The following is a 56,632-nucleotide window of genomic DNA, read 5'->3' as shown; positions in this document are numbered from 1 at the left end:
CGCAGGCACCAGCGCGGCCATCGCGGTGGAGAACGCGCCGACCCGCAGCCTGGCCGGTGCGTGGGCGGTCAGGTCGCGGAGATTGTGGCGGGCCGCCTCGAGTTCGCCGAGTACCGCATCGGCGTGCCGGATGAGCACCCGACCCGCATCGGTGAGTTGTACTCCGCGCGCATGTCTTTCGAATAGCGGCCGACCCGAGGCCTGTTCCATCAGCGCGATCTGTCTGGACACCGCCGACTGGGTGTAGCCGAGGTGCTCGGCGGCGGTGGAGAAGGAGCCGCACGCTGCGGCGGCACGGACCACGCGCAGGCCGGTCACGGTGAACTCGGTCATGCGAAACAATCATGCCAACTATGCGAGATCATCGCTTGTCGCATACCTCGGGGCTACCTACCGTTACCTGTCATGGATACCGCCGAGAACAAGAAGCTGATCCAGGATGTCTTCGAACAGATGGCCCGCGGAAATACCCGCGCCATGGCCGAGGCGATGCACGAAAACTGTTCGTGGCACTTTCCGGGGAACTGGTCGTGGTCCGGTTCCTGGAAGTCGAAAGACGTGGTGCTGGAGCATTTGCTGCGACCGCTGATGGCGCAGTTCAGCACCTACCGCAGCACCGCGGAACTGGTGCTGGCGGAGGGCGATCGCGTCGTCGTGCGGGCGCGCGGATCCGGCACCACCACTCGCGGCGATGCCTATCCCCAAACCTATTGCTACATCTTCCGTATCGGGGACGGAAAGATCACCGAGGTGATCGAATACTGCGATACCGCGCTGGTCGAACGGGTACTGGTCCGGCCCGCCTGAGCGGCGAGCCGGAGTACCGCTCAGGAAACGAAGGCGCGTTCCACGATGGCGCCGGTGTCCACCCCGGTCGGCAAGGTGCCGAAGGCGATGCCCCAGTCGTCGCCGAGGCGGGTGGCGCAGAAGGCGTCCGCCACAGCCGAGTGGCCGTGCCTGACCAGCTGCGCGCCCTGGAGGACCAGCGCCATGAGTTCGACGATGCGGCGGGCGCGGTACTCGATATCGCTGAGGTCGGACAGTTCCTTGCCGACCCGCGCGATCGCATCGTCCAGGCGCGGGTTCTCGCCTTTGGCGAGGGAGACCTCGTTGAAGAACGCCTCCACCGTCTCCGGCTGACGGCCCATGGCGCGCAAGGCATCCAGGGCCGCGACATTGCCGGAGCCCTCCCAGATGGACATGAGCGGCGCCTCCCGGTAGAGCCGCGGCATGCCCGACTCCTCGGCATATCCGTTGCCGCCGAAGCATTCCAGCGCCTCCGCGGCATGCGACGGCGCTCGCTTGCAGACCCAGTACTTGGTGATCGCCAACGCGATTCGGCGCAGCGCCGCCTCCGCGGGATCGCTCGTCGCCCGATCGGTGGCGCCGGCCAACCGCATCATCACGGTGGTCGCGGCGTCGGATTCGATCACCAGGTCGGCCAGCACATTGCGCATGGCGGGCTGATCGATCAGCTTGGCGCCGAACGCCTCCCGATGCCGGGCATGATGCACCGCGAATACCGCACCGACCCGCATCCCGGTCGCCGAGCCGATCACGCAGTCCAGCCGGGTCATATTCACCATCTCGATGATGGTCTTGACGCCGGCGCCCTCGCCACCGACCAGCCAGCCGGTGGCGTTCTCGTATTCGATCTCGGAGGAGGCGTTGGACTTGTTGCCCAGCTTGTCCTTGAGCCGTTGGATCCGGATCGGGTTGCGGGTGTCGTCCGGCAGTACCCGGGGCAGCAGGAAGCAGGACAACCCGCCGGGTGCCTGCGCGAGGGTCAGGAACATATCCGACATGGGCGCGGAGGTGAACCACTTGTGCCCGACGATCCGGTAGCTGCCATCCGGTAGCGGGGTCGCGGTGGTGGTGTTGGCGCGGACGTCGGAGCCGCCCTGCTTCTCCGTCATCGACATACCCGCGATGAGACCGGCCTTGGTGGACGGCTCCCGCAGGCCGAAATCATAGATCCGGCTGCCGAGCAGCGGCTCGTACGCCGCCGCCAGCTGCGCGTTGTGCCGCAGCGCGGGCACCACCGCGTAGGTCATCGAGATCGGGCACATATGGCCCGCTTCGGCCGCACCCCAGGTGTAGAACTTGGCCGCACGGGCCACGTGGGTGCCGGGCCGGTCGTCCAACCACGGTGAGCCGTGCAGGCCGTGTGCGACCGCGACCCGCATCAGATCGTGCCAGTGCGGGTGGAATTCGACCTCGTCGATGCGGTTGCCGTACCGGTCGTGGGTGCGCAGCACCGGTGGGTATTCGTTGGCCAGCCGACCCCACTCCTGCGCCTCGGAACCGCCTGCCAGCGTGCCGAGTTCGCGCACCTCCGCCTCCGCCCACCCGGCGCCCTCGCGGTGCAGACCCTCGATCAGGGCCGGATTGCGCGAGAGATCGAACGGGACGATATTCGGAACCTGGTTGAGGACTTTATGCGTCTGCATCGGGCACTCCTGTTTCCTGCGGTACGGCGCCGTCGCGCGCGCCCAGCGCACGAATGGCGAACGAGACTAGTTCGGGGACAACGGATTCACCGTGTGGCGCGGCGGCGAGCGGACCGACGAGCACCTCGCCGATCGCGCCTACCAATGCCGCGGCGCTTATTCGCGCGTCCTGGGGAGGCAGTTCACCGCGCGCGACACCGTCGGCGACGGCCGATTCGAAAGCCTCGGCGAAGGCGTGCCGGAAGTGCAGGCGCTCGGTGTCGACCGCCGGATCCACCGGTTCGGCGAGCAGCACGTAGGCGAGTTTCGGATTCTTCATCGCCCGGCTCGCGAAGGTCTCCACGGCCGCGGTGACCCGCTCCACCGCGCTGCCCGTGGCGGCGGCGGCCGAGACCGCGGCGACCTCGCGGGCCACCACCTTCCGGAAGACGGCCGTGATCAGTTCGGCCTTGCCGTCGTAGTGCTTATAGACCGTTCCGGTCGCCACCCCGGCTTCATTCGCGACCGCCGCCATCGATAGCCCGGCGAAGCCCGCACCCGACAGCACCCGGGTCGCGGCCTGCACGATCAGTGCGGCCTGCGCATCCAGTCGGGCCTGGACGGCCGGGGTTCTCCGGTAGACCATGCAAGAAGTGAATCACGAATTCACTTCTTCACACAAGGGACAATACGTCGTATGGTCGAGGCGGTGAACGAGCGCGGCCCGCGCGCCGCGGAGCCCGGCGCCGACGGGCCGGAACCGCTGCGACGAGGCTCGGTCATCGGCGAATACACGAAGGTCGGCGTGCCACATACGCTCGCCGCAGCCCAGCATCAACGAGGGAGCAGGCATGAGTGTCCGAGTCGAGAAGTCCGGTCCAGTCACGACGGTGATCCTGCACCGCCCGCAGGCCCGGAACGCGGTCGACGGACCTACCGCCCAGGCCCTGGCCGACGCGTTCCGTGACTTCGACGCCGATCCGACCGCGGCGGTCGCGGTGCTCTGGGGCGACGGCGGCACCTTCTGCGCGGGCGCCGACCTCAAAGCGCTCGGCACCGAGCGCTCGAACCGGGCCGCCGAGGACGGGGACGGCCCGATGGGGCCGACCAGGATGCGGCTGTCCAAGCCGGTGATCGCGGCGGTTTCCGGGTACGCGGTGGCAGGCGGGCTGGAGCTGGCGCTCTGGTGCGATATGCGAGTTGCCGAGCAGGACAGCGCCTTCGGTGTGTTCTGCCGACGTTGGGGGGTGCCGCTCATCGACGGCGGCACGGTCCGGCTGCCCCGCATCATCGGCCACGGCCGCGCCATGGACCTGATACTCACCGGCCGTGCCGTCAGCGCACCGGAGGCACTTCAGATCGGACTGGTGAATCGCGTGGTGGCGACCGGTGATTCGCGCCGCGCCGCCGAGGAACTCGCGGCCCAGCTCGCCGCGCTCCCGCAGACCTGTCTGCGCTCGGACCGCATGTCCATGCTGGAGCAGGACGGCCTGGACGAAGTGGCGGCCATGGACAACGAATTCCGGCACGGCCTGCGCGCGCTCGCCGATGGCGCACTGGAGGGCGCCCAGCGCTTCGCGGCGGGCGCGGGCCGACACGGCGCACCGCACAACTGAACTCGATGAGCGATACCGGCGCCTCACCCCGGCCACGGTGCGACGACCGGCTCGGCGTCGTCGACGAGATCTTCCTGCGCACGCACCGCGGCCTCGGCACTCCGATCGCTCTCCAGGGCCTGTGGCGCACCGCCGACCGCGTCGACCCCGCCCTGCTGGCCGCGGTGCACACCGCATTACGCGGCGGACCGTTGGGGCGCAGGGTGATTCGCCCGCGCGTACCCGGCGCTCGCCGCCGCTGGCAGCCGACGGTACGCGCCTATCCGCTCACTTACCCGAACCGGCCGATCCCCACCGATTCGCTCCTCGAATGGGCCGACGCCCAAGGCCACGACCTCGATCCCGAATTCGGCCCGGGCTGGCGCCTGGCCGCGACCGCACTCGACGACGGCGGTTCGGTCGTCGCCCTGACCTGCTCCCATGCCCTCGCCGACGGACGCGCCCTGGTCATCGCGGTGGACCGAGCACTCGCGACAAAGGTCACGATGGTCGAGCCGGACCGAAGCATCGGATTCGCCGAGGAGAGCTCGAAGTACCGATGGTCGTCGCATTCCGTCGCGCCCGTATCGGATTGGGCAGACGCCCGACGCCAATGGTCAATCGTGCTGCGCGGCACGGTCCGCGCATTACGCAGCGGCATCCCTCGGGTTCGGACGCCGGTCCGAAGGCGGCACGAGCACGATGACACCGATCGCCGGACGCACGGCGATATTCCGGACCGCGGGGCTCCGGACGCGGACCGGGTGCGTACCGGTGCGCCTGGGATCAGCGGCGTCGTCGTGCAATGCCGCGCCGCCGATTGGGATCGGGTTGCCGAGTCGGGGGGCGGGACCGCCAATAGCCTCTTCATCTGGTTGGTCGCGAACATTGTGTGGGCCAGTGGCTTTCCAGGCCCGTCGCTGGATGCAAGCATTCCGGTCGACACTCGCGACGAACCCCGGGTCGATAATGATCTCGCCATGACCGAGATCGCGGTGACCCGTGCCGATACCCCCGCCACGATCCGTGACAAGGCCCGGGCCGCTTACGAATACCGCATGTCGACTCCCGGCGGCATGCCCGAGGAATTGCTCCAGGTCATCCCGGACCGGTGGGCCTACGCGCTCTCCAAGGGCGCGGGTGAACGAGACATATTGTGCTCCAATATCGGTCCGCTGCCCGATTCCCTGCGCACCCTCGGCCCGCACCCGTGCGTCGGTGTCGCCGCCCGCGCCATCCACCCCGGACTCATCCCCGATCGACTCCCCCGCACCCGGCTCTCCGGATACCTGTGCCGCAGTGCCACCGACTACGTTCTGTCGCTGGTCAGTACGGACCCCACCCGCATCCCCACCGCCGCGGTCCTCCGCGACCTCGTCGGCACCGTCACCGCACCGCTGCCGCTCGCCACCACCCCGTGGTGAACCGAACGCCGCCCACGACGGTACCGGTCAGCCGGTGCCGGAGAATTTGCGCCTACGGCGTAGCTGTTCATCGCTGCCCACCGGCGAGGTGCTGTTCACCGCCTATTTCGACAAATTTGCGGTAGACCTGCCCAACGACCTGCTCAGCGTCTTGGAGAAGGGTTTCACCATCATCCCCGGATCCCCGGATGGATGCGCGCATGGCGTGCGGACATGCGGTTGGGCCGAGGCCGTGGCGAACGCGTGGTGTACGAGCTGGGCACGGCCTCGGACGCACGGGTGCCGAGATCGGTTCCCGCAGAATGTCCTCGGCCGAGCCGCCGAACCACTCATCGAGGGCCCCGGTGATGGAGAACCCTTCGTCCGGGCTTCCACCACCGGAACAACCTCCTGATGAATGGGACGAAATGAGCAGCATCAATAAGCTCCCGAGCGCCCCCCGCGGGCTGGCACGGCGTATGCACTACTGGACTGCCGAGGTCGCGGCCCTGGACGCGCTCGTCGACGCGCTGGCCCCGTGGGAAGTGGTCCAGCAGGCCGCCCACACGGCGGTTGTGCCGCTTTCAGCAGTGGTCGCGACATGGACGGGGTGGAAGGTCGTGCGCGCAGCCGCTCCCCGGCTATGGGAGGTGCTTCGGCGGCTGGGCGAATACTGCGGCTTCCACATCGACGTGCGGGTCGGCATCGGCTTCAGGCTCGGTCGGCGATACGACTACGCCGCACCTTCGTCCGACCCGAACTTCGCGGGGCGGCCTGACTTTTCCGGAAGTCCGTCGAGTAGTGCGCGCAGTCCCCATGCGAACTGATCCGCCGAGATCCATTGCGCCATCACGTCCGTACTCGATCGCGTATGGGGCCAACGGTCGCCGTCGATGGTGTCGAGGGCGGTGCGGCGCAGTGTGATTCGTTCGGATTCCGGTGATAGCGGTGGCTTTCCGTCGGTCTCGGCGACCTCGAGGGCGACCGATCCGATGGTCTGGACCATGATCGCGTAGGCGGCCCGCGCGCCATCGGCGGCGGATAGTCCGCCACGGGCCAGGCAGTCGAGTAGGGCTTCGCCGAGGTCGCGCGCCGCGACGCCGTCCATCGGAGCGCTCATCAGCAGGGTTGCCACCGCCGGATGCTCGAGCAGCAGGGTGCGCAGCTCGAGCGCGAATTCGATAATGGCCGTCCGCCATTCCGGATCCGGGTCGGTCAGCCGAGCGAGTTGCGCCGCGCCGAGGACGCGTTCGACGACCGCGCGTTCCAGATCCGCTCGACTGGCCACATAGGTGTAGATCGCATTCGGGTTGACGCCGAGGCGGGTGGCCACCGATCGGATCGAGACCGCGGCTACGCCGCCCTCGTCCAGCAGTGCGAGTGCGGCATCCACGATCTGCGTTTCGGTGAAGGCGCGCCGATTCGGTCGGATACGTCGCTGCTCGTCAGGTGTTGACTTCGTCCCGGACACGCGCTTGACTGTACCCCGTACAGCTGCCTGTACCCCGTACAGCCAGAACGGAGTCATCATGTCCACCAGACCTTGGTCCACGATCGCCCTGCTCGTCGCGGCCCCGATCACCCTCAATCTCGCGTTCGCCGGGCTCGGATCGGCCTTCGACTACCCCGATATCCTGCACAAACCCGGCGCGGAGGTACTCGAACTGTTCCGCGCCGATCAGGACACCATCGCCCTCTGGTTCGGCGTGCTCGCCGTCGCGGCCCTCGCCATGGCGCCGCTATCGATTCTGGTGGGCCGGTTGCACCGGTCGGCGACGATGCGCGTCGCGGTCTACCTCGGCATGGCGGCCGCGGTGGTACAGGCCGTCGGCCTACTGCGCTGGCCCCTATTGGTGCCGACGCTTGCGGCCCGGGCCGCGACCGAGGGGCCCGAATCAGGCGCCGTACACACCTTCGAACTACTGAGCACGATCCTGGGCACCACACTCGGCGAGACATGCGGATATGCGCTGACCGCCGCCTGGACCGCATGCACCGTTACCGCGTTGCGCGCCCGCCTACCTCGGTGGTTTACCGTCCTCGGGTATGCCTCAGCGCTGTTGATCGCCACCGGAGTGCCGGTCCCCCTGGGCATTTCAGCGCTCGCGACCACCAATTTCATCGGGTACGTATTGTGGAGTGGCTGGCTGCTCGCGTTCGCCACCCTGCTCGTGGTCGACCCTCCGGCATCCGAATCACAGGGCCGCGGAACCATATTCGGGCCGGAACAGTCTGCACCAGCCACCGCCACCCCGGCATAGATCTCACCGCGATTCGGCGATCCGCGATCGAGCGCCGCACTCGTCGGCACCCCACCGATCCGCTACCGCGCACGGCGCACACCCGGGACCAACGCTCGCGAGATGAGCGTGGCCCGGGTCGTGGCCGCGTCTACGCCGTATTCAATGTGGTGGCAACCCGATCGAGAACATCGCGCGGCACCTCGACACCCGCCTCGAGATCAGCCGAGGAAATCGGCGCCTCCCACATCTGACGCACGGGCAGCACACCCGCCCACACGCCGCCGGTCTCGATATCGCCGGAATCGTCCCTGGGCCCGCCGGCCCGCACCTTCACCGAGGCCTCGGTGAGATCGAGCGCCAGCACCATGGTGGCTGCCAGTTCTTTCTTGCTCGGCGGACGCACCCGATCCCAGGCGCCCGGCGCGGAGTGCTCGACGATCACCCGCAGCGCGTGCATCCGCTCGTCGGCGTCGGACAGTTCGACGGCACGGCCTCGCACCACGGCCGAGCGGTAGTTCATCGAAAAGTGCATGGCGGACCGGGCATAGACCAGGCCGTCGACCAGGGTGACCGCGACCGAAATATCGCCCGCCAACGCCGCGCGCAGATTTCCAGCGCCGGAGGAACCGTGCAGGAACAGCGTGTCGCCGTCGCGGCCGTACACGGTCGGCACCACGACCGGGGTGCCGTCGAGTACCACGCCCAGATGGCACACCAGTCCGGCGTCGAGGACCGCGTCCAGCTCCGCCCGGTCGGTGCGGGCGCGGCCCTTCTCCCGGGTCGGGGTGCTGCGCGGGGTCGGCGAGAGAGGCATCCGATTGCTCATGTGACCAGCATCGGAGATAAAGTGGCCTGTCAAAATAGCCAATCCGAGCAAATTCTCGCAGTCCAATTTCGAATGAGGGAGGCAGCGGTGCTCGACGAACTTCCGCTGGTCCTGGACCGCTCGGCGAGCGAACCACTGTCGGTGCAGGTGGCCGATGGGCTGCGGGCCGCCGCGACCACCGGACTGCTCCGCGCTGAGGACCGGTTGCCGTCCTCGCGAGCCTTGGCGCAGCGGCTCGGCGTCAGCCGCACCGTGGTCGCCGCCGCCTACGACCAGCTACATGCCGAGGGTTGGATCACCGGCAGACGCGGATCCGGGACCTACCTGACCACCGCACCTGTCGCGACTCCCGCCCGGCCCGCGGTCGTCGCGGGCGCGGGCGCGGGTCCGGATCTGCTCGACCTGTTGCCGGGCGCACCGTGCACCGAGGCCATCGACCGGCCCGCATGGCGCAGGGCCTGGCGCGCCGCCGCGGACCAGTCGCCCGTGGTGCGCAAGGACCGCGCGGGTGAGCCGGAGTTCCGCGCCGTCGTCGCCGAACATCTGCTGCGGCACCGCGGTGTGGGCGCGGGTAGCGATACCGCCGTCCTCTGCACCGCCGGAACCAGTTCCGCGGTAGGCGAACTCGCGGCCGCACTGCTGCGCCCCGGTGACGCCGTCGCCATGGAGGACCCCGGCTACCAGCGCGCCGCCGGCGCCTTCCTGGCCGCGGGCGTTCGAGTGCGTCCGGTGCCGGTCGACGCCGACGGGCTGCGGGTCGATCTGCTCCCGCCCGATGTCAAGGCGGTGTATTGCACACCGGCTCACCAGTTTCCGCTCGGCGCGAGAATGCCCGCGTCCCGCCGCGTGCAGCTCGTCGAATTCGCCAGGCATGCGCGCATTCCCATTATCGAAGACGACTATGACGGCGAATTGCGCTACGACACAGCACCTTTACCGCTGCTGGCGGCCATGGCGCCGGATGTGGTCGTCCATCTCGGCACCACGAGCAAGATCCTGTCCCCCGTACTCGGCGTCGGCTGGATGGTCGCCGCTCCCGACATCGCCGCGGCCGTCATGGCCCACCGCGATCGGACAGGCACCGGCCCGAGCCCGACGGGCCAGCGGGTGCTCGTCGAATTCGCCCGCCACGGCGACCTGTCCCGGCACCTGCGCCGCCTGCGCCGCCTACTCCCGCCGCGCCGGGAACTGCTCGTCACCGAATTGCGCCGCCGGGGCCTCGCCGTGGTCGGTGATGACGCGGGTTCGCACGTCGTGGTGCCGTTGGCCTCGGCCGCGGCCGAGGAGCGCGTGATCGCCGTGGGCCGAGCCCGCGGCGTCGAACTGGACGGATTGTCCAGGCACCATTTGTGGTCCCAGCGCGACCCACTCGGCCGGTGTCCCGCCCCGCACACCTTCGGCATCGCCCTGGGATATACCGCCCTCGGCTGGCCGGATCTGACCACCGCGGTCCCGCTGGCCGCCGAATGCCTCGCCGGGGCGTGATCGAGAACTGACGGGTTGCCGCCCGGCCGTAGCATGGTCCCCATGACCGAACAGGACATCCTGGCGCGCATCAAGCAACTGGTCGACGACGAACACAGGCTGCGTTCCAAGGCCACTGCCGGTGAGGTCGACCCGGTGACCGAGCGGCAGCGGCTGGCCGAACTCGAGGTCATGCTCGATCAGTGCTGGGACCTACTGCGGCAGCGGCGAGCCCGGATCGACGCCGGTTCCTCCCCGGAAGACGCACAGGTCAATTCCGCTCGCCAGGTCGAGGGCTACCTGCAGTGAGTTCCTCGGTTCAGACCGCCGAATTCGATGTGATCGTGATCGGCGGTGGACCCGCCGGTGAGAATGCCGCCGCCTACGCCATCGCGGGCAGCAAGCGCACCGCCGCGATCGTGGAACGCGAACTGGTGGGCGGTGAGTGTTCCTATTGGGCGTGTATGCCCAGTAAGGCCCTGCTGCGCCCCGGTCACCTGCTGTCCGCTGCCCGCAATATGCCCGGGATCAGTGCCGACGGGCTCGACGTCGACGCGGTATTGCGCCGCCGCGACGCGTTCGTGCACAACCACGACGACAGCTCGCAGGTCGCGTGGGCCCGCGACAGCCGCATCGAGGTGATCCGGGGTGCCGGGCGGCTCGCGGGCGAACGGCTCGTCGAGGTGAACGGCCGCACCCTGCGGGCCCGCCACGCGGTAGTGCTCGCCACCGGAACCCACGCGAATATCCCGGACACCCCCGGCCTGCGGGAGGCGCTGCCGTGGACCTCGCGGGACGCCACGAATCTGCACGAAGTGCCCGACCGGGTGGTCGTCGTCGGCGGCGGTGTGGTCGCATGCGAGGCCGCGACCTGGCTGGCCACACTCGGTGCGCGGGTGACCGTGCTGGTGCGCGGGCAGGCGCTGCTCGGCAATGCCGAGCCGTTCGCCCGCGAACGCGTCACCGCCGGGCTGACCGCGGCGGGTGTGCGCATCCTTTTCGGCACCGAGCCCGTCCGGGTCGAGCGGCCCGCGGCGAAGGACACCGGGGAGGGTCGCATCCACGGTGGTCCGGTCACCATCGAAGTGCGCGGCGGACCCGAGGATTCCGTTCTCGAGGCCGATGAGATCGTGGTCGCCGCCGGTCGCCGACCGGCCACGGCGGATCTGGGTCTCGGCGAGGTCGGCCTGCCCGACGGATATGTCGAAGTCGACGACTCGCTCACGGCGCGCGGTGTGGACGGCGACTGGCTGTACGCGGTGGGCGATGTGAATCACCGGGTGGCGCTGACACATATGGGCAAATATCAGGCCAGGGTGTGCGGTGATGTCATCGCCGCCCGAGCCGAGGGACGGCCGCTGACCGACCTCCGGTTCGCCGCGACCGCCGATCATGAGCAGGTCCCGCAGGTGGTGTTCACCTCACCCGAGGTCGCCGCGGTAGGACTCACCGAGGCGGCGGCACGGCGAGCCGGATATTCCGTCGATACCGTGGAACTCGATATCGCGGTCGCCGGTTCGTCACTGGCGCGCGACGACTACGCCGGACGCGCCAAGGTGGTCATCGACACCGACACCGACACATTGCTCGGCGCGACCTTCGTCGGACCCGAGGTCGGTGATCAGTTGCACGCGGCGACCATCGCGGTGGTCGGCAAGATACCGCTGGCCACCCTGTGGCACGCTGTGCCCGCCTATCCGACGATCAGCGAGTTCTGGTTACGTCTATTGGAGGCGCGGCGCGCGTAAGTACCATCGATTGATGGTGGCATCGACCGACATCACGACCGCCGACGGAGTTGTCCGCGGTCACCGGGGCGGCCGCGTAGTGCGCTGGCGTTCGCTTCCCTACGCCGCTCCGCCCGTCGGCGACTTGCGGTTTCGGGCGCCGCGGCCGGTGCGTCCGTGGAGCGGTGTGCGGGAGGCCACGGCCTTCGGATTCGCCTCGGAGCAGCATCGCGCGGGCGCGCGGATCGGGCCGCGGCAATACCAGCCGACCAGCGAAGACTCGCTGACACTGAATGTCACTGCGCCAGTGGAGTTCTCCACCACGCCACGGCCGGTGCTGGTCTTCATCCACGGTGGCGGATACCTGATGGGCACCTCCGCGCTGCGGCTGTACTCCGGGTCGCGGCTGGCGCTGCGCGGCGACGCGATCGTCGTCTCGCTGAACTACCGGCTCGGAGCCTTCGGCTATGTCGATTTCAGCGAGTTCGGCACCCCCGATCGGCCTTTCGAATCGAATCTCGGGCTGCGCGACCAGGTCGCCGCGCTGCAATGGGTGCAGCGCAATATCGCGGCCTTCGGTGGCGATCCCGGCAATGTCACCGTCTTCGGTGAGTCCGCGGGCGCGCACGCGGTGCTGTCCCTACTGGCCACGCCCGCCGCCGCGGGGCTGTTCCATCGCGGGATCGCGCAGAGCGCACCCGCCGACTGGGCCATGACCGCCGAGGACGCCCGCGCCTTCGCCCGCCGCTGCCTCGACGCCTTGGGAGCCGAACCCGGCGACGCCGCACGCGCACTGACCGACAGCTCCGCGAACGATATTCGCAAGGCGGTGGACCGCACCATCGGCGCCGTCCTGCGCGAACGACCCGGACTCTTCCCCGCCTGTCCGGTCGTCGACGGCGACTATCTACCGCAGGCCCCGATCGACGCGATCACCGATGGCACCGCCCACCGCGTCCCGCTGATCATCGGCACCTGCCGGGACGAGGGCACGCTGTTCGCGAAATTCGCCGACAAGCTCCCGACCCGGCCGGAACGCTTGCACGCCGCCCTCGCGGACTTCGGTGCGGACGTCGAATCCCGTGTCGTCGCATCGTATCCCGGCTATCCGAGGCCGAAGGCGGCGATCCGCGCCGGCGGCGACTATGTCTTCTGGCGTCCGTCCGTCACCGCGATGGAGGGCCACAGCAGGTACGCGCCCACCTACGCCTACCGTTACGACTTCGCCCCGCGCGGACTCCGGCTCGCCGGGATCGGCGCCACCCACGCCACCGACCTGATCCCCGTCTTCGGCGCCGCCGACTCACCCTTCGGCCGCACGCTGACCGCCGCGGGCGGACGCCGCGGACTCCTCGCCGTCACCCGCCTGTTCCAGGACAACTGGCTGGAATTCGCCCGCGCCGGAACACCACTGCCCTCCTGGCCCGCCTACACCGAGGAGCGACGCACCACCCTCGTCATCGACGAGCCCGTCCGGGTGGAGAACGACCCCGACCGCGTCAAACGCCTCGCCTGGCAGGGCATCCGCGTCCCCACCCTCACCTGATCGGCCCGACGTATTCCTATTTGAGCAGCCGGGACATCCGGCGGTCGGCGAGTATCTTGCCGCCGGTCTGGCAGGTGGCGCAGTACTGGAACGAGCGTTCGGCGTAGGAGACCTCGCGCACGGTGTCGCCGCAGACCGGACAGGGCAGGCCGGTGCGGGCGTGCACCCGCATGCCGGAACGTTTTTCGCCCTTGAGGCGGGCGGCGGCCTGGCCGACGGAGCGCTGGACCGCGTCGGTGAGCACCGCACGCATGGCGCCGTAGAGCTCCGTGACCTTGTCGGCGGGCATGGTTCTGGTGTTGGCGAAGGGCGAGATCCGTGCCGCGTGCAGGATTTCGTCGGAGTAGGCGTTGCCTATGCCCGCGATCAGGGTCTGATCGACGATGGCGGTTTTGATCCGCTGCGATGCGCCGCGCAGGATCTCGGTGAACTGCTCCTCGGTGACCTCGAGCGCGTCCGGCCCGAGCCGGGCGATGCCCGGCACCAGCTTCGGATCCTCGACAATGTAGACCGAGAGCCGTTTCTTGGTTCCGGCCTCGGTCAGGTCTATGGCGGGCGTCGCGCCTTCGGGGGTGAAGAAGTGCACCCGCAGTGCCAGCGGACTCTTCCCGCCGGGCTTCGGCGGCGTCGGGCTGGGCTCATCGATCCAACGCAACCACCCGCCCCGCGACAGGTGGGTGATCAACCACAGCCCACCGCATTCCATTCCGAGGAATTTCCCCCAGCGCCCCGCCCCGGTGACATCCCGCCCGGACAGCGCGGTCACCGGCGGGTCGAACGTCTTGACCGCGCTCAACGCCCCGACGTCGACGCGCCCCACCACCGCGCCGACCGCATGTTCCCGCAGGAACTGCGCCAGCGCCTCCACCTCGGGTAGCTCGGGCACCTGTTCAGGCTACCCGGGACCACCGACACGGATCAGATTGTCGCGGCCCGCCGGAGCAGGTAGGTGTCCATGATCCAGCCCTTTTCGGCGCGCAGCCGGGCGCGCACCTCGAGGATCTGCTGTTCCACCGCGCGCAGCGGACCCTCGATGAGGGTTTCGTCGGGCATCCCGAGGTAGGCGCCCCACCAGATGTGGATGTCGTCACCCGGTATCGCGGTGAACGAGCAGTCGCCGTCCAGCATGACGAGGGCCGAATCGGCCAGCCCTTCCTCGCGCAAACGCCGCCCGGTGGTGATGTGCACCGGTTCGCCGATGCGATGCAGCACCATACGGTGCCGGGCGGCCAGCGCCTGCACACTGGTGATGCCGGGGATCACCTCGTAGTCGAAGGTCTGCGCCCCGCGCGCGAGAACCCGTTCGATCATTCGCAGCGTGCTGTCGTACAGCGAGGGATCGCCCCAGACGAGAATCCCGCCGATGCCGTCCACCTCGGCGAAGGCCGATTCCAGCAGCGCCGAGCGACGGTCGTGCCAGTCCTCGACCGCGCCTCGGTAATCGGCCGGGGTGCGATCGCGGGGCGGATCGGTGACCTCGACGATCCGGTAGGGCCGGTCCACGTGCTCGGTCAGGATGGCGGTGCGCACGTCGACGAGCTCCTGCTTCTCGGCGCCCTTACCGATGACGAAGAACGCCTCGACCTGCCGCATCGCCTTGACGGCCTGCATCGTCACCTGGTCGGGATCGCCCGCCCCGATGCCGATCACGTAGAGCTTCCGCATGTGCGAAGAGCTTGCCAGGCCGGGCGAACAGTAAGCTCATCAGGCGTGGCGACCACCGATACGCAGTACGAGGACCTGCTCCGGCTGGTGCTGGAGTCCGGCACGGCGAAGGCGGACCGCACCGGGACCGGCACCCGCAGCGTGTTCGGACACCAGTTGCGCTACGACCTTTCCCAGGGCTTCCCGCTGATCACCACCAAAAAGGTGCATCTGAAGTCGATCGTCTACGAGCTGCTGTGGTTCCTGCGCGGTGATTCGAATATCGGCTGGCTGCGCGAGCACGGCGTCTCCATCTGGGACGAATGGGCCGACGCGCACGGCGAGCTGGGCCCGGTCTACGGCGTGCAGTGGCGGTCCTGGCCCGCACCGGACGGCACCCATATCGACCAGATCAGCCAGGTGCTACAGATTCTGCGCACCAACCCGGATTCGCGCCGCATCCTGGTCTCGTCCTGGAATGTCGCGGAGCTGGACAAGATGGCGCTGGCCCCCTGCCACGCCTTCTTCCAGTTCTACGTCGCCGACGGCAAACTCTCCTGCCAGCTCTATCAGCGCAGCGCGGATCTGTTCCTCGGGGTGCCGTTCAATATCGCCAGTTACGCCCTGCTCACCCACATGGTGGCCCAGCAGACCGAGCTGGAACCCGGCGATTTCATCTGGACCGGCGGCGATTGCCACATCTATGACAACCACCTCACCCAGGTCACCGAACAGCTGACCCGGGAGCCGTATCCGTTCCCGACCCTGCGGCTGCGCCCGGCGCCGACGCTGTTCGATTACGTCTACGAGGATGTGGAAGTGGTCGGCTACCAGCATCATCCGGCCATCAAAGCCCCGGTGGCCGTGTGAAGACCATCGGTCTCATCTGGGCACAGACCCCGGACGGCGTGATCGGCCTCGAGAACACCATCCCGTGGCGGGTGCCCGAGGATATGGCCAATTTCAAGGCCGCGACCTGGGGACATCCCGTGATCATGGGCAGGCGCACCTGGGATTCGCTGCCACCCAAGTTCCGCCCACTCGACGGCCGCCGCAATATCGTGGTGACCCGGCAGCCGGATTGGTCCGCCGAGGGCGCCGAGCGCGCGGGTTCGCTGACCGAAGCGCTGGAGCTCACCGGCCAGGACCCGGTGTGGATCGCGGGCGGCGGCGAAATCTACCGCGCCGCCATGGAACTAGCGACCGACCTGCTGGTGACCGAGGTCGACACCGAGGTCGACGGCGATGCCTACGCCCCCGCCATCGGCCCCGAATGGCGGGCCGAGGATCCGGAACCCTGGCGCACCTCGCGCACCGGCCTGCGCTTCCGCATCCGCCGCTACACCCGCTGATCGCCAACACGCCGTGCACGGGGCGAGCCGCCCAAACCCGTCCCGCGGCAAACCCGGGTCGGGCATACTCCTGAATATCAGCCGGTGACACCAGCCCTGCACTGGCGGATGTGATGCGAAAGGCGATCCATGGACAAAAAATCGCTGACTGCGGTCGCTCGCCAACAGCTCAAGTTGGCCGCCACCGCCACGAGCGGGCGCAGTTCGCAAACAATCTACGGTGGTCACGCGCACGCGCTGCGCCAGACCGTGGTCGGCCTATCCGCCGGGCAGAGCCTGGCCGAACACGACAACGCGGGCGACGCGACCCTGTTGGTGATCAGCGGCACACTCACACTGATCAGCGGCACCAACGAATGGAAGGGATCCGCGGGTGATCTGCTCGTGGTACCCAAGGCGCGGCACAGCGTCAAGGCCGTCGATGACGTGGCGTTTCTGCTGACCGTGGCCAAATAAGGCCCGGCTGCTCGCGGCCCGCCCCGGCAGTCGGTCGCGGGCCGGGAACAAGTCGCGCGAATGCCGGGCAACCCGGAGCGACACGTAGGCTGTCGATCATGGGTGAGCCTCAGCCGATCCTCGAACCCCTCACACCAGCCGCAATCTTCCTCGTCGCCACCATTGATATGGGCGGAGAGCAGGCGGTGCGCGATCTGCTCGCCGCTTTGCCAGGTTTGCGGCGTTCCGTCGGATTCCGAGTGCCCGGTGCCGGGCTGGTCTGCAACACCTCGATCGGTAGCGACGCATGGGATCGGCTCTTCGCCGGACCGCGCCCCGCCGAACTGCATGTACTTCCCGAGTACGTGGGTGAGCGCCACCGTGCTCCGTCCACCCCCGGCGATCTGCTGTTCCACATCAAGGCCGAAACCCACGATGCCTGTTTCGAATTGGCGATGACCATCGCCGACCGACTCACCGACGCGATCACCGTCGTCGATCAAACGGTCGGTTTCCGATACTTCGAGCAACGAGACCTGCTCGGTTTCGTGGACGGCACCGAGAACCCGGAGGGTTCCGCGGCGATGTCGGCGGCGCTGATCGGCGAGGAGGATCCCGAATTCGCCGGGGGCAGTTACGTCATCGTGCAGAAGTACCTGCACACCATGCCGGAATGGCGGGCGCTGCCGGTCGAGGAGCAGGAGCGGGTGATCGGCCGCACCAAGCTGGACGATTTCGAGCTCTCCGACGCGGACAAGCCCGCGAATTCGCATGTGGCAGTGAACTCCATCATCGAAGCCGACGGCACCGAACGCCAGATCGTGCGCGCCAATATGCCCTTCGGCAGCATCGCCGACGACGAATTCGGCACGTACTACATCGCTTACGCGGCCACACCGAGCGTCACCGAGACCATGCTCAGCCGCATGTTCGTCGGTACGAACGAGGCGGCCTACGACCGCATCCTGGATTTCTCCATCGCAATCACCGGCACCCTCTTCTTCACCCCGCCCGCCGACTTCTTCGAAGATCTGCCCGAGGCGCCCGCGACAGCCGGGGAATCTTTGGCGCCCACCGATGTTCAAGGCAATGGCAGCAGTTCACTCGGCATCGGCACGTTGAAAAGGAGTAGGTAATGAACAACCTCCATCGCGAACTGGCGCCGATCACCGCCGAAGCCTGGTCGGCGATCGAGGAAGAGGCGACCCGAACATTCAAGCGGCACATCGCGGGACGCCGGGTGGTCGATCTGTCCGGACCGCACGGCACCGACTACTCGGCCGTCGGCCTCGGCCGCACCACCGCGATCAGCGCTCCCAGCGAGGGTGTGCAGGCCCGCCAGCGCGTGGTCGCCCCGCTGGTCGAGCTGCGGGTGCCGTTCGCCCTGTCGCGCGAGGAACTCGACAATGTCGAGCGCGGCGCGAAGGACGCCGACCTGGACGCGGTCAAGGATGCCGCGCGCAAGATGGCCTTCGCCGAGGATCGCGCCATTTTCGAGGGCTATGCCGCCGCGGGTATCACCGGTGTCCGGGCCAGCGCGTCCAATACGCCGATCAAGCTCCCCAGCGACGCCCGCCTGGTCCCCGAGGCCGTCGCCCAGGCGCTGTCGGCTCTGCGCCTCGCGGGCGTCGACGGCCCGTACTCGGTCCTGCTCAGCGCCGACCTCTACACCGCGGTCAGCGAAACCTCCGACCACGGCCACCCGATCCGCACCCATATCGAACGGCTCATCCCGGACGGTGAAATCATCTGGGCCCCGGCGATCGACGACGCCTTCGTCCTCACCACCCGCGGCGGCGATTTCGACCTTCGCCTCGGCCAGGACCTCTCCATCGGCTACCTCGCCCACAATGCCGAGACCGTGGACCTCTATTTCCAGCAGAGCCTGCAATTCCTCGTCTACACCGCCGAGGCCGCGGTGGCGCTGGAGTCCTGAACAATCCGCATCCGATGCGCCCGCGGCTCGCACGACCGGTCCTCGGGACAGGCGGTACGGTGAAGCCGCAGGACGCGAGGAGGCGGTAGGCATGGTGCGCGCGGGTGTGGTTCCGACTCGACGGGCGGCGATATACGGCACGCTCGGTATCGCGGTGACCGTCGCCGTCTGCGCGGCCATCGTGCTCGGCTTCGGGCTCAACCGGGTCTTCACCGGTCTGCTGGCGGGCGCCGTCGCCGGGATCGCGGTACTGGTCGCCCTGTTCGGTCGCGACGCCATCGTGCTCACCGAGGGCGCGATCTACCGCCGCACGCCGTGGTCGGAGTCGAGTATCGATTGGGGCCGGGTGGTGGCCGGGCGGTTCGCGCTGGACGAGCGGGCCCGCTGGTCGCTGGCGTTGGATCTGGCCGGCGGTGACGAACAGCACGGCGAGCTGGTACTGCTGTCCATTCCCCCGGTGATACGGCCCGTATCGGGCGCGTATGACATGCGTAAACGCGAGCAGGTGCACGAGATCCGGGAGATGCTGCGCCGCAAGCGGGTTCCGGTCATCGTACTGCCGGAGATCGCGGGTGCGCTCAGCACGCACTGGCAGATCGCACCGCCGACGCGCTGACCGTCGCGGTTGCCGCCGGGGCGAGCGATGGCCGTGCGGAACGCACGCCGACGCGCTGACGATCGCGCGGGACTGATGACGGGTGACGCGGTGTTCATATACGTTGGCATCTGTGTCGATGATGAAGGGCGCCAACGTTCCGGTGCCGATGTCCGCGGTCCGCATCGAACTGGGGTGGCAATCGAGTCCCGGGGTTCCGGATGCGGATGCGTCCGCGCTGCTACTTGTCGGCGGTAAAGTCCGCTCCGACAACGACTTCGTTTTCTACAACCAGCCGCTGCATCCGTCGGGCTCGGTGCGCCACGAGGGTAAACAGCAGGGGCCGACGGTGCTCGACACCCTGTCGGTGAACCTGGCCCAGGTGGAACCGCAGGTCGAGACCGTGGTGATCGCCGCGTCCGCGGACGGCGGCACCTTCGGCCAGTTCCAGGGGCTGTACGTGCGGGTGCTGGATGCGAGCAACGGCGCCGAGGTGGCGCGGTTCGACAGCGTGGGCGCGAGCACCGAGACGGCTTTCGTACTCGGTGAGCTGTACCGCCGCCAGGGTGCGTGGAAGTTCCGCGCGGTGGGTCAGGGCTATGCCTCCGGTCTGGCCGGATTGGCCACGGACTTCGGCATCTCGGTCGACGACGAGCCCGCGCCCGCGCCGCAGCAGCAGTACGCGCCACCGCCGCCGCCACAGCAGTTCGCGCCGCCACCGCCGCAGCAGTTCCAGCAGCCGCCACAGCAGCAGTACGCGCCGCCACCGAACCAGCAGTACGCGCCGCCACCGCCCCAGTACGCGCCCCCGCAGCAGCAGTTCCAGCAGCCGCCGATGCCGCCGCAGGCACCGCCCACCGGTGGCGCGCCGGTCAATCTGAGCAAGATCTCGCTCACCAAGGAAGCGCCCTCGGTCTCGCTGACCAAACAGGGCGCCACCGGCGGCACCATGCGGGTGAACCTGAACTGGACCAGCCCGCAGTCGAACCGAGGCGGCGGCCTGTTCGGCAGGCGTCGCGGCGGCGGTGGTCTGGACCTCGATCTCAGCTGCTTCTTCGAGCTGGCCGACGGTCGCATCGGCTCGGTTCGCGCGTTGGACCGCTCCTTCGGCGACCTGACCCGTCCGCCCTATATCCGGCTGGATCAGGACGATCGGACCGGTGCCAGCGCATCCGGTGAAAATCTCGACATCAACCTGGATTTCACCAGCCAGTTCCGCCGGATCCTGGTCTTCACCTCGATCTACGACGGCGCCAACGACTTCCGCGGCGTCCACGCCACCGTCACGCTGTATCCGCTGAACTCCGCGCCGATCGAGATGACACTCGACGGATGTATGGACGATTCCCGCGACGCCGTACTCGCCCATATCGAGAACATCAACGGCGAGTTGGTGGTTCGACGGGAGGGCACCTTCATCCGTCCGCCCGCGGGTCGGCCCGGTGCGGGTGTCATGGAGATCGCGCAGCGCTACAACTGGGACTTCGGCTTCAAGGCCGGTCGCGGTAAGGGCTGATCCGTCTCGGCACGGCCGGGCCCGGTGGTCTTCGGATCGCCGGGCCCGCCGCGTATTCGGATCCGCGATCAGCCCAGCGGCAGCGGTGACGCCAGCCGCTCGAGCAGTTCGCTCGCCGCGCCGCGGATCTCGTCCAGATCGCCCTGCCAGCCGAGCATCCGCAGGGTGGCGTCCGGGATGGTGCGTTCGGCATACGCCGGGGCGCTGCCCTCGTCGGAGCGCATGCTGATCACCGTCTCGACCAGCCGGAACGGCAGCACCTCGGCACCGGGTATGCCGGCTTCGGCGGCGTCGGCGATCACCGCGCCCGCGAAAGTTTCGTAATGCCCGCGCAATTCGTCGCGGCGCAGCCGGAAGGCGGCGAAGCGGTCGGTGCGCAGTTCCGGAAGCAGATACAGCGCACCGAGATTCCAGTGCGCGGCGCAGAGCTGACGCACGTCGAACCAGGCCAGGGCGTAGAGCCGGATATGCGCGGGCTCCGGCCGATCGCGCAGTTGCCCGGCCAGTTCCAATGGTGTGGCGATGGTTTCGGAGAGCAGCGCGTCGAGGATGTCGTCCTTGGCGGCGAAGTGGTGGTACAGCGAGGCCTGCCGGATGCCGACGGCATCGGCTACCGCCCGGGTGGAGGTGTTGGCGTAGCCGTTGGTGGTGAACAGTTCACCGGCCGCGTCGAGGATCTCCGCGCGCGGTGTCCGACCGCGGCGGGTTCGTTGTTCCAGACGGGGACGGCCGGGACCCGGATTTGCCACCCACCCATTCTGGCATCGTGTTCGAACAGGTCCGACGGCGCCGCCGTCCGCCGACACCGACTCGAGAGATTTCTGTCACTTGATAGAAATCAAGGCAACGCAGAAGTTACCGGGGTTGCCGCAAGCGATACACGCAGGTCATCGAAAGCGCGATCGAGAACGCAAAACTGTCATCTGATAGGTATTGGCCGCTCGCCGAAGGACCGCCCATGGCCACGACAGTTTCCCCGCCCACGCCGCCCGACTCCAATCGGGACAGCGCCGACCTCCAAAGCTTCGGCTACCAGCCGGTGCTACACCGCAAACTCGGCCGCTACGCCTCGTTCGCGGCAGGCTTCTCCTTTGTCTCCATCCTCACCACGATCTTCCAGTTCTTCGGACTCGGCTACTCCTTCGGCGGCGCCGCGTTCTTCTGGACCTGGCCGATCGTGTTCGCCGGGCAGCTGCTGGTCGCCCTCAATTTCGCCGAACTCGCGGCCCGCTACCCCCTCTCCGGCTGCATCTATCAGTGGTCGCGCCGACTGGGCGGTGAGATGGTCGGCTGGTTCGCCGGCTGGATGATGGTCATCGCGCAGATCGTCACGGCCGCCGCGGCCGCCATCGCGCTCCAGGTGGTGCTGCCCTCGATCTGGAGCGGATTCCAGATCATCGGCGAGGACAGCGCGCTGACCTCGCCCTCCGGCGCCACCAACGCCGTATTGCTCGGCAGCGTCCTGCTGGTGATCACCACCGCCATCAATGTGATCGGCATCGATCTGATGGCCCGGATCAACTCCATCGGCGTCACCGTCGAGATCGTCGGCGTCGCCGCGATCGTCGCGCTGTTCTTCGTCGACACCGAACGCGGCCCGGGTGTGGTGCTGCGGACCGATCAGGCCGCATCGGGACCGTACTGGGCCGCCTTCCTCGTCTCCGGCCTGATGGCCGCCTACGTGATGGTCGGATTCGATTCCGCCGGTGAACTTTCCGAGGAGACCAAGGATCCGCGCCGGGTCGCACCGCGCACCATTCTGACCGCCCTTTCGGTCTCCGCGCTCGGCGGCGGACTGCTGCTGCTCGGTGCGCTCATGGCGGCTCCGAGCCTGGATGACGGCTCGCTGGCCACCGAGGGCCTGGCCTACGTGCTGACCGCGAAGCTCGACAGCGTGCCGGGCAAGATCCTGCTCGGCTGTGTCGCCGTCGCGATCACGGTCTGCACCTTGGCGATTCAGACCGCGGGCTCGCGGCTGATGTTCTCCATGGCGCGCGACGGCAAGCTGCCGTTCGCCGAGCGGCTGGCGGCGGTGCACCCCCGCTACGGCACCCCGGCGCTGCCCGCCATCGTGATCGGCGTACTCGGTATCGGCCTGCTGGTGCTCAACGTCGGCAATGCCGCGATCTTCGCGACGCTGGCCAGTGTGTGCATCGTGACGCTGTACCTCGCCTACCTGCTCGTGACGGTGCCGCTGCTGGTACGCCGGATCAAGGGCTGGGGCGCGCGAGACGACATCGACCCGGCGCTGTTCTCGCTGGGTCGCTTCGGTATTCCGATCAATGTGCTCGCCGTGGTCTGGGGCATTGCGATGGCCGTCAACCTGGCCTGGCCCCGGGCCGAGGTCTACACGCCGAACGGCGGCGGCTGGTGGATGCAGTGGGCCGCACCGCTGTTCGTGCTGGTGGTGGCCGCCATCGGCGTGGTCGTGCACCGACTCGTCGTCGCGACGCCGGGCGGCGCCGAAAACCCGGAAGTCGCCGTTCAGCCCGCATAATCCGGCCGAGGGGGTGGTGGGCACGCAGGGGACGTGCCTACCACCCGCCATCGGCGCATCACCGAAATCGCCCATCCGTTCGCACCGACCAGCGGACATCTCGAAGGGAGCACCCCATGACGGAGCAGAGCACCGCGTCCACCGAGGGCGCCCGCTCACACGCCAGAGCGCAGGCGGCCGCGGCGATCATGGCGCAGCCCGCGCTGCCCGAGCACGTCGAATCCGCGAAAATAACCTGGGCCCAGCGCATTCCGTCTGGCGGCTACACCAATACCGTGTTCGGCCGGGGCACCCGGATCCGGCTGAGCGACCCCGACGGCGCCGCCTGCGCGCACCTGCTGCTGCTGCGGGCCGAGGCGCCGTGGGAGCGCCTCAATGTCGCAGACACCGTGAAAGTGCCGTGGCAGGCCTACCTTTCGAACGGCCATCCGCTGCTCTCCGACCAGGGCCGGGTGCTGGCCACCGTGGTCGGCGACACCTCCGGCCACCACGACACCCTGTGTGGACCATCCACCGAGGCGCGCGAGCTGCTCCGCTTGGCGGGGGTGAAGCAGGGCCTGGAGCCGCGCGATATCGCGCCCACGGTCTCGTTCTTCCGTGGTATCCGCGTCGAATCCAACGGCGGGCTCACCCCCACGGGCAGCAGCGGACCCGGCGCGGCGGTCGAGCTACTGGTGCACCTGCCGGTCGTGCTGTTACTCGTCAACGCCTCGCACCCGCTGGACCGGCGCACCACCACCGACCTCGACATCGTCGCCTGGTCAGCGCCCGGCGACCTGGCCACGCTCGCGAACACCGACCCGGAATACCAACGGGCCGTAGAGAACACCGAAGCGGCCTGGACGGCCGCACAGACCATGGAGGCAACGGTATGACCTCGGCACCGGCCCGCACCATCGTGCTCGACGAGACCGTTCCCGCCCGCGCCCCGTGGTCGACGGTGGTTCGCGCGGGTGAGCACCTGGAGATCATCGACCTGCACGGCAACCAGGCGGTGGACTGTCTGCTGTACTCCGCGGCCGATCACACCGACCGCTACAGCGCGCAGGCCACGATCACCGCCCAGCGCAATATCTTCCTGACCACCGGCAGCGTGCTGCGAACCGATGCGGGCACCGCGCTGATGACCGTGGTCGCCGACGAGGTGGGCAATCACGACACCATCGCGGGCGCCTGCTCACAGGAGTCCAACACCCTTCGCTACGGACATCACACCCGCCACCAGCACGCCTGCGTGGAGAACTTCCTCGCCGAGGCCATGAAATGGGGCCTGGGCAAACGGGATCTGGTGTCGAATATCAACTGGTTCATGAATGTGCCGGTGGAGGCGGACGGCACCCTGGGCATCGTCGACGGATTATCGGCCCCCGGCAAGAAGGTCACGCTGCGCGCGGAGATCGACACCCTGGTGCTGGTCTCCAACTGCCCGCAGATCAACAACCCCTGCAATGGCTTCGACCCCACACCGGTCCGGATGGTGGTGTCGCGATGACGGTCGCCGAACTGGCCGGTGGTGAACTGACCGAATCCGCCGAGGGCACCGCAGCCGCGCGGGCCGCCGACCCACTTCCCGAAACCGACACCGGCGCAAGATCATCCGCCGAGAAGGCAACCGTGCTCGCACCTGCCGAGGATCGTCGGGCGGTCGAGGTGACCCGCCCCGGCACGCTGACCACCGTGCAGGACTGGCCGGGACGAATCGGCTACTGGCACATCGGAGTACCGCCGTCGGGACCGATGGACGACCTGTCCTTCCGGCTCGGCAACCGGGTACTCGGCAATGCCGAAGGCGCGGGCGGATTGGAGTGCACCCTCGCCGGTCCCGCACTGCGGTTCGCGGAGCCGACCCGAATCTGCGTCACCGGCGCTCCCGCCCAGGTCACCGTCGACGGTGTCCCGGTCCAGATGTGGCGTACGGTGCAGGTCCGCGCGGGCGGCGTGCTCGATGTCGGCGCCATCCGCGGCCCCGGCATGCGTACCTACGTGCTGATCGAGGGCGGCATCCAGCTGCCCGAATACCTGGGCAGCGTTGCCACCTTCACCCTCGGCAAGTTCGGTGGCAGCGCGGGCACCGCATTGCGGGCGGGCGAACTGCTTCCGCTCGGCGTGCCGAGCGGCCGGATCGCCTCGGCCGTGCCGATGGACGCTCAGCCGGTGCTGTCCCACCGCTGGGAGCTGGCCGTCACCGAGGGTCCGCACGGCGCACCGGAATTCTTCACCCGCGCCGATTTCGACACCATCATCGGCACCGACTACGAGGTGCATTTCAACTCCGATCGCACCGGCGTCCGGCTCATCGGACCGAAACCCGAATGGGCCAGGACCGATGGTGGCGAGGCGGGCCTGCATCCGTCGAATATCCACGACACCCCGTATTCGGTGGGCGCACTGGACTTCACCGGCGATACCCCGATCCTGCTCGGACCGGATGGCCCCAGCCTCGGCGGTTTCGTCTGCCCGGTGACGGTGGTGGCGGCCGATCGCTGGAAGCTCGGGCAACTCGCCCCCGGCGATACCGTGCGTTTCGTACCCATTCGCCGTGAGCACGCCGCCTCGCTGCGCGAGTTGGGCCCGGCACGGCGCGCCACCTGGCCGTCGGTGCTCTCGGCGGGCGGCGACGGCGACGACGGGGTGCTCCGGCGTACCGACGTCGACGACGAGATCGCGGTGACCTACCGCCGGGCGGGCGACGATGGGGTACTCGTCGAATACGGAGCCATGACACTGGATCTCGGCCTGCGCGCCCGGGTGCACGCGCTGCACCAGCACCTACTGGCCGCCGGGGTGCGCGGCGTGACGGAGCTGACGCCGGGCGTCCGCTCACTACAGATCCGGGTGGACCCGCAGGTACTACCCGTTCCGATACTGCTGGAACTGCTGGCCGAGGCCGAGCGGTACCTGCCCGCCGCCGATGAGCTGGTGGTCCCGAGCCGCACCGTGCACCTGCCGCTCTCCTGGGACGATCCGTCGACCCGCGAGGCGATCACCCGCTACATGCACGGTGTGCGGGCCGACGCGCCCTGGTGCCCGTGGAATATCGAGTTCATCCGCCGGATGAACGGCCTCGGCACCGTCGAGGAGGTGTACGACACCGTATTCGGGGCGCAGTACCTGGTACTCGGCCTCGGTGACGTGTATCTGGGCGCGCCGGTGGCCACTCCGATCGATCCGCGGCACCGCCTGGTGACCACGAAGTACAACCCGGCCCGCACCTGGACCCCGGAGAACGCGGTCGGCATCGGCGGCGCCTACCTGTGCATCTACGGCATGGAGGGCCCCGGCGGCTACCAGTTCGTCGGGCGCACCACCCAGGTGTGGAACCACGGGGCCACCGAATCACCCTGGCTACTGCGCTATTTCGATCGGATCAGCTGGTACCCGGTGGAGGCGGACGAACTCCTCGACCTGCGCGCGGATTTCGCGGCGGGCACTGTGGAGGTCAAGGCCGAGGACGGTGAGTTCCGGCTGGCCGACTACCGGAGGTTCCTCGACGAGAACGCCGCGTCCATCGACGATTTCCGCGCCCTGCAGGCGGAGGCCTTTGCCACGGAGCGCAATTCGTGGCGGCTGGCCGGCGAGCTGGCCGCGACCAAGGACTGACCCGGCTCACCAGCCGAACAGCTCCGCCATCTCGATCGATTCGTCGTCCCATTGTCGCTCGATCGCCCGGCGCTGCTCCTCGGGCAGCTCCGGCGCCCAACCACAGCGCCGCCAGAAGGCTTCGCGATGTTCTTCGGACATTCGCCTTGGCTCGCTCATGGCGCCGACTCCTTGCCACGGTCCTGCCCACCGATTGTCGGCCTGCTCCGGCAGCGACATGCCGGAACAGGCCCACTGACTTCGGTTTTCGATAATCAGCGCAGCGCACGGAAGAATTCGCGGATATCCGTGGTGAGCAGCTCCGGTTCCTCCAGCGCGGCGAAGTGACCGCCGCGGTCGACATCGTTCCAGCGGACGATGGTGTTCTCCTGCTCGTCGAAGCGCCGGATCGCGACGTCGTGGGCGAAGACCAGCACGCCCGTGGGTACCCCCGAATTCTGCTGCACCGCTCCCCACTCCACCGGCTGCGCGTAGCCGACGTAGGCGGCTGAACCCGCGGTTCCGTTGAGCCAGTAGAGCATCGCATTGGTCAGCAGCCGATCACGATCGATGATCTTGTCCGGGTCCACGTTTCGCGGATGCGTCCACTCCCGGAACTTATCCATGATCCACGCCAGCTGCCCGACCGGTGAATCGACCAATCCGTAGGCCAGGGTCTGCGGGCGGGTGGATTGGATGGCGATGTAGCCGAACTCCTCGTTCATGAACGCCTCGATCCGACGGATCCGGTCGCGCTCCAGCTCGGTCAGGGTCGCCATTTCCTCCTCCGGCAGCGGCAGCTGCGGAAATGATCCGGCTCCGCCGTTCACGTGCACACCGATCACCCGCTCCGGCGCGACCCGGCCTACCTCGGGACTGACCGCCGCACCGATATCGCCGCCCTGTACGCCGAACTTCTCGTATCCGAGTCGCGTCATCAGTTCGACCCAGGTCGCCGCGATTCTGCCGGTGCTCCAACCACTTTCGGTGACCGGCCCGGAGAATCCGAAGCCCGGCAGCGACGGGATCACGACGTGGAAGGCGTCGGCAGCGTCACCACCGTGCGCACGCGGGTCCGTCAGCGGACCGATCAGGTCGAGGAATTCGACCACCGATCCGGGCCAACCGTGCGTCAGCAGCAGCGGCACCGCGTCCGGCTCGGCCGACCGGACATGCAGGAAATGGATGTGCTGACCGTTTATCTCGGTCGAGAACTGGGGAAAGGTATTCAGCTGCGCTTCCGCCGCCCGCCAGTCGTAGCCGGTCCGCCAGTAGTCGACCAGCTCGCGCAGCCAGGTGGTCGGCACGCCGGTGTCCCAGCCGTCGCCGGGCAGCGGTGCGGGCCACCGCGCATTGTCGAGCCGATTGCGCAGGTCATCGAGCTGCTGCTGCGGGATGTCGATGCGAAATTGCCTGATCTCGTTGCTCATGACACCAACGATATGAGCCAGCTAGGACAACTTCTGCCCTAGCTTTGCGGCAGACTTTCTTCCATGTTGGAAACCTCCGCGCGCCTGCTGCGCCTGCTGTCGCTGCTACAGACGCCTCGCGACTGGACCGGCGCCGAACTGGCCGAACGACTCGAGGTCGACGTGCGCACCGTCCGCCGCGATATCGATAAGTTGCGCAATCTGGGCTACCCGGTTGACGCCACCCCCGGCGTCCCGGGCTACCGGCTCGGGGCGGGCGCCGCGCTGCCACCGCTGCTGCTGGACGACGACGAGGCGGTGGCGGTCGCCATCGGCCTGCGCACGGCGGCGGGCGGCACCATCGCGGGCATCGAGGACAGCTCGCTGCGGGCCCTGACCAAACTCGAGCAGGTGCTGCCGTCGCGACTGCGGCACCGTGTCAGCCTGCTGCACTCGGTGACCGTCTCGGTACCCGGTGCAGGCGCGACCGTCGATCCGGACACCCTCACCGCCATCGCGGGCGCCATCCGCGACCGGCACCGGCTCCGCTTCGACTACCGAACCCATGACGGCACAACGTCATTGCGCAGCACCGAACCCTATCGATTGGCGCACACCGGCCGTCGCTGGTATCTCATCGGCTGGGATGTCGACCGCGGTGACTGGCGCACCTACCGGGTGGACCGCCTGCACCCGCGCATTCCCACCGGCCCCCGATTCACCCCGCGCGAGGCCCCCGAGATGGACCTGGCCGGTTATATCTCGCGGGGCGTCACCACCGCCCCGTACCGCTTCTCGGCGCGCATCACCCTGCACACCTCCGCCGAAGTGGCCGCCGACCGCATCGCCCCGACCGTGGGCGTCATCGAGGCCGTCGACCAGCACTCCTGCATACTCCGGACCGGATCGAACTCACTCGACGAATTAGCACTCTACGTCGGTCTTTTCGGCTTTCCGTTCACCGTGCACGAACCGCCGGAACTCATCGATCGCATCCGCGAGTTGGCCGCCCGGTTCGGCGCCGCAACTCCCTGATCGCACCCGCCGCTTGCTCCTCCCTTCCCAGCGTTGTTGCCGATGGGGTCCACTCGGCGCGGCGGAACGCTTCATACCGTTGCGTGTAGGTGTTCTGCGGTGTGACGGTGTTCAGCTCGTACAGTCGCACCAGCTCGGCAGGGACCTGGTCGCCGAAGTGCGCGAGGCTCGGCACAATCACCGCGTCCACATCGACCGTGCGAGCGACGTTCATCAACCGCATCAGCGGACGGTCGGTATGCGGCCCGAACACCACGATCTTGGCGAGGTCGTAACCGAGTCGTTGTGCACGACTGCGAATCTGGATCTCGTCCCACTCCTGCGAGATACCCGAAACGTCTTTGCGTAGGTATCCGATCGCGGTTGGTTTGGTTCTCATCGGCTCGGCCCGTTCGTCACACCGTTCGATGTCAGTTATTCGCGGTAGGGCGCCTGCTGGAGCAGTGAGCGCCCGCGCGGGGTGATTCGCCACTCGGTCGGCAGTCGACTCGAGCCGAGAGCAAGCCCTGACGCGGCGAGCGCCTGTACCGCAGCGCGTGTGGCGGCATCCTGGCGCCCCGCATGCCCGGACAACTGCCGAATCGTCAACGTCTCAGTGGGTTTCAGCTGGACCAGCGCGGCCAGCACCCCGACCTGTGGCTCAGTGAGCGACATCTCTCACCCTCCGTCGTCGAGATGGTGAGGCAGCCCGCGGCCGGGACGACTGGCACCGGCCGCAGGCGCCCACCACTGAGGCTAGGAATCGCGACCGCGCACAAGCTAGAAAATTGCTTGAAATTGCTTCAATCTCACTGGCTGTTGCTCTATATTTCCCTTCATAGCAGGGAAATTCGGGCGACAATGAGAGTCCAAGTCATCTCACGCAGGGAGCGACAACATGCATCTACGTTTCCTCGGCAAGAACACCAACGGCGAGCATTCGCCAACCCTGTATGCAAGCGACCGCGACACCTACGTCGTGCAAGGTTGGCGAGTGCCCGAACGGCCGGATCTGATCGAGATTCCGCATCCGCTACTCGCGTATCTGGAGCCGGGAACCTGCCTCGGCACGCTGTTGACCGACACCGGGCATGGCACATTTACTCTCACCGGCAAACCTGTCACGGACCGGGAAGTGTTGCAACGGATGGATATTCCCGGCCACGAGTCGTGCATCGAAGTAGCCAGAGGGAAGGAGATCCGCCGCGATGCTCCATCTGACCGGTAGCGACTTCACCGATCTGTTCCAAACCTGCCAGCGATCGGCGTTTCACCTGGAGGTCCACGACACCTACCAGACCCTGGAAGAGTCGGAGCCCTTCCGCCGATTCCTCGCGGACGAGCCCGACGACTACGAATGGCTACATGGCTGGCTCAATGTCGTGCGTGACGCCACGAGCCGAGGTGCGGTCGTCCAGCGGGTCCGGGTCGTCACGGAACCGCACGTCGACTACACGCGGTGGGGCCTCGTCGTCGCACGCGCGAATATCGAAGCAGGGGAAGATATTCGCTACCTACCACGTAAACTCGTCAGCGTCGATGAGCTACCTGCGGACGATTATTGGCTGTTCGATGACAACACCGTTGCCTACACGCTGTTCACTCCGGCCGGAGCAGCTTCCGGAGCCGCTGTCACCACCGACCCCGTGATCGTGCAACGTTGCGCCGCGATACGTGACATGGTTTGGCGCCGGGCCATTTCACACGCCGACTACACCCGGACTACCGTCACGTCGTGACCAGAGTCCAAGAAGCGCGTCAAGCCTTCGGACAGCAGTTGCGAGACCTCCGTAAGGATGCCGGTCTCACCGGAAGCCAGCTCGCCGCCCTCGCGGGCTGGCATCCGTCCAAAGTCTCGAAGATCGAATACGGGAAACAGACACCAACCGAAGACGACGTACGCACCTGGTGCGCCCACACCGGCGCCCGAGAACATGTGCCCGATCTGCTTGCCAGCCTCCGCAATGTCGACGCCGCATACCTCGAATGGCGTCGGATCCTCGGCACCGGCGTCCGACGTCGACAACAGCACGCCTCGACCATCGAGGCAGAAACCAGGTTGATCCGTGGCTACGACCCGGCTCTCATCCCCGGCCTGCTCCACACCCCCGCATACGCCGAAGCGATTATCCGGCAGGTGATCGACTTCAACCAGGTTCCCAACGATGTAGAGGCTGCTGTCGCCACCCGCATGGACCGGCAGCAAAAGTTCCTATACCGGGGCGACCACAAAGTCCATTACCTGATCGGCGAACAAGCCCTCTACACCACCGTAGGAGACGACGGTGTAATGCTGGGACAGCTCGACCGCTTACTCACCGCGATGTCGCTGCCGCGAGTCGTGCTCGGCATTGTTCCCATGACAGCCGGGTACCGCATCCCGGTTACCAACTTCGTGATTTTCGACCAACGCCAAGCACTGGTCGAGGGGATCACCGCCGCGCTGACAATTACTCAGCCGCGTGAGATCGCGGTCTACGAAAGAGCATTCGACATTCTGGCCAAACAAGCAGTCGTAGGCCAGAATGCCCGCGAGCTGATCCGGTCCGCTGCGGATCGCCGTTGTGATTGACTCGTCGGCTGCTCGGCGAGCCTGCTCGAGCAGTATCTGCGTCACCCAGAACAGCGCGGTTGGTCGGACTCGAGGGGCCGTATCCGGGTAGGCGGTCCACGGGCACGACCGGCGGGCCTCGGCCAGGGCGTGTTCGAACTAGTCTCCATTGAGCGCGTACCATTCCACGCTGGTCATGTAGATCAGATGCGGCGACTTTCCAGGGCGGCAGTGATCAGCGCTCGGGCTTGCTCGCCGTATGAGGCCTGGCGATGCAGCGCAGACCAGGCTTTCTCGTAGTACACGAGTTCACGTGGTTGGGTGACCGTCAGTCCTGCCGAGATCGTCTCGACCTCTGCGATCCGCTCATCGAGCATCAGGAAGCAGGTCGTCGTGTAGATGAATCGCGCTGACCTGGGGACGATTCCGAGAGATAAGCGCCGCAGCGACATCGCGTCGAGCAGGTGCTCGAGCTGTCCGGTCATCACCCGATCATCGCCGACGGTCGTGTATAGCGCCTGCTCGGCGAGCAGGATCGTGATGCGAGTCGGGCCGTGGTGGAGAATTCGCTGCCGTTCCATTCGGGCGCTCACTGCGCGATCGATGTCGTCGAGGCCTTTGACGAATTCGATGCATGCCGACAGGACTGCGCGTGCGTAGGGCTCGGTTTGCAGCAGGCCGGGCACGACGGCATGCTCGAAGTTGCGGATCCGCTTTGCGCGGGCCTCCAACTCGACGCGGCGCCGCTGCTGCTGTGCGTGCCCGGCAGCAGCGATTCGCCGCCACTCCTGCCATAGTGCCTCGATATTCGCCAGGGCGGCCCGGAGGTCTGGCAGCAGGAGGTCCGCGTCGCACAGCTGGCACCAGGCGACGAGATCGGCATCGCTGGGTATCTGCTTGCCGTGCTCGATGCGCGATACCTTCGCCGAGTGCCATCCAGCGTCGGCGGAGAGCTGTAATCCGGTCAGATGCGCAGACTTTCGGAGCCCTCGCAAGCGAGCCCCGAAAGCCTGCCGTGCCTGCTCGACACCAGTCACCAGTTACTCACTCGGCATCCCCGCAGAGTAGTCCCGATGCGGTATAGCCCTATCCCACAGTGCATCTCGCACCGCAACACAACGCGCTACGATCACCGGATCGATGGTTACGGCCGCCCCGACGAAATCTCCGTCGGTTCCGAAGATTGTGAACGCCACCTTCTCGCCGTCGATCAGCCACCACTCGTCGGTGGTGTAGTCGCTCGGTCCGGCAAGGTGTCTCGGCAACCACCGGATATCTTCACCATACTTTTGGTTCCTGTCGGTGAGTCCATGCAGGAATCTCACGTAGTCGGTCAGCGGCTCGGATACCACGCGCACGCGGCGCATGTTGGTGCCGCGGCCGGTTACTTCGCTGACGAGATCCTCCCAAGCCCGCCATGTCGACGGATAGCTGTCGTCTTCGAACGGCGGCAAGCCAGCGAGGACACGCCGCATAGGTTCGGCTTCGTCGGACACCTGGGAATGGTCGTCGGAAACCTCGAGGTGAAATGCGTCGCCGCGCGCCTCGCGTATGAGGTCGTTGGTCTCGTCGATGGTCAGATACAGCACCGGCTCACCACTCCCAGCGACTCTTGGCGACCGGGACCTCGACGGCCGTCTCATGATCGGGAATCCGCATGTGCTCCAGTATTTCCGAGTCGGTGATCGGTCGACCGGTGACGGTGAAAGATCCGCAGCCGGAGTCGTGCAACATGCCACCGATGTACGTTCCCGGCTGTAGCCACCGCAGCAGCATGTGAGGTATTTCCACCTGATTCGCGTGGTCGGGCACTCGATAGCCCTGCACGAGGTAGAGGTCGCGTTCTTCATCCATCCAGAGTCGCGGCGATCCGGTGTTGTTTGTGGGTCCGCCGAGGAGTCGCAATTGCATGGGTGGCCTCATTCAAGGGATGGGCTTTGCTGCTGACCTTTGAAATAGTTGCTGGTCAATGCAGTGTCAGTCAACAGAGGACGCAAAGACTCGCAAAACCGTAGCAGTACCGCCACCGGCGATCCTAACGTCCGAGGCAGGCGCTCGGGACCGGTGCCAGTCGTCTCGGTCCCCGAGTTGCCTCACCATCAACGACGGAGGGTGTGAGGTCGAATGACGAACGACGAGGCCCGGGTAATGGCCGCATTGAAACCCGCGGGCAGCTCACGGCGGAGCAATTGGCAGACCACACCGGTCTCCGCACCGGCGCCGTCCACAGCGCCGTCCTTACCCTCGCAGACCGCGCGCTGATCGCGGCAGTGCCCGGGACGCGGCCCACCACATGGGAACTCAGCGCCAATGGACTCGAATTCGCCCGCACCGCACGGGGCCGCGGCGTCCTGGACATCCCGCCCCGCAGGAGGGCGGCACGGTGATGGGGTCGACACCGACGGCCGTCGGCTACCTGCGCAAGGATGTCTCGGACGTCCATCAGCCATGGGATGAGACCCAGATACGCACTCTGGCAAAACGATTCGGCTACGAACTGATCAAGACCGTAGTGTTCGGGCCCGCCACCGACGACCCCGAGTGGCGGTTGGTGAACGTCGTACGAGCTCTCCGAGTCGACGCGGTAATCACGCCGAGCCTGGCACATTTCGGCGGCGAAGTACCCGCAACACTGGTTGGGACCTGCGAGCTGAATACCGTCACCCCGCAGGCGACCTACACCCGCCGCTACGACGAGATACGCCGCGCCACGGGTGCATAACCCCCGATCGAAGGGCCAGCGAGGATGAAGCGGAGGTGACCAGCGAACAAAGTCCGTTCGAGGAGACCGCGGCCAGGGTGTGGTGGGATCAGACCACGAGCACCGTCTTACCTTCCGCGTGCCCGTTCTCGATGTGCCGGATCGCGGCGGCCGCTTCCACCAGCGGGTAGCTCCGCTCGATGGACGGGCGTACCGCACCGTTCTCCAGGAGTTCGGTGAGGAATTCCAGGTCGGCGCGGCGGGGGCGCATCAGCAGGGGGCGCAGGGTCTGGCGCACGAAAAGGTTCGCTAGGACGACCTTTCCGAGCCACAACACCGGGCCGAACCAGTTGCCGCCAGGGGCACCTGAGGAGGAGACAAAAATTCCTGTAGGGGTGAGGATTCGGCGGCAGGCGGCGAGTGGACGGTTGCCGACCAGGTCGAGCAGCACGTCGAAGCGGCGGTCGATTTCGGTGAAATCTGCCGCCGTGTAATCGATGACGTGGTCGGCCCCGAGCCCGCGCACCATATCGAGGTGCCGGGTGCTACAGACCGCCGTCACCTCGGCGCCGAGCGCCTTGGCGATCTGCACGGCGAAGCTGCCGACACCACCCGACGCGCCGTTGATCAGCACCCGCTGCCCGGCCCGCAACTGCCCGACCTCGCGCAGGCCCTGAAGCGCGGTCATACCCGAATCCGGCACGGCCGCAACCTGTTCGAAAGACAAGCCAGCGGGTACCGGAGCCACCGTATCGACCGGCACGCGGACGTATTCGGCGAAGGCACCCGCGGTCACCGACCCGAATACCGCATCACCGGGCCGGAAGTCGGTGACATCGGCGCCGACGGCGACCACCTCACCGGCCAGATCGTGCCCGATTACCCGATGTTTGGGTCGGCGCACGCCGAAACCCATGAGCCGGATCAGGTACGGCGTGCCGGTCAGCAGGTGGACATCCCCCTTGCACACCGCCGCCGCGCGTACCCGGACCAGCACTTCGCGCTTCCCCGGGGCGGGCCGTGGCGCCGACTCGACCCGAAGCACCTCACTCCCGCCGTATTGCGGCGCGACTACGGCGGTCATCATCGCGCGACCGCCGGATCCGGCCGGCGGCGCAGATCCGGCGGTCACCGGTGAACTTTCCGCTTCGGACATGTCTTTTCCTCACTGGGAGAACGGCGCACTTACGCCGTAAGTGCATCGCCCCGAACGGTACGCTTACGCCGTAAGTACGTCAAGGAGGATGTCCATGCCGAAGCCCACCGGCGCGACGCGCACCCCGCTCACCCGGGACCGCGTGCTGCGCACCGCCATGCGCCTGGCCGACGAATACGGCCTCGACGCGCTCTCCATGCGCAAGCTGGCACAGCAGGTGGGCGTCGAGGCGATGTCGCTCTACAACCACGTCGCGAATAAGGACGATCTGCTCGACGGCATCGTCGATCTGGTGGTGGCCGAGATCGACGTCCCGGATATCGGCGGCGACTGGAAGGCCGCGATGCGCGGGCGCGCGATCTCCGCGCATGAAACGCTGCGCCGCCACCCGTGGGCCACCGGACTGATCGGATCCCGGATCAATGTCGGCCCGGCGATGCTGCGCTACATCGACGCCACCCTCGGCTGCCTGGTAGCAGCGGGTTTCTCCTATCAGCAGGCCGACCGCGCCTGGAATGCGCTCGACAGCCACATCTACGGATTCACCCTGCAGGAGTTGAACTTTCCACTGCGACCCGACGAGTATGCCGCGGCCGCGACGGAATTCCTGCCACTCATCCCGGCCGAGCGCTATCCGCATATGAACACACTGACCAACCTGGTGATCACGGGCGCACATCACGGCGTCGCGGACTTCGACTTCGGACTCGAACTACTCCTCGACGGCCTCGAACGACTGCTCGCCGGCTGATCCGGCTCAGTCGGTGCGCGTGGTCGCCTCGGGACTGACCACATCCCGCACCACTCGCAGAGCCGCGACCAGTCCATCGAGTTGCGCGGCGGGCAGCAACCCGGTGAACCAGCGCTCGACGGCCGCGAGATACTCCGGCAGCACCACCTCGAGCCGCCGCGTCCCGGCCTCGGTGAGCACCGCGTAGGCGCTGCGCCGGTCCGCGGGATCGAGTTCGCGGGCCACCAGCCCGGCCTTGGCAAGGCGATCGACGAGACGGGTGACCCCGCTGGTCGACAGCGACGTCTGCGTCGCGAGATCGGTCATCCGCAGCCGGTGATTCGGCGAACGACTCAGGCGTATCAGGGCATTCAGATCCAAGCCGGACAGCCCGTTCGCCTTCCAGGTCGGCTCCAGCTTAGCGACCAGCCCATCGTACGCCTCGTAGAACAGGCCGACGGTGGTGAGGCGTGGATCGTCGAACAGGTCGGTGACAGCCATGGCCCCACGCTACTCCCAATGATTGCTATGCAGATAATTGACACGAGGAATATCCACCTGTAGAACTATGCGTACGCAATATTCCTCGCATCAAATACTTGGAGGTTCCGATGTCGCCGAACACCCGCTGGGTCGCCGGATTCCGCTCCGCCGTAATCGACCCGGCCGAGCAGATCAAGCTGGCCGACTCTCGCGCCTTCGCCGACGAGACCGTGCGCCAGGTGCTGCACCTGGACGGCGGCGGCGACCAGATCCGGGTGCGATTGAGCAACCGGTACGGCCGGACGCCGCTCACCATCGGCGCAGCCCGTGTCGCGCTGCGCAAGTCCGCCGATCAGATCGCGAGCGAGACCGATACCGCGCTGCGCTTCGGCGGCGCCGAGCGGGTGTCCATCCCGGTGGGCGCCGAATTGATCAGCGATCCGGTCGATCTGCCGGTCGCGGCGGGCACCGATCTGACGTTGAGCCTGTACCTGCCGGAATCGACCGGGCTCGCCACCTTCTCGCACGGTCCGCGCGAAATCGCCTATGTCACAAGCGGAAACGCCGCCGCCGAGCTCGCGCTGCCCGGGGCTACCGAGGTCCCACTGCGGTTCTTCGTGACCGGCGTCGACGTCCTGGCACCCGCGGATACCCCGATCGGTGTGGCCTTCGGCGACTCCTGGTTCGAGGGCGTCGGCACCACGATGAGCGCCAACCGCCGCTCGGTCGACGCGCTCAACGCACGGATCGGGCACGGCTGGGTGGTCAATCAGGGCATCGGCGGCAACCGCGCGCTGACCGGCGAGATCGGCGAGCACGCCCTGTCCCGCTTCGATCGCGATGTACTCGGCGTGCCCGGTGTTTCCCGGGTCCTGCTCAACTTCGGCATCAATGACCTGATCCTGGGCGCCATGGCCGACCAGCCGCCCGCTACCGCCGACGAATTGATCGCGGGCCTCACCGAATTGGCCCGGCGCGCACACGCGGCGGGACTGATCGTCCACGCCGCCACCATCGGCCCCTACGCGGGCTGCGTCTACCCGGGCATGCCGATCGAGGAGACGCAGCCGACCCGGCACGCGGTCAACGAATGGTTGCGCGGCACCGATATTTTCGACGCGGTCTTCGACGTGGACCGCGCCGTGGCCGACGCCGAACGCCCCGACTTCATCCGTCCGGAATTCGACAGCGGTGACGGCATGCACCTGAACGACGCGGGCGCGCGGGCCATGGCCGAGACCGTCGATGTCACCGCGCTCTTCGGTGCGCATGCGGCACCGGCGGGCGACGTTACGCCGGTGCCGCATTTCACCACCGCGTGATCCGCGCGGGTTCGGCGGTGGCCACTCAGCGGCGCGGTTCCAGTCCGCGCAGCACGATCTCGACGCCGCCGCCGAATTCGTCGTCGACCGACATGGTCTGCGCCTGCCCCGCGGTCTGCACCAGCAGCGGGAACTCGTCGGCGGACATCGAAGCCAGCGACGCGGTGCCGGGTCCACGAATAGACGCGTAATGCTCGTTCTGCAGGTATCCGAGCAGGAATCCGATCACCGTACGCTGGGCTATCACCCGGTCGGGCCCCTCGAATCCGGCGTCGGTGAGCACCGTGAGCATCGCCTCGATATAGCGCATGGTCACGACCGAGGCCTGCCGGTGCCGCAGCACCAGGGGAACGGCGGCGGGGTGCGCCGAAACCGCGTTCCGGAGCCGGTGCAGCAGTAGCGCCGCCTGTTCGCGCCAATCGGCGCCAGCGGGCAGATCGAGGTCGATCGGGTCCAGCACGCGGTCGACCACCAGAACCTCCAACTGATCCCGGTCGGCGACATATCGGTAGAGCGCCATGGTGGCCATCCGCAACTCCTTGGCCACCGAGCGCATGGTGAGCGCGGCGAGCCCGTCCCGGTCGATGACCGCGAGCGCGGCGGTCGCGAGATCGGCGGTGGTCAGCGAGCGAGGACGTGGCATGGCTTGACAGCGTACAAGGTACGCGCATACTTGTCGTAAGCGTACGAAGTACACCTACGAAAGGACGGACCATGCCACTACCCACCCGCGTCTCGGCCCGCACCCTGACCACCATCTCCGGGACGCCGGTGCCGATTCCCGACCCCGACTGCCTGATCCACCTGCAATTCCGGCGCTTCGCCGGATGCCCGGTCTGCAATCTGCACCTGCGCTCGATCGTCCGGCGGCACGACGAGATCATCGCCGCCGATATCCGCGAGGTCGTCGTATTCCATTCCAGCGCCGAGGAATTGCGGAAATACTCCGCCGACCTCCCCTTCGCCGTGATCGCCGACCCCACCCGAAAGCTCTACCGCGAATTCGGCGTCGAATCCGCGCCCCGCGCCCTGCTCGACCCCCGTGCCTGGCCCGCCATTGTCCGCGCGATCGCCACCGAACTCCGCGCGGGCCGCGACAAGAACCACATCGCTCCCCCCACCAACCCCGAAGGCGGTCGCCTCGGCCTCCCCGCCGACTTCCTCATCGCGCCCGACGGCCGGGTGCTGGCCACCAAACACGGCGAACACGCCGACGACCAGTGGTCGGTCGACGAACTCCTGGCCCTGGCGCCGACCCGGGCCGTGCTCCCCGCAAAGAAGATCGCACCATGATGACCGTGGAACTGTTCGTCTCCGACGACACCATCAGCGCGGCGACCAAGCGCGAACTCGCCGACCGCCTGCTGCACGCGCTCACCACCGAACCGGGGCGCGCCGGAGGCGGTGCTCGCCAAGGCCCGCGAACTGACCCACGTCCTGGTTCGCACCGCGGATGTCTGGGCCACCGGTGGACCCGACCTCCAGGGTGCACCGCGCTACCTGGTGCGGCTCACCGTGCCCGGATCCTGGAGCAACAACAGCGAATTCGGCCCCCACGTAATCCCGCTCATCACCAATGCCATCGCCGCCATCGAACTCGATCCGGACCGCTTGACCCGTATGCCGCACTGCGCCATCCAGATCGTCGGCCTGCGCGACCACGCCATCGGACTCCAGGGCCGCACCATGACCAGCACCGAGCTCACCAAACTGATGACCGAGGACTTCCGCTCCACCGACCTGCACCCCGAAGCCCCCGAGGGATCCGTCATCGACCCTATCTGCGGCATGGCCGTAGAACTCGCCACCGCCCGATTCACCCTCACCCACGAAGGCATCGACTACGCCTTCTGCGCCCCGGTCTGCCGCAAGGTATTCGCGGAAGAACACGCGATCGACGCGTAACTCAGCGCCTGCCGGTCGACCCCGTCAGGGCAGCAGGTCGGCGGGGTCGACGGTGAACTCGAATGGCGAATGCAGGATAGCCACTTCTCCGGCGACGACGCGATGGGTCAGCTCATAGGTTTGGTGGTCGCCGAGCGCATGGGCGAACAGGACCGGCAACGACTCACCCGGTAGCTGGCCCTTGAACGGGTTGATCTCGAACCGCCAATAGTTCGGAATACCTGCCTCGGCGTACAGCACCGGCTTGACCATACGATCTTGGAGGGTAGTCGATTTGGAGACCACTTCGACTGCCAGCTTTACCTGCTCGGCTGGAATTCCACGAGCCTCCCACGGCATCGGGCCGCTCATGACAACGAGATCAGGGATCGGCTCATCATCACCGATCAGCAATCCGACACCTTGGACCACGGCATAGCCGGGTGGCACGACCTCGTCGATGGAACGCTCCAGCTGCTGGATCACCCACTGATGGCGCGGATTCGGGATCGCGTTCACCACGAGCTGTCCATTCAGCACCTCGTATCGGAGTCCGTTCTCAGGCAGGTGATCGAGATCTGCGGCCGTCCAACGGCCGGACCAGGAAGTCGGCATTCTCATCGGAACGACCTCCAACCTCGCCGAGTAGGAGCGGATGCGCCCGAGCCCAGCCGAGCCAAGGGTCTGCCGACCGGTCCGGGAACAGTTCTGTCGCTCTTGTTTTCCGGCGGCGACGCGATGGGTGGGCTTATACGTTTCGTCGGCACCGAGTCGCCGGATAGCGGCAGTGTTCATGCGAGACCGTGGGCAGCGAGTTCGGTGTCGAGTTCGCGCAGGCTCGCCGAGCCGGGCGCGGTGCGGCCGATGGTGTCGCGGGCATCACGGACTTCTCCGGCCAGGCGAGCGGAGCCGTAGGTCACCGCAGTGTCCGCGCTGCGGACGATGATGTGTACGGCTTCGTCGACCTCGCCGACCAGGCACAGCGCGATGCCTTGACCGATATCGGCGAATCCACGTGAGAGCGCGAACGCGGGGTCGATGAGCTGCACGCATCGGGTCGCCGCGGCAACGGCTTGTTCGCCGACGCCGAGTTTGATCAGACACTCAGCGGCGAACCCGGCATGCAACGCGGGGTCATATACGTAGGTGGGCAGCTGGGTGCCCGCGGCCGTGTCGATGATCTCGCGGGCTTCGTCGAGCGCGGTGCGGCATTCGCGAGCCTGGCCGAGTTCAGCGTGTGCTTCGGCGGCCATGTCGCGGGCGTACGCGAGCAGGTATCGGTCGTCTGTGCGTGTTGCCCAGTATCCGGCGGCCATAGCGTGATCGACACCGACCCCAGGTCGGCCGCCCCTGGTTGCCGCGATCGACATGTTGCACAGCACCAGCGCCGTCAGCGACGAGTCAGCGGCCTCGTGGGCGGCGTCGCGGGCAAGCTCATAGTGGTGGCCGGCCAGGCGCAGGTCGCCCGCATCGTAGGACATCCAACCCAAAGATCGTGCCAGCGACGCCCGCACCGACAACAAACGGGGCAGCAGGCCGGCGGGGCAGTCGGGCAGCAGCGCGTCGACCAGGTCGGCTTGGCTCTGGCGCACGGCGAGCACGGCTTTCGGGCCGAATGCCTCGTATTGGCGGCCGACAGCGTCGAGGACAGTCTCGATCTGGTCGATAGCGGCAGCGTCGAGTTTCGACGTCAGTCCGCGGGCCAACTGCCCGCCGCTGCCGCGTTCGAGCCCGGCCAGCAGCGCGGCGGCCGGGAGGGTTCCCGCGACAGCGAGAAATTCGAGCATTTCGCGTCGATTCATGTCCAACCACGCCTTCAGATCGGTGTCGAGCATGGAGTTCAGGTCGACAACAGGTGCGACGGTGCCGATGGCAAACCTACCGACTCTGCTTGTCCTCGGCCCGTGCCCCGCGCCAGTGTAGGCGTCGTAGGCCGCCACCAGCGCGCCCTCGGCGAGCACCGCCTCATCGGCGACCTCCCAGAACCGGCGAGCCGGAAGTTCTCGCCCGGCTTCAGTGTGAGTGATGTAGGTCCGGTGCACAGCGCACCGGCGTGCCACCGCTTCTTGGGTGAGTCCGGCCGCAATCCGCAGCCGCGCCAGCACCGCACCGAGCGCGCGTCTGTCGTCGCTCAGGCCGCTCATCGGCCCCACCCCTTTTGAGCTGCTTTTTCGACTGTATTCGCCACGGTAGCCCACCGCCGCGCCACTAGTGAGGAGTTGTGAGAACTCAGGTGATCACCTCGCTCACATCGTGACTCACCCGATGTCCTCGAAGACAACGACATCCGAGTGAGAGGTGAGCCGCCCATGCAGTCCTGGCAGGCCATGGTCCTGATCGTCACCGGAGCGCTCTTCACCGGTGGCGCCACCGCTGGCGCGGTGATCTACCTGAGTCCCGCCCGCCCGACTGGACGCACTGTCGCCGAGATCGAACAGCGCATTGCCGACGAACCTGCAGAGCCGCCCAAACACGACGTGGCAAACGGGGTTTGGCCAAGCAGCTGGACACACGAAGTACCCGACGAGCCCTTCACCGTCGCGCAAGCCCACATCGCGATGCAGCAGCACCGCCGGTGCGGTGCTGCTGTGTGTCCGCGCAAGAAGGCCGCGTTCCGAGTACTGATCGAGGCCGGTCACGCCGTGCCCGATCCCCGTGCGGAGAAGTACCTCACCGACACCGGCGACGAGGACTGAAACTCCCGGAAACCCCGGGTGGAAAGGAAGATTGACATGAACAAGATCCTGGTCACCGGCGCAGGTGGCTACCTCGGCTCACTCCTGGTGCCCGAACTGCTCGAACTCGGCCACACCGTGACCGCCGCAGATGCGTTCTACTTCGGGGACGTGCTCGCCGATCATGCCGGTCATCCCAGGCTGCGGATCCACCGTGGCGATGTCCGCCACCTGGACTCCGACCTCCTCGACGGTGTCGACGCGGCGATCGCACTTGCGGCGATCAGCAACGACCCGACCGGAAAGCTGAACCCGCGCTGGACGAGTGCGGTCAACGAGACCGCGACCGCACGTCTGGCCGGACTCGCCCGCGACGCCGGTGCGCGGCGGTTCCTGCACGCCTCCACCAGCGGCGTGTACGGTGCCAGCCACCACCTGTTGAACGAGACCAGTGCCATCGCACCGCTGTCGGAATACGCACACTCGAAAGTCGTTGCCGAACAAGCCGTCTTGCGCGCGCAGACACCACAGTTCCGCACCATCTCGCTGCGGTTGGGCACGCTGTTCGGGGTGTCACCCCGGATGCGGCTGGATTTGGCCGTGCACACCATGACCTATCATGCACTCACCAAAGGCCAGATCCGTGTGGACGGCGACGGAGCCCAGTGGCGGCCGTTCCTCCATGTCCGCGACGCGGTCCGAGCGCTTCTCATCTGCTTGGAACTGCCCGATGAGGACATTCGCCATACCGCCTACAACGTGGTCGGGGAGAACCTGCGGGTGCGGGATCTCGCCGAGCTGGTCAGCAAGGAATTCGACGGCATTCCTATCGAGTTGCGCGGCGGCACTCCCGATGCCCGCAGCTACCGCGTCGACGGGAAGCTGTTCGCGAACGAGGCCGGGTTCACCCCGAACCACACGGTGGCCGAGGCGATCGCCGAGGTTCGCCACTACCTGCAAGCGCCGGGGCGGCTCGCCGCCGTCGAGCATCCCCGATTCTCCACCGTGGCGACGTTGGCACGTCTGCTGATCACGCCCGCACTCTCCGGCGGTGACCCGGTGCGCCGCCGGGCACTGCCGTTCGCGCTGCCCCTGCTGGGGGAGGCCGAAGAGGCCGAAGTGCTCGACACCCTGCGGTCGGGGTGGCTGACCACGGGCCCGAAGTCGAAGCGATTCGAGTCGATGTGTGCCGACTACCTCGGCATCGCCCACGCCGTCGCGACGAACTCGTGCACCGGTGCTCTGCATATCGGGCTCGCCGCGGCCGGGATCGGGCCCGGCGACGAGGTGATCACCTCCCCGATCACGTGGCCGGCCACCGCCAACGTGATCGTGCACCTCGGCGCGCGCCCAGTGTTCGCGGATATCGAGCCCGACACCCTCAACATCGATGCGAATGCAGTTCGGGCCGCGATCACCCCGAAGACCAAAGCCATCCTGCCGGTGCACATGGCCGGGCAGCCCTGTGCCATGGACGCGCTGCGCGCTATCGCCGACGAACACGGCCTGGTCGTGCTCGAAGACGCCGCCCACGCGATCGGCGCCGAATACAAGGGCCGCATGATCGGCCAACTGTCGCCGATCACCGCGTTCTCGTTCTACGCCACCAAGAACCTCGCTTGCGGCGAGGGTGGACTGCTGGTCACCGACGACGAACAAATCGCCGACCGTGCCCGGTCGCTGTCCATGCACGGCGTCAGCCGCGATGCCTGGAATCGGCATTCGGTTACCGGCTCACCGCACTGGCAGCTGCACGAACCCGGCTACAAATACAACATGCCCGACATCGCGGCATCCATTGGGCTGCACCAGCTTCCACGCCTGAACGGGTTTATCGAAACCCGAGCCCGCTACGCCGCCAGCTACGACGAGTACTTCGCGGACCTGGATGCGGTCACCACCCTCGTCTGCCCACCCGAGGTGCGACACGCCCACCACCTGTATGTGATCCTGCTGGATCTCGACCGGCTCACCGTTACCCGCGACGAGTTCATCGCCGCGCTGAAGGCCGAGGGCATCGGCACCGGCATCCACTTCATCTCGCTGCACCTTCAGCCGTACTATCGGCACACCTACGGCATCGACCCCGCGGCGTTCCCGGTCGCAAGGGATGTCTCGGACCGCATCGTCTCGTTGCCGCTGTACCCGAAGATGACCGACACCGATGTGCACGACGTCGCCGCCGCGGTCACCAAACTCGCGACGGCATACCACCGCTGAGAAAGGCCGAAACCCTTGAAGCGCGAAGGCACTCAGATCATCCTGCTCAACGACCGCCGGGAAGTACTCATGTACCTGCGCGACGACAAACCGCAGATCGCCTACCCGAACATGTGGAGCCTGTTGGGCGGGATGATCGAGCCCGGTGAAACACCGTTGGAGTGCATCATGCGCGAGATCGACGAAGAGATCGGTGTCGTGCTCGACCCCGGCGAGGTCGAGCACATCCGCACCCGGGATCTGCATTTCGGGATCGAGCACACCTTTTTCGCCCGCGCCGCATTCGAGATCGACGAAGTCGTGCTCACCGAAGGCCAGGAACTCGGATGGTTCGGCGAATACGACGCCGCCAACACCCCGCTCGCCTACGAGGATAATGCGATACTCGCGGAGTTCTTCTCAGGCCTGCGGGACTCGGCGGCGCCGGTGCGATAGCGCGGCCGGCTCCAACGACAAGGGCAAACCAGCTCGAAGGCGTTATCGGCCGGTTCGGGGAGGCTGCTGCTTCCCGAACCGGCCGACACTACTTACCTAGTCGGCGACGATGACCCGCACGTCCGGGTCCGCCGCGTCGGTGTCCTCGCCCGGGGCGGCGAACCAGTGGGTGACCTCGCCGTCGGCCAGGTCGTCGGCGATATCGTCGCCGCTGGGGAGCACCGAGAGGGCGCCGGCGGTGGATGCCGCCAGGAACTCCAGCAGGGCCGGGCGGCCGTCGGCCGCGGTGGTGAACGTAGTCGACTCGTAGTCGATCTCGTTCTCCTCGCGGATCCGGATCGCCAGGTCGAGGGCCTCGGCCTGGGTCAGGGTGACGGCCGAGCCCGCGACGAGCTGCACGAAGGCCACATGCTCCTCACCGAGCGGGCGCACCCGGTCCGCGTAGGAGACGGGATGCCCTGGTGCGGCGGCCAATTCGGCCTGGATCGCCGGATCGCTCGGCACCAGCCACCGGACCTCGCCGGGGACCGCGTCCAGGGTGATCCCGAATCCCGCTCCCGCGGAGATGATGTCGTCCAGTGTCAGATCGTGCGCGAACAGGCAGGCCGCGCCCGCCTTCTGCACGGCCCACGCCGCGACCACCGCATCCACCGAACGGGGCAGCGCGACCGCGACGATGTCACCGGGTCCGGCGCCGTGCGCGATAAGCACCCGGGCCAGCTGCGAGGACCGCCGATCCAGGACGTGGTAGGCGAGTTCGTCACCGTCGGTGAGCAATGCGGGCGCCTCGGGATCCGCCTCGACCACCTCGGCGAACACCTTCGCGACGGTGCGCGCGCCGACCATACCCGGCTCCGGCGCCATCACCGCTGCCGCGATACCGGATTCGGCGAGCAGCCTGGCCCGCTCGGCATCGTCGAGGATGTCGATATCGCGGACCAGCCCGGCCGGATCCCCGAGCAGCGCCTCGAGTACCCGGACCAGTCGCGTCGACAGGGTCTGCACCTCGTCGGCGGTGAAACGACTGATCAGGTATTCGAAGTCGATGCCGAGCGTGGATTCGGCGGCCACCTTCAACGTCAGCGGGTAGTGCGTCGAATTGCTGACATCGACCCCGGTCACCGACATGCCGTCGATCGAGCTCGCGGCTTCGATCGCCTCGCGGTCGATCGGGTACGACTCGAAGACGAACAGCGTGTCGAACTGCGATCCGGAACCGGCGGCCCGCTGGATGTCGGCGAGGCCGACGTAGTGGTGGTCCAGCAGATCCGCCTGATCCCGTTGCAGGCGTTGCAGTTGCGCACCGATGGTCGCGTTGTCGTCGATGTGCACCCGCACCGGCAGGGTGTTGATGAACAGACCAACCATCGACTCGACATCGGGCAGCTCGCCCGGTCGACCCGACACCGTCGCGCCGAACACCACGTCGGAGCGGCCGGTCAGCCTGCCGAGCAGGATGCCCCAGGCCGCCTGCACCAGCGTATTGACCGTGATGCCGAGTTCGGCGCAGTGCTTGGTCAATTGGCGGGTGCGTTCCACGTCGAGTTCGGTGACGAACCTGGCCGTCTCGTACAGCTCCGTCGAACGCGGCTGCGGCGCAAGCTCGGTCGGCTCGGTGACACCGTCGAAGGCGGTGGCCCAGGTGCGCAGCGAATCGGCGAGGTCGCGGCCGGACAGCCACTCCAGGAAGGTCCGGTACGAGGCCACCGGCGGCAGCGCCGACAGATCACCGCGCACCGCGTAGAGCACCAGCAGGTCCTGCATCAGCAGCGGCATGGACCAGCCGTCGAGCAGCACGTGGTGGGTGGTGATGGCCAGATGCCACTGCTCCGCGTCGGTGCGGAACAGGGTGAACCGGACCAGCGGCGGGACGGACATATCGAAGCGATCGGCCTCGTCCTCGGCCAGCCTGCGCCGCAGTTCCGCCGCTCGTTCGGCGGCGGGCAGCTCGGTGAGGTCCACCTCGCGCCACGGCACGTCCAGCTGATCGAGCACGACCTGCACCGCCTGGCCCGCCGAATCGGTGACGAATGCGGTGCGCAGGTTGGGGTACCGGTCGAGCAGCCCTTGCGCCGACGCGTGCAGCCGCGCGGCATCCACCGCACCGTGCAGGTCGACCACGGCCTGCATGGTGTAGACGTCCACGGTGGCCGTGGTCATCAGCGCGTGGAAGAGCAGACCGGACTGGAGCGGCGTCAACGGCCAGACCTCGTTCAGGCCCGGGTAACTCCGCTCCCACAGCTCGATATCGGTCTGACCGACCCGCACCAGCGGCATATCCGACGGCGTGCGACCACCGGCATCCGGTCGCCGGGTATGCGCGGCGAGCGCGCCGAGCGCCGAGGACCAGTGATCGGCCAGTTCGCGCACCCGTTCGTGGGTGAGCAGGCCCGCCGGATAGGCGAACGAGGCGATCAGCTGCGGTCCGGTGGCGCCGTCGAGCACCATCGTCTCGATGTCGACGGTCGCGGCGGCGGGCATATCGGGATCCCACAGGGCGGTGACCTCGGCGGGCACCACGCCCCGGTAATGGAAGCCGATCTGCCCGAGCTCCGCGAGCCCGTTGCCGAGGCCGTGATCCGGCACCGCCAGCAGCTGTTCCTTGACGGACTTCACAATGCCGCCCAGCGCGATCCCGCCCGCGAAGGCGTCGTCCAGGTCGGTGCCGGTCAGGTCGAGCCGGACCGGGTAGGCACTGGTGAACGGGCCGACGGTATGCGAAAGATCCGCGCCCGCGACGGCGTCCACCGCGCGACCATCCCCGTCGAGGCGGATCGGCGCGGATCCGTCCGCTGCCCCGCGCCAGCGCAGCAGCGCCATGGCGAGCGCCGATAGCAGTGCGTCGGTGACCGTCCCGCGGTACAGCGCGGGCACGGCGTGCAGCACCGGCTCGGCGATCTCGGCGGGCACGACGACCCGCACCCGCTGCACCGTGGCCGCGGTATCGATCGCCGGATCGAGGGCCCGGTCGCCGAGCTGCGGATCCGGTGTCGCCGAAACCTCCTGCCAGAAGGACTCTTCCGCGGCACCGGCGGCCTCGGCCACGCTGTGCGCCCAGCGCCGCAGCGAGGTGCCCGTGGCTGGCAGGTCGAGCGGTGCGTCGATGCCGAGCTGTTCGGCGGCCAGCGTCAGGTCCCCGAGCAGGATCTGCCAGGACCGGCCGTCGACCACGAACCCGTGTGCGACGACGAGCAGTTCGTCATCGCGGTTATCCGCAAAGGTGAACAGCACGAACTGCGCCATGATGCCGTTGGCCGGATCGAGGCGATCCGCCGCGGCCGCGCGTTCGGCGGCCACCAGCTGATCCAGGTCGGTGTTCTTCTCCACCCGCGCCTCGCGCACCAGTTCGTCGATCTCGACCGAACCGGGTGCCAGCGCCTCGAATTCCCAGCCGCCGTCCACCGGACGCAGGCGGGTGCGCAGGGCATCGTGGCGATCGAACAGCGCCGCGATGGCCTCGAGCAGGGTGTCCCAGTCCAATGCGGCGGGCAGCGGCAGCAGGGCCGCCTGTGCGAAGCGCCGGTACGGGGCGTCGCCCGCCAGGACCGCGGATACCGCGGGCGGCAACGGAATCTCACCGACTCCGCCACCGGGCAACTCCCGCACCCTGGTCAGCGCGGGATCGGGCGCCATGGTGGCGACCGAGGCCAGCGCCGCGACGCTGCGCTGATCGAAAACATCGCGCACGCTGAACAGCACGCCGAGCGACTTGGCCCGCGAGACCAACTGGATCGACAGGATGCTGTTGCCGCCGAGTGCAAAGAAGTCGTCGTCGGCGCCGATGTGCTCGACGTCGAGCACATCGCTGAATACGCCCGCCACCAACTGCTCCACCGGGGTCACCGGGGCGCGGAAGACCGCCTTCTCGAAGGTGGGCTCCGGCAGCGCGTTCCGGTCCAGCTTGCCGTTCGCGTTGAGCGGCAGCGCATCCAGTGCCACGAACGCGTTCGGCACCATGTACGACGGTAGTTCCGCGGCGAGTTCGGTGTGCAGCTTGCGCCGATCCAGCTCGCCGGTTTCCGGATCGCGACCCGCGACGGTCGGCACCACGTAGGCCACCAGGCGGTCGCCCAGGCTCGGATCGGTGTGCGCCAGCACCGCCGCGGCGGTAATCGTGGGCCTGCGCAGCAGGGCGGCCTCGATCTCGCCGAGTTCGATGCGGAAGCCGCGGATCTTCACCTGGAAGTCGGTCCGGCCCCGGTATTCCAGCTCGCCGTCGGCGTTCCAGGCCACCAGGTCACCGGTGCGGTACATGCGCTCGCCCGCGACGCCGAACGGATCGGCGACGAACCGTTCGGTGGTCAGGTCCGGGCGGGCGAAGTAGCCGCGCGCCAATTGCGCACCCGCCAGGTACAACTCGCCCGAGACGCCGACCGGCACCGGGCGCAGGCGTGAATCCAGCACGTAGACCCGGCTGTTCCACTCCGGCGCACCGATCGACACCGACGTCTGGTCGGCCTCGGTGACGAGGTGGCTGGTGATCGAGACCGCGGCCTCGGTCGGACCGTAGAGGTTGAACAGCTTGGCCGGGGTGCCCCGGCGGAATCGCTGTGCGGTCGCGGCGGGCAGCGCCTCGCCGATGGCGAGCACCCGCCGCAGCGAACCGGGCAGCCGGTCATCGGATTCGGTGAGCAGCGCGTCGAGCATGGACGGAACCACATGCAGGGTGGTCACACCCGTGGCCCGCATCAGCTCGTTCAGGTACGCGGGATCGCGATGCCCGTCGGCGGTCGCGATGACCAGCCTGCCGCCGCTGACGGCCGCCGACCAGAACTCCCAGACCGACAGGTCGAAGGTCGCCGCGGTCTTGAGCAGCACCGCGTCCTCGCTGCCGAGCCCGAATTCGGCCGTCTTCCACGCCAACTGGTTGGCGATGGCGCCGTGCGGCAGGGCCACACCCTTCGGCTGACCCGTCGAACCCGACGTGAAGATCACGTAGGCGGTATTCGCCGCGGTCAGAACGCCACGGCGCTCGGCCGCGGCCACCGGTTCGGCCGAATAGGCCGACAGCTCCAGCGCGTCGATGGTGACCGACTCGGCCACGTCGGTCTCGAACGACTCCCGGCTGGTGGTCAGCACGCAGGCCGGTGCGGCCATGCCGAGGATGTAGTCCACCCGGTCCGCGGGCTGGTCCGGATCGATCGGCACGTACGCCGCACCGGATTTCGCCACCGCGTACATGGCGATCACCAGATCGGCCGAGCGCCGGATGGCCAATGCCACCCGGTCCTCCGCGCCCACCCCGCGCTCGATCAGATAGCGGGCCAGGCGGTTCACCCTGGCATCCAGCTCGGCGTACGTCAGCATCGCGTAGCGATTCGATGAGGGGCGGCGGTCGGGTGACGGGTGGGCCAGGTGCAGACGCTCCCCCGACGGATCGTCGGCGACGAGGGCCACCGTGCCCGGCGCGGCGGCCGCGACGGCGGCGTCGAACAGCGACACCAGCGTGGCGTCGGTGTCCACCGGGTGCGCGGTGTCGTTCCAGGTGGTGAGGATGCGCTCGTGCTCGGTCGGCGCGAGCAGGTCGATCTCGCCGACCGGCACCGTCACATCGGCGACCACCGCGTCGAGCACCCGCATGAACCGGTCCGCGAAGCCCTGCACCGTGGCCTCGTCGAACAGATCGGTGGCGTAGCCGAATTCGGTGATGATCTCGGCCGGGGTGCCGTCGTCGGCGTACCGGTCGTAGATGGTGACCTGCAGGTCGGTCTTGGCCAACTGCGAATTGAAGTTGACCGCGCTCACCGTGAGACCGGGCAGCGTCAGCGCCGTCTCGGCCAGGTTCTGGAACGACAGGCCGATCTGGAACAGCGGATTGCGCGCGGTGGAGCGCTCCGGGTTGAGCACTTCGACGAGTCGCTCGAACGGCACGTCCGCGTTCGCGAACGCCTCGAGATCGCGCTCGCGCACGTCGGCGAGCAGATCCGCGAACCGGTCGCCCGGCCGCACACTGGTGCGGAACACCAGGGTGTTGACGAACATGCCGATCAGATCGTCGAGTTCACGTTCGCCGCGGCCCGCGATCGGGGTGCCGACCGCGATGTCGTCGGTGCCGGACAGGCGCGCGAGCAGAACCGCGAGGGCGGCGTGCACGACCATGAACAGCGACGCCTGGTTCTCCCTGGCCAGCTCGTGCAGGCTCGCGTGCCGCTGCGGCGAGATCTCGAAGCGAATCGCCTTGCCGTGGAACGACTGCGTCGGCGGACGCGGCCGATCCGACGGCAGCTCCAGCTGATCGGGCAGCCCGGCCAGCGCGGAACGCCAGTAGCCGACCTGCTGAGCGGCGAGCGATTCCGGATCGTCCTCGGAACCGAGCACGGCGCGCTGCCACAGCGCGTAGTCGGCGTACTGCACCGCCAGCGGAACCCATTGCGGCGCTTCGCCGTTCACCCTGGCCACGTAAGCGGCCATCAGATCTCGGGCCAGCGGACCCATCGACGCGCCGTCCGCGGCGACGTGGTGCACCACGAAGGCGACCACATGTTCGGCGGTCTCCGATTCGGATCCGGTGATTCGGAACAACGCCACCTTCAGCGGTACCTCGACGGTGACGTCGAAGGTGGTGAGGGCGAACCGGATCACGGTCTCGACCAGATCCGCCTCGGCCACGTCCACGGCGATCAGTTCCGGCGCGGTCGGCGCCACCGGCAGGATCACCTGCCGCGGACCGTCCACCGCACTCGGATAGGTGGTGCGCAGCACCTCGTGGCGGGCGAATACATCGCCGATCGCCTGGGCCAGCGCGGCCACGTCCAGCGTGCCGGACAACCGGACCGCCAGCGGAATATTGTCCACCGCCGAAGCTGTCGTATCGAACTGGTTGAGGAACCAGTACCGCTGCTGGGCGGGCGAGAGCGGCACCAGCTCGGGCCGTTCCATCGCGGTCAGCTGCGGCCGGGTGCGTCCGGAGCCGGCGATGCGCTCGACCCGGGTAGCCAGCGCGAGCACCGACGAGGCCTCGAACAGGTCGCGCACCGCCAGTTGGGTATCCAGTGCCGCACCGAGTCGCGCGGTCACCTGGGTGGCCATCAGCGAGTTGCCGCCGAGCTCGAAGAAGTCGTCATCCAGGCCGGCCCGGGCGACGCCGAGCACATCGGCGAAGATTCCCGCCACGATCTCCTCGACCGGGGTGGTCGGGGCGCGGAACACCTTGGCCTCGAAGACCGGGGCAGGCAGCGCCTTGCGATCCAGCTTGCCCGAGGCGTTCAACGGGAACTCCTCGAGCACGACGAATGCCGACGGCACCATATACGCGGGCAGTTCACCTCCGAGCTCGGCACGGATACCGTCGACATCGATCGAATGACCAGCAGCCGCAATCACATACGCCACCAGCTGATCACCGAGACGATCATCCGAACGCACCAACACGACCGCCTGCGCGACCGATTCCAGTGCCGTGAGCTCGGCTTCGATCTCGCCGAGCTCGATACGCAGACCACGCAACTTCACCTGGAAATCGGTACGACCCAGGTACTCCAACTCACCATCGGCAGTCCAGGTCACGAGGTCACCGGTGCGATACATGCGCGCACCGGCCGGCCCGAACGGGTCTGCGACAAATCGATCCGAGGTCAGGTCCGGCCGCGCCACATAGCCGCGGGCCAGCTGCACACCGGCCAGGTAGAGCTCACCGGCGACGCCCACCGGAACCGGGTGCAGGCGTGAATCCAGCACGTACACCTGGGTGTTGAACACCGGCGCACCGATCGGAACCGACGCGATATCCGCATCGGTCACCTCGTGGAAGGTGACATCGACCGCGGCCTCGGTCGGGCCGTACAGGTTGTGCAGCGCCGCACCGGTCAACTCACGCAACCGCTGCGCGGTGACCGCGGGCAACGCCTCACCGGAGGCGAACACATTACGCAGACTGGCGCATTCGGCCGCGCGCTCCTCGGCGACGAAGACCGACATCATCGACGGCACGAAATGCGCCGTGGTGACGCGCTGTTCGGTGATCACCCGCACCAGGTAGCCGGGATCACGGTGGCCGTCCGGCTTGGCGACGACCAGGCGGGCGCCGATCTGCAACGGCCAGAAGAACTCCCACACCGACACGTCGAAGGTGGCCGGGGTCTTCTGCAACACCACGTCGGTGCCGTCCAGCTGGTATGCGGATTGCATCCACACCAGGCGGTTCACAATCGCGGCGTGCGAGACCGCGACACCCTTCGGGCGACCGGTCGAGCCGGAGGTGAAGATGACATACGCGGTATTCGACGGCCGCAGCGGCGCGATGCGTTCCGCATCGGTCACCGGGGCATCCGAGTACGCCGCGAGGTCGAGCGCCTCGATTTCGACGGCGCGCACGGCGCCGGATTCGAACCCGTCACGCGCGGTGGTCAGCACGCACACCGGATCGGCCGTCTCCAGCACATAGCGGGTGCGGTCGGCCGGGTGATCCGGATCCAGCGGTACGTAGGCGCCACCGGCCACCGTGACGGCGTACATGCCGACCACGAGTTCGATGGAACGCCGCATACCGAGCGCCACCATGGTGTCCGGGCCGACGCCGAGCGAAATCAGGTGCCGCGCGAGACGATTCACCCGAGCCTCGAACTCGGCATACGTCAGCATCGCGTAGCGATTCGATGAGGGGCGGTGGTCGGGCGACGGGTGGGCCAGACTCGTCCCCTCGAAGGTCAGCGCGGTCGCGCCGGGCGTGCGCGCGGCCTGCGCCTGGAACATCGAGACCAGGGTCGCGGTCGCGTCGGTGTCGAACGCGGTGTCGTTCCATCCCGCGACGACCTGGCGCCGCTCGGCGGCATCGAGCAGTTCGATATCGCCGAGCACCACATCCGGGTTCGTGACCATCGCGGTCAGGGTCCGGATCAGTCGTTGTGCGACGGCCGCGACCGTCTCCGCGTCGAACATATCCGTCGCATAGGCGAATTCGGCGCGCATGCCGTCGACGGCGCCGTCCGCGCCGATCCGATCGGAGATGTTCAGGTGCAGATCGAACTTGGCGGTGACGACATCCAGCGCGACACCCGCGACCTCCAAGCCGGGCAGCTCGAACGAGGCTTCGCCGGTGTTCTGGAACGACAGCATCACCTGGAACAGCGGATGCCGCGCCTGCGAACGGGCCGGGTTGATGATCTCGACCAGCCGCTCGAAGGGCAGATCCGCGTGCCCGAAGGCCGCCAGATCGGTTTCCCTGGTGTGCGCGAGCAACTCGGCGACGGTCTGGGCCGGGTCGACCACACTGCGCAGCACCAGCGTATTGACGAACATGCCGATCGCGTCGTCGAGCACGGCCTCACCACGGCCCGCCACCGCGGTACCGATGGCGATGTCCTCGGAGCCGGAGAGCCGGGCCAGCAGGGCCGCGAGACCCGCGTGCACCACCATGAAGAGGCTGGCGCCGTTGTCGCGGGCCAGTGCGTCGAGTTCCCGCACCAGCCGCGCGTCGAGCGCGAACTCGTGGACGCCGCCGCGGTTGGACGCGATCGCCGGACGGGAGCGGTCCGACGGCAGATCCAACTGGTCGGGCAGCCCGGCCAGGTTCTGCGACCAGAACGCGATCTGCTCGCCGATCAGCGATGCCGGATCATCCTCGGAGCCGAGGGTTTCCCGCTGCCAGAGGGCGAAGTCGGCGTACTGCACCGGCAGCGGCGCCCACCCGGGCGCCTCGCCGCGCGAGCGGGCCGCATAGGCCACCATGACATCCCGGGCCAGCGGCCGCACCGACCAGCCGTCACCGGAGATGTGGTGCACCACGAAGACCAGCACATGCGTCTCGGGCCGGGAGCCGTCCATCGAGGCCGCGATCCGGAACAGCTTGGCGCGCACCGGAACTTCGCTGGTCACGTCGAATCCGGTCAGCACCAGTTCGCTGATGCGATCGGAGATCTCGTCCTCCGACACCGGGATCGGGGACAGGTCGGGCAGGTCGTGGCCCGCGGGCAGCACCACCTGGACACCGGTGCCCTCGGCGGTCTCCGGATACACGGTGCGCAGCACCTCGTGCCGGTCGACCACATCGGCCACGGCCTGACGCAGCGCGTCGACGTCCAGCCCGCCGGTCAGCCGGACCGCCAGTGGGATGTTGTTCACCGCGGTCCGGTTGTCGAACCGGTTCAGGAACCACATGCGCTGCTGGGCCAGCGACAGCGGAATGGTGGCCGGGCGCGGTCCGGCGGCGAGCTCGCGCCGCCGTCCGGTGCCCGCGTGGGCCTCCATCCGCGCGGCCAGCACGGCGACCGTCGGCGCCTCGAAGAGCAACCGCACCGGCACCCGGGTGTCCATGGCCGCGCCGAGGCGGGCCACCACCTGGGTGGCGATCAGCGAGTTGCCGCCGAGGTCGAAGAAGTCGTCGTCCAGGCCGACCGGACGCTCGCCGGTCAGACCGAGCACCTCGGCGAAGGTATTCGCCACGATCTCTTCGATCGGGGTCGAGGGGGCGCGGAATTCCCTTGCCTCGAAAATGGGTTCGGGCAGGGCGCGCCGATCGAGTTTGCCGTTCGCGTTGAGGGGCATCTCGTCGAGCACCACGGTCGCGGCCGGGACCATGTAGGACGGCAACTGCGCGGCCAGGTGGGCACGCAGCGATTCGACCTCCACGGTCACGCCGTTGGCGGCCACGACATAGGCGACGAGCTGATCGCCGGTGCGCGCGTCCGAACGCACCAGCGCCACCGCCTGCGCCACCGAATCATGCGCCGTCAGAGCGGTTTCGATCTCACCCAGCTCGATACGCAGACCGCGCAACTTCACCTGGAAGTCGGTACGACCCAAGTACACGATCGCACCGTTGGCGGCCCGAGTGACCAAGTCACCGGTGCGATACATACGAGCACCGGAAGCGCCGAACGGATTGGCCACGAACCGATCCGAGGTGAGATCGGTGCGGCCGTAATAGCCGCGTGCCAGCTGTGCACCCGCGAGATACAACTCACCCGCGACACCGGCCGGAACCGGATGCAGACGCGAATCCAGTACGTACGCCTGGGCATTCCACACCGGAAGACCGATCGGCACCGCACCCGTCACATCCGCCGCGACCGGGCCGTGCGTGGCGTGCACGGTGAATTCGGTCGGACCGTACAGGTTGTACAGCTCCGCCGAACTGACCCGGCGCAGGGCGGCCACCGCATCGGAGGTGAACGCCTCACCCGCGACCAGCAGCGCCCGCAGCGAGCCGAGCGCGGCACTGTCCGCACCGCCCGCGAAGACCGTCAGCATCGACGGCACGAACGAGGTCATCGTCACCCGCTCGGACGCGATCACCTCCGCCAAATACTGCGGATCCCGATGACCATC

The 56,632-nt window shown here is 67.6% G+C and carries 52 protein-coding genes (1 of these 52 cut by a window edge); 31 read left to right on the top strand and 21 right to left on the bottom strand.

The window, feature by feature from the left end; translation table 11 throughout:
* Positions 1-333, bottom strand: partial view of a LysR family transcriptional regulator gene (locus AB0H61_RS27175; protein ID WP_357309876.1) — the 5' end (the start) only. Its footprint begins 585 nt before the window's first position; the window shows 333 of its 918 coding nt (coding positions 1-333); the start codon lies at positions 331-333; its stop codon lies beyond the left edge, outside the window.
* 72 nt (positions 334-405) lie between these two features.
* Here AB0H61_RS27175 and AB0H61_RS27170 point away from each other — a divergent pair, with 72 nt between their 5' ends.
* Positions 406-807 carry a nuclear transport factor 2 family protein gene (locus tag AB0H61_RS27170; RefSeq protein WP_357309874.1) on the top strand — a complete coding sequence of 134 codons (402 nt, stop codon included), beginning with the start codon at positions 406-408 and terminating at the stop codon, positions 805-807.
* 20 nt (positions 808-827) lie between these two features.
* Here AB0H61_RS27170 and AB0H61_RS27165 read toward each other — a convergent pair whose 3' ends face one another.
* Both AB0H61_RS27165 and AB0H61_RS27160 read right to left on the bottom strand, forming a co-directional pair.
* Positions 828-2,450 carry an acyl-CoA dehydrogenase family protein gene (locus tag AB0H61_RS27165; protein ID WP_357309871.1) on the bottom strand — a complete coding sequence of 541 codons (1,623 nt, stop codon included), beginning with the start codon at positions 2,448-2,450 and terminating at the stop codon, positions 828-830.
* Positions 2,437-3,075 carry a TetR/AcrR family transcriptional regulator gene (locus AB0H61_RS27160; protein ID WP_357309869.1) on the bottom strand — a complete coding sequence of 213 codons (639 nt, stop codon included), beginning with the start codon at positions 3,073-3,075 and terminating at the stop codon, positions 2,437-2,439. The genes AB0H61_RS27165 and AB0H61_RS27160 overlap by 14 nt, the downstream gene beginning before the upstream one ends.
* A 205-nt stretch (positions 3,076-3,280) precedes the next feature.
* Between AB0H61_RS27160 and AB0H61_RS27155 the strand changes: the two genes are divergently transcribed.
* A complete protein-coding gene (locus AB0H61_RS27155) occupies positions 3,281-4,045 on the top strand; it encodes a crotonase/enoyl-CoA hydratase family protein (protein WP_357309866.1) in 765 nt (254 codons plus the stop codon).
* Between the two features lie 5 nt (positions 4,046-4,050).
* Positions 4,051-5,448, top strand: coding sequence for a hypothetical protein (locus tag AB0H61_RS27150; protein WP_357309863.1), 1,398 nt, complete (start codon positions 4,051-4,053; stop codon positions 5,446-5,448).
* A 712-nt stretch (positions 5,449-6,160) separates the two neighbouring features.
* On the opposite strand, the gene AB0H61_RS27145 is transcribed toward AB0H61_RS27150, so the two are convergent.
* Positions 6,161-6,898 (bottom strand): TetR/AcrR family transcriptional regulator, encoded by a 738-nt coding sequence (locus tag AB0H61_RS27145; protein WP_357309861.1) that lies wholly within the window; start codon positions 6,896-6,898, stop codon positions 6,161-6,163.
* A 58-nt stretch (positions 6,899-6,956) separates the two neighbouring features.
* Here AB0H61_RS27145 and AB0H61_RS27140 point away from each other — a divergent pair, with 58 nt between their 5' ends.
* A complete protein-coding gene (locus AB0H61_RS27140) occupies positions 6,957-7,688 on the top strand; it encodes a DUF4386 family protein (protein ID WP_357309858.1) in 732 nt (243 codons plus the stop codon).
* Between the two features lie 130 nt (positions 7,689-7,818).
* Here the strand turns inward: AB0H61_RS27140 and AB0H61_RS27135 are convergent, their stop codons facing one another.
* Entirely contained in the window at positions 7,819-8,496 is a 678-nt protein-coding gene (locus tag AB0H61_RS27135) for a pyridoxamine 5'-phosphate oxidase family protein (protein ID WP_357309855.1), read from the bottom strand.
* 87 nt (positions 8,497-8,583) lie between these two features.
* Between AB0H61_RS27135 and AB0H61_RS27130 the strand changes: the two genes are divergently transcribed.
* Genes AB0H61_RS27130 through AB0H61_RS27115 form a run of 4 tightly spaced genes read left to right on the top strand, consistent with a single transcriptional unit; the run spans position 8,584 to position 13,233 of the window.
* Positions 8,584-9,981, top strand: coding sequence for a PLP-dependent aminotransferase family protein (locus AB0H61_RS27130; RefSeq protein WP_357309853.1), 1,398 nt, complete (start codon positions 8,584-8,586; stop codon positions 9,979-9,981).
* A 42-nt stretch (positions 9,982-10,023) separates the two neighbouring features.
* Positions 10,024-10,269, top strand: a complete 246-nt coding sequence (locus AB0H61_RS27125) for a DUF2630 family protein (RefSeq protein ID WP_357309850.1) — start codon at positions 10,024-10,026, stop codon at positions 10,267-10,269.
* Complete coding sequence (locus AB0H61_RS27120) at positions 10,266-11,708, top strand: NAD(P)/FAD-dependent oxidoreductase (protein WP_357309847.1); 1,443 nt, start codon at positions 10,266-10,268, stop codon at positions 11,706-11,708. Before AB0H61_RS27125 ends, AB0H61_RS27120 begins: the two co-directional genes overlap by 4 nt.
* A 13-nt stretch (positions 11,709-11,721) precedes the next feature.
* A complete protein-coding gene (locus AB0H61_RS27115; protein ID WP_357309844.1) occupies positions 11,722-13,233 on the top strand; it encodes a carboxylesterase/lipase family protein in 1,512 nt (503 codons plus the stop codon).
* A gap of 16 nt (positions 13,234-13,249) precedes the next feature.
* On the opposite strand, the gene AB0H61_RS27110 is transcribed toward AB0H61_RS27115, so the two are convergent.
* Together AB0H61_RS27110 and cobF are read right to left on the bottom strand one after the other, a co-directional pair.
* Positions 13,250-14,119 carry a DNA-formamidopyrimidine glycosylase family protein gene (locus AB0H61_RS27110; protein ID WP_357309842.1) on the bottom strand — a complete coding sequence of 290 codons (870 nt, stop codon included), beginning with the start codon at positions 14,117-14,119 and terminating at the stop codon, positions 13,250-13,252.
* A gap of 32 nt (positions 14,120-14,151) precedes the next feature.
* Complete coding sequence (gene cobF, locus AB0H61_RS27105; RefSeq protein ID WP_357309839.1) at positions 14,152-14,898, bottom strand: precorrin-6A synthase (deacetylating); 747 nt, start codon at positions 14,896-14,898, stop codon at positions 14,152-14,154.
* A gap of 45 nt (positions 14,899-14,943) precedes the next feature.
* On the opposite strand from cobF, the gene AB0H61_RS27100 reads away from it, so the two are divergent.
* From AB0H61_RS27100 to AB0H61_RS27070, 7 genes are all read left to right on the top strand, one after another.
* The gene (locus tag AB0H61_RS27100) at positions 14,944-15,747 is read left to right on the top strand and encodes a thymidylate synthase (RefSeq protein ID WP_357309836.1); all 804 of its coding nucleotides are present in this window, start codon (positions 14,944-14,946) and stop codon (positions 15,745-15,747) included.
* Positions 15,744-16,229 (top strand): dihydrofolate reductase, encoded by a 486-nt coding sequence (locus AB0H61_RS27095; RefSeq protein ID WP_357309833.1) that lies wholly within the window; start codon positions 15,744-15,746, stop codon positions 16,227-16,229. The genes AB0H61_RS27100 and AB0H61_RS27095 overlap by 4 nt, the downstream gene beginning before the upstream one ends.
* A gap of 129 nt (positions 16,230-16,358) precedes the next feature.
* Positions 16,359-16,685 carry a cupin domain-containing protein gene (locus AB0H61_RS27090; protein WP_357309830.1) on the top strand — a complete coding sequence of 109 codons (327 nt, stop codon included), beginning with the start codon at positions 16,359-16,361 and terminating at the stop codon, positions 16,683-16,685.
* Between the two features lie 98 nt (positions 16,686-16,783).
* On the top strand, positions 16,784-17,800 hold the full coding sequence (locus AB0H61_RS27085; protein ID WP_357309827.1) for a Dyp-type peroxidase: 1,017 nt from the start codon (positions 16,784-16,786) through the stop codon (positions 17,798-17,800).
* Positions 17,800-18,600 carry a family 1 encapsulin nanocompartment shell protein gene (locus AB0H61_RS27080; protein ID WP_357309824.1) on the top strand — a complete coding sequence of 267 codons (801 nt, stop codon included), beginning with the start codon at positions 17,800-17,802 and terminating at the stop codon, positions 18,598-18,600. Before AB0H61_RS27085 ends, AB0H61_RS27080 begins: the two co-directional genes overlap by 1 nt.
* 91 nt (positions 18,601-18,691) lie before the next feature.
* Positions 18,692-19,216, top strand: a complete 525-nt coding sequence (locus AB0H61_RS27075) for a hypothetical protein (protein WP_357309821.1) — start codon at positions 18,692-18,694, stop codon at positions 19,214-19,216.
* A 118-nt stretch (positions 19,217-19,334) separates the two neighbouring features.
* Positions 19,335-20,711, top strand: a complete 1,377-nt coding sequence (locus AB0H61_RS27070) for a TerD family protein (RefSeq protein WP_357310117.1) — start codon at positions 19,335-19,337, stop codon at positions 20,709-20,711.
* A gap of 68 nt (positions 20,712-20,779) precedes the next feature.
* Here the strand turns inward: AB0H61_RS27070 and AB0H61_RS27065 are convergent, their stop codons facing one another.
* Positions 20,780-21,430, bottom strand: a complete 651-nt coding sequence (locus AB0H61_RS27065) for a TetR/AcrR family transcriptional regulator (protein ID WP_357310115.1) — start codon at positions 21,428-21,430, stop codon at positions 20,780-20,782.
* A 239-nt stretch (positions 21,431-21,669) separates the two neighbouring features.
* Here AB0H61_RS27065 and AB0H61_RS27060 point away from each other — a divergent pair, with 239 nt between their 5' ends.
* The 4 genes from AB0H61_RS27060 (at position 21,670) to AB0H61_RS27045 (ending at position 26,808) form a co-directional block, all read left to right on the top strand.
* Positions 21,670-23,208 (top strand): amino acid permease, encoded by a 1,539-nt coding sequence (locus tag AB0H61_RS27060; protein ID WP_357309819.1) that lies wholly within the window; start codon positions 21,670-21,672, stop codon positions 23,206-23,208.
* A 116-nt stretch (positions 23,209-23,324) separates the two neighbouring features.
* A complete protein-coding gene (locus AB0H61_RS27055) occupies positions 23,325-24,083 on the top strand; it encodes a DUF1989 domain-containing protein (protein WP_357309816.1) in 759 nt (252 codons plus the stop codon).
* Positions 24,080-24,700, top strand: a complete 621-nt coding sequence (locus tag AB0H61_RS27050; protein WP_357309813.1) for an urea amidolyase associated protein UAAP2 — start codon at positions 24,080-24,082, stop codon at positions 24,698-24,700. The genes AB0H61_RS27055 and AB0H61_RS27050 overlap by 4 nt, the downstream gene beginning before the upstream one ends.
* Entirely contained in the window at positions 24,697-26,808 is a 2,112-nt protein-coding gene (locus AB0H61_RS27045) for a 5-oxoprolinase/urea amidolyase family protein (protein ID WP_357309812.1), read from the top strand. The genes AB0H61_RS27050 and AB0H61_RS27045 overlap by 4 nt, the downstream gene beginning before the upstream one ends.
* Before the next feature lie 6 nt (positions 26,809-26,814).
* Here AB0H61_RS27045 and AB0H61_RS27040 read toward each other — a convergent pair whose 3' ends face one another.
* On the bottom strand, positions 26,815-26,967 hold the full coding sequence (locus AB0H61_RS27040; RefSeq protein ID WP_357309810.1) for a hypothetical protein: 153 nt from the start codon (positions 26,965-26,967) through the stop codon (positions 26,815-26,817).
* Between the two features lie 95 nt (positions 26,968-27,062).
* Positions 27,063-28,217 carry an epoxide hydrolase family protein gene (locus tag AB0H61_RS27035; RefSeq protein WP_357309807.1) on the bottom strand — a complete coding sequence of 385 codons (1,155 nt, stop codon included), beginning with the start codon at positions 28,215-28,217 and terminating at the stop codon, positions 27,063-27,065.
* Positions 28,218-28,280: 63 nt separating this feature from the next.
* On the opposite strand from AB0H61_RS27035, the gene AB0H61_RS27030 reads away from it, so the two are divergent.
* The gene (locus AB0H61_RS27030; protein WP_357309804.1) at positions 28,281-29,231 is read left to right on the top strand and encodes a YafY family protein; all 951 of its coding nucleotides are present in this window, start codon (positions 28,281-28,283) and stop codon (positions 29,229-29,231) included.
* On the opposite strand, the gene AB0H61_RS27025 is transcribed toward AB0H61_RS27030, so the two are convergent.
* Entirely contained in the window at positions 29,179-29,610 is a 432-nt protein-coding gene (locus AB0H61_RS27025; RefSeq protein ID WP_357309801.1) for a recombinase family protein, read from the bottom strand. The two genes, AB0H61_RS27030 and AB0H61_RS27025, sit on opposite strands and share 53 nt — an antisense overlap.
* A gap of 35 nt (positions 29,611-29,645) precedes the next feature.
* Positions 29,646-29,885, bottom strand: coding sequence for a hypothetical protein (locus tag AB0H61_RS27020; RefSeq protein WP_357309798.1), 240 nt, complete (start codon positions 29,883-29,885; stop codon positions 29,646-29,648).
* A 223-nt stretch (positions 29,886-30,108) separates the two neighbouring features.
* Here AB0H61_RS27020 and AB0H61_RS27015 point away from each other — a divergent pair, with 223 nt between their 5' ends.
* Genes AB0H61_RS27015 through AB0H61_RS27005 form a run of 3 tightly spaced genes read left to right on the top strand, consistent with a single transcriptional unit; the run spans position 30,109 to position 31,782 of the window.
* Complete coding sequence (locus AB0H61_RS27015; RefSeq protein WP_357309796.1) at positions 30,109-30,438, top strand: hypothetical protein; 330 nt, start codon at positions 30,109-30,111, stop codon at positions 30,436-30,438.
* On the top strand, positions 30,419-30,949 hold the full coding sequence (locus tag AB0H61_RS27010) for a DUF6879 family protein (protein ID WP_357309793.1): 531 nt from the start codon (positions 30,419-30,421) through the stop codon (positions 30,947-30,949). Before AB0H61_RS27015 ends, AB0H61_RS27010 begins: the two co-directional genes overlap by 20 nt.
* Positions 30,946-31,782, top strand: a complete 837-nt coding sequence (locus tag AB0H61_RS27005) for a helix-turn-helix transcriptional regulator (RefSeq protein ID WP_357309790.1) — start codon at positions 30,946-30,948, stop codon at positions 31,780-31,782. The genes AB0H61_RS27010 and AB0H61_RS27005 overlap by 4 nt, the downstream gene beginning before the upstream one ends.
* Before the next feature lie 182 nt (positions 31,783-31,964).
* Here AB0H61_RS27005 and AB0H61_RS27000 read toward each other — a convergent pair whose 3' ends face one another.
* Genes AB0H61_RS27000 through AB0H61_RS26990 form a run of 3 tightly spaced genes read right to left on the bottom strand, consistent with a single transcriptional unit; the run spans position 31,965 to position 33,672 of the window.
* Positions 31,965-32,798, bottom strand: a complete 834-nt coding sequence (locus AB0H61_RS27000) for a helix-turn-helix transcriptional regulator (protein ID WP_357309787.1) — start codon at positions 32,796-32,798, stop codon at positions 31,965-31,967.
* Between the two features lie 3 nt (positions 32,799-32,801).
* A complete protein-coding gene (locus AB0H61_RS26995; RefSeq protein ID WP_357309784.1) occupies positions 32,802-33,350 on the bottom strand; it encodes a DUF6879 family protein in 549 nt (182 codons plus the stop codon).
* A 4-nt stretch (positions 33,351-33,354) separates the two neighbouring features.
* The gene (locus AB0H61_RS26990) at positions 33,355-33,672 is read right to left on the bottom strand and encodes a hypothetical protein (protein WP_357309781.1); all 318 of its coding nucleotides are present in this window, start codon (positions 33,670-33,672) and stop codon (positions 33,355-33,357) included.
* Between the two features lie 475 nt (positions 33,673-34,147).
* On the opposite strand from AB0H61_RS26990, the gene AB0H61_RS26985 reads away from it, so the two are divergent.
* Positions 34,148-34,483: a hypothetical protein gene (locus AB0H61_RS26985; protein WP_357309778.1), complete on the top strand. Its 336-nt coding sequence runs from the start codon at positions 34,148-34,150 to the stop codon at positions 34,481-34,483.
* A gap of 88 nt (positions 34,484-34,571) precedes the next feature.
* On the opposite strand, the gene AB0H61_RS26980 is transcribed toward AB0H61_RS26985, so the two are convergent.
* A complete protein-coding gene (locus AB0H61_RS26980; protein ID WP_357309777.1) occupies positions 34,572-35,618 on the bottom strand; it encodes an NAD(P)-dependent alcohol dehydrogenase in 1,047 nt (348 codons plus the stop codon).
* Between the two features lie 94 nt (positions 35,619-35,712).
* Between AB0H61_RS26980 and AB0H61_RS26975 the strand changes: the two genes are divergently transcribed.
* Positions 35,713-36,369 (top strand): TetR/AcrR family transcriptional regulator C-terminal domain-containing protein, encoded by a 657-nt coding sequence (locus AB0H61_RS26975; RefSeq protein ID WP_357309775.1) that lies wholly within the window; start codon positions 35,713-35,715, stop codon positions 36,367-36,369.
* A 6-nt stretch (positions 36,370-36,375) separates the two neighbouring features.
* Here the strand turns inward: AB0H61_RS26975 and AB0H61_RS26970 are convergent, their stop codons facing one another.
* Entirely contained in the window at positions 36,376-36,849 is a 474-nt protein-coding gene (locus AB0H61_RS26970; protein ID WP_357309772.1) for a MarR family transcriptional regulator, read from the bottom strand.
* A 110-nt stretch (positions 36,850-36,959) separates the two neighbouring features.
* Between AB0H61_RS26970 and AB0H61_RS26965 the strand changes: the two genes are divergently transcribed.
* On the top strand, positions 36,960-38,153 hold the full coding sequence (locus tag AB0H61_RS26965; RefSeq protein WP_357309769.1) for a GDSL-type esterase/lipase family protein: 1,194 nt from the start codon (positions 36,960-36,962) through the stop codon (positions 38,151-38,153).
* A gap of 25 nt (positions 38,154-38,178) precedes the next feature.
* Here AB0H61_RS26965 and AB0H61_RS26960 read toward each other — a convergent pair whose 3' ends face one another.
* Positions 38,179-38,796 carry a TetR/AcrR family transcriptional regulator C-terminal domain-containing protein gene (locus tag AB0H61_RS26960; protein ID WP_357309766.1) on the bottom strand — a complete coding sequence of 206 codons (618 nt, stop codon included), beginning with the start codon at positions 38,794-38,796 and terminating at the stop codon, positions 38,179-38,181.
* A gap of 71 nt (positions 38,797-38,867) precedes the next feature.
* Here AB0H61_RS26960 and AB0H61_RS26955 point away from each other — a divergent pair, with 71 nt between their 5' ends.
* Positions 38,868-39,446 (top strand): peroxiredoxin-like family protein, encoded by a 579-nt coding sequence (locus AB0H61_RS26955; protein WP_357309763.1) that lies wholly within the window; start codon positions 38,868-38,870, stop codon positions 39,444-39,446.
* A gap of 111 nt (positions 39,447-39,557) precedes the next feature.
* Complete coding sequence (locus AB0H61_RS26950; RefSeq protein WP_357309761.1) at positions 39,558-40,058, top strand: ATPase; 501 nt, start codon at positions 39,558-39,560, stop codon at positions 40,056-40,058.
* A 24-nt stretch (positions 40,059-40,082) separates the two neighbouring features.
* Here the strand turns inward: AB0H61_RS26950 and AB0H61_RS26945 are convergent, their stop codons facing one another.
* On the bottom strand, positions 40,083-40,652 hold the full coding sequence (locus tag AB0H61_RS26945; protein ID WP_357310113.1) for a Uma2 family endonuclease: 570 nt from the start codon (positions 40,650-40,652) through the stop codon (positions 40,083-40,085).
* 176 nt (positions 40,653-40,828) lie between these two features.
* A complete protein-coding gene (locus AB0H61_RS26940; protein WP_357309758.1) occupies positions 40,829-42,181 on the bottom strand; it encodes a helix-turn-helix transcriptional regulator in 1,353 nt (450 codons plus the stop codon).
* Between the two features lie 165 nt (positions 42,182-42,346).
* Here AB0H61_RS26940 and AB0H61_RS26935 point away from each other — a divergent pair, with 165 nt between their 5' ends.
* Genes AB0H61_RS26935 through AB0H61_RS26925 form a run of 3 tightly spaced genes read left to right on the top strand, consistent with a single transcriptional unit; the run spans position 42,347 to position 45,367 of the window.
* Positions 42,347-42,733: a hypothetical protein gene (locus AB0H61_RS26935; protein ID WP_357309755.1), complete on the top strand. Its 387-nt coding sequence runs from the start codon at positions 42,347-42,349 to the stop codon at positions 42,731-42,733.
* Positions 42,734-42,769: 36 nt separating this feature from the next.
* Positions 42,770-44,932, top strand: a complete 2,163-nt coding sequence (locus AB0H61_RS26930; RefSeq protein WP_357309752.1) for a bifunctional SDR family oxidoreductase/aminotransferase class I/II-fold pyridoxal phosphate-dependent enzyme — start codon at positions 42,770-42,772, stop codon at positions 44,930-44,932.
* 15 nt (positions 44,933-44,947) lie between these two features.
* A complete protein-coding gene (locus tag AB0H61_RS26925; protein WP_357309750.1) occupies positions 44,948-45,367 on the top strand; it encodes an NUDIX domain-containing protein in 420 nt (139 codons plus the stop codon).
* A 96-nt stretch (positions 45,368-45,463) separates the two neighbouring features.
* On the opposite strand, the gene AB0H61_RS26920 is transcribed toward AB0H61_RS26925, so the two are convergent.
* On the bottom strand, positions 45,464-56,632 hold an 11,169-nt coding region (locus AB0H61_RS26920; RefSeq protein WP_357309747.1), incomplete at its 5' end, for an amino acid adenylation domain-containing protein.

The organism is Nocardia sp. NPDC050710 (assembly GCF_040654375.1).
GTDB lineage: Bacteria > Actinomycetota > Actinomycetes > Mycobacteriales > Mycobacteriaceae > Nocardia.
This window is presented reverse-complemented; position numbering and strand designations above follow the sequence as displayed.

Excerpts from the sequence above, each read along its gene's own strand:
- AB0H61_RS27115 (WP_357309844.1), top strand. The coding sequence starts at position 11,722 with ATGGTGGCATCGACCGACATCACGACCGCCGACGGAGTTGTCCGCGGT.
- AB0H61_RS26980 (WP_357309777.1), bottom strand. The coding sequence starts at position 35,618 with ATGTCCGAAGCGGAAAGTTCACCGGTGACCGCCGGATCTGCGCCGCCG.
- AB0H61_RS27150 (WP_357309863.1), top strand. The coding sequence starts at position 4,051 with ATGAGCGATACCGGCGCCTCACCCCGGCCACGGTGCGACGACCGGCTC.
- AB0H61_RS26970 (WP_357309772.1), bottom strand. The coding sequence starts at position 36,849 with ATGGCTGTCACCGACCTGTTCGACGATCCACGCCTCACCACCGTCGGC.
- AB0H61_RS27170 (WP_357309874.1), top strand. The coding sequence starts at position 406 with ATGGATACCGCCGAGAACAAGAAGCTGATCCAGGATGTCTTCGAACAG.
- AB0H61_RS27070 (WP_357310117.1), top strand. The coding sequence starts at position 19,335 with ATGATGAAGGGCGCCAACGTTCCGGTGCCGATGTCCGCGGTCCGCATC.
- AB0H61_RS27015 (WP_357309796.1), top strand. The coding sequence starts at position 30,109 with ATGCATCTACGTTTCCTCGGCAAGAACACCAACGGCGAGCATTCGCCA.
- AB0H61_RS27075 (WP_357309821.1), top strand. The coding sequence starts at position 18,692 with ATGGTGCGCGCGGGTGTGGTTCCGACTCGACGGGCGGCGATATACGGC.
- AB0H61_RS27140 (WP_357309858.1), top strand. The coding sequence starts at position 6,957 with ATGTCCACCAGACCTTGGTCCACGATCGCCCTGCTCGTCGCGGCCCCG.
- AB0H61_RS27165 (WP_357309871.1), bottom strand. The coding sequence starts at position 2,450 with ATGCAGACGCATAAAGTCCTCAACCAGGTTCCGAATATCGTCCCGTTC.
- AB0H61_RS27025 (WP_357309801.1), bottom strand. The coding sequence starts at position 29,610 with ATGAGAACCAAACCAACCGCGATCGGATACCTACGCAAAGACGTTTCG.
- AB0H61_RS27125 (WP_357309850.1), top strand. The coding sequence starts at position 10,024 with ATGACCGAACAGGACATCCTGGCGCGCATCAAGCAACTGGTCGACGAC.
- AB0H61_RS27055 (WP_357309816.1), top strand. The coding sequence starts at position 23,325 with ATGACGGAGCAGAGCACCGCGTCCACCGAGGGCGCCCGCTCACACGCC.
- AB0H61_RS27135 (WP_357309855.1), bottom strand. The coding sequence starts at position 8,496 with ATGAGCAATCGGATGCCTCTCTCGCCGACCCCGCGCAGCACCCCGACC.
- AB0H61_RS27040 (WP_357309810.1), bottom strand. The coding sequence starts at position 26,967 with ATGAGCGAGCCAAGGCGAATGTCCGAAGAACATCGCGAAGCCTTCTGG.
- AB0H61_RS27020 (WP_357309798.1), bottom strand. The coding sequence starts at position 29,885 with ATGTCGCTCACTGAGCCACAGGTCGGGGTGCTGGCCGCGCTGGTCCAG.
- AB0H61_RS27090 (WP_357309830.1), top strand. The coding sequence starts at position 16,359 with ATGGACAAAAAATCGCTGACTGCGGTCGCTCGCCAACAGCTCAAGTTG.
- AB0H61_RS27035 (WP_357309807.1), bottom strand. The coding sequence starts at position 28,217 with ATGAGCAACGAGATCAGGCAATTTCGCATCGACATCCCGCAGCAGCAG.
- AB0H61_RS26940 (WP_357309758.1), bottom strand. The coding sequence starts at position 42,181 with ATGAGCGGCCTGAGCGACGACAGACGCGCGCTCGGTGCGGTGCTGGCG.
- AB0H61_RS27160 (WP_357309869.1), bottom strand. The coding sequence starts at position 3,075 with ATGGTCTACCGGAGAACCCCGGCCGTCCAGGCCCGACTGGATGCGCAG.
- AB0H61_RS27155 (WP_357309866.1), top strand. The coding sequence starts at position 3,281 with ATGAGTGTCCGAGTCGAGAAGTCCGGTCCAGTCACGACGGTGATCCTG.
- AB0H61_RS27045 (WP_357309812.1), top strand. The coding sequence starts at position 24,697 with ATGACGGTCGCCGAACTGGCCGGTGGTGAACTGACCGAATCCGCCGAG.
- AB0H61_RS26985 (WP_357309778.1), top strand. The coding sequence starts at position 34,148 with ATGGGGTCGACACCGACGGCCGTCGGCTACCTGCGCAAGGATGTCTCG.
- AB0H61_RS27080 (WP_357309824.1), top strand. The coding sequence starts at position 17,800 with ATGAACAACCTCCATCGCGAACTGGCGCCGATCACCGCCGAAGCCTGG.
- AB0H61_RS27010 (WP_357309793.1), top strand. The coding sequence starts at position 30,419 with ATGCTCCATCTGACCGGTAGCGACTTCACCGATCTGTTCCAAACCTGC.
- AB0H61_RS26945 (WP_357310113.1), bottom strand. The coding sequence starts at position 40,652 with ATGCCGACTTCCTGGTCCGGCCGTTGGACGGCCGCAGATCTCGATCAC.
- AB0H61_RS26960 (WP_357309766.1), bottom strand. The coding sequence starts at position 38,796 with ATGCCACGTCCTCGCTCGCTGACCACCGCCGATCTCGCGACCGCCGCG.
- AB0H61_RS27050 (WP_357309813.1), top strand. The coding sequence starts at position 24,080 with ATGACCTCGGCACCGGCCCGCACCATCGTGCTCGACGAGACCGTTCCC.
- AB0H61_RS26935 (WP_357309755.1), top strand. The coding sequence starts at position 42,347 with ATGCAGTCCTGGCAGGCCATGGTCCTGATCGTCACCGGAGCGCTCTTC.
- AB0H61_RS27085 (WP_357309827.1), top strand. The coding sequence starts at position 16,784 with ATGGGTGAGCCTCAGCCGATCCTCGAACCCCTCACACCAGCCGCAATC.
- AB0H61_RS26930 (WP_357309752.1), top strand. The coding sequence starts at position 42,770 with ATGAACAAGATCCTGGTCACCGGCGCAGGTGGCTACCTCGGCTCACTC.
- cobF (WP_357309839.1), bottom strand. The coding sequence starts at position 14,898 with ATGCGGAAGCTCTACGTGATCGGCATCGGGGCGGGCGATCCCGACCAG.
- AB0H61_RS27060 (WP_357309819.1), top strand. The coding sequence starts at position 21,670 with ATGGCCACGACAGTTTCCCCGCCCACGCCGCCCGACTCCAATCGGGAC.
- AB0H61_RS26990 (WP_357309781.1), bottom strand. The coding sequence starts at position 33,672 with ATGCAATTGCGACTCCTCGGCGGACCCACAAACAACACCGGATCGCCG.
- AB0H61_RS26975 (WP_357309775.1), top strand. The coding sequence starts at position 35,713 with ATGCCGAAGCCCACCGGCGCGACGCGCACCCCGCTCACCCGGGACCGC.
- AB0H61_RS26955 (WP_357309763.1), top strand. The coding sequence starts at position 38,868 with ATGCCACTACCCACCCGCGTCTCGGCCCGCACCCTGACCACCATCTCC.
- AB0H61_RS26965 (WP_357309769.1), top strand. The coding sequence starts at position 36,960 with ATGTCGCCGAACACCCGCTGGGTCGCCGGATTCCGCTCCGCCGTAATC.
- AB0H61_RS27030 (WP_357309804.1), top strand. The coding sequence starts at position 28,281 with ATGTTGGAAACCTCCGCGCGCCTGCTGCGCCTGCTGTCGCTGCTACAG.